This is a genomic window from Paraburkholderia rhynchosiae (genome assembly GCF_002879865.1).
Classification (GTDB): Bacteria; Pseudomonadota; Gammaproteobacteria; order Burkholderiales; family Burkholderiaceae; genus Paraburkholderia; species Paraburkholderia rhynchosiae.
Genome location: NZ_PNXY01000012.1, coordinates 115,343 through 172,008, shown reverse-complemented (window position 1 = coordinate 172,008; position 56,666 = coordinate 115,343). Strand labels below are relative to the sequence as shown.

Here is a 56,666-nt window from a genome sequence, read left to right as displayed (position 1 = left end):
CGTGCGGCGTCGTCGGCGTTATCGACGAACGGCACCAGGAAGTTGGAGAACCCGCTGTCCAGCAGCCGTTTGATGATCACGCTGTCGTTGGCCGGTGGGCGCACGACCGGCGCGCTGCGGCTGTCCTTGAGCGCCATCAGTTGCGGTATCAGCGTGAGGACGTCGTTGGGCGCGTGCTCGGCATCGAGCAGCATCCAGTCGAAGCCGATCACGCCGAGCAGTTCCGTGACGATCGGACTGGCGAGCGACGCCCAGCAGCCGATCAGGGTTTCGCCGCCGCGTACCGCGTGGCGGAAACTATTGGGTAAGGACGGGTAGGACTCAGAGGGCTGGCTGGGCGCGGCTGGCATGAACGTTTTCCTCGAACGGCAATGGATCGGGTAAGTTCCGACGACAGCTAAACCACATGTTATAGGTCGTCGTATGTCTTGTTCCAGATTAGCACCCGATCCGGCCGTTGTAACGGCCACGTAAACCCGAACTCTCGATTTCACGCGTGGGTCGCGGTTGCACGAGCACCTCTCTATGTTGTAGGATGACTTATATCTACGGCCTTTAATTCAAGGAAAGAAACATGTCGAGTTCCAGCCAGATCACCGGCGAAATGCTGATCGGCCGCAAGGCCGTGCGCGGCGCCGAGCAACCGCTACACGCGTTCAACCCCTCCACGGGTTCGGATATCGCCGAACCGGTCTTCGGCAGCGGCACGGCTCGTGACGTCGGCCTTGCGTGCGAACTGGCGCAGGAAGCGTTCGACCCGTACCGCCAGTTGCCGCTCGCCGTGCGCGCCGAATTCCTGGAGCGCATTGCCGACGGTATCACTGCTTTGGGCGACGCGCTGGTCGAACATGCGCAGCAGGAGTCCGGTTTGCCGAAGGCGCGCCTTGAAGGCGAGCGCGGTCGTACGACCGGCCAGCTCAAGCTGTTCGCGCAAGTCGTGCGCTCGGGCCAGTGGCTCGGCGCGACGCTCGATTCGCCGTTGCCGGATCGCAAGCCGCTGCCGCGTTCCGATCTGCGCATGCAAAAGATTCCGCTGGGCCCGGTTGCCGTGTTCGGCGCGAGCAATTTTCCGCTCGCATTCTCGGTCGCGGGCGGCGACACGGCTGCGGCGCTCGCGGCGGGTTGCCCGGTCGTGGTGAAGGCGCATCGCGCCCACCTCGGCACGTCGGAGATGGTGGGTCGCGTGATTCAGCGCGTCGCGCAGGAAATGGGCTTGCCGGAAGGCGTGTTCTCGCTGATCGTCGGCGCGGGCAATTCCGTCGGGGAAGCGCTCGTCGCGCATCCGGCGATCAAGGCAGTGGGCTTCACCGGTTCGCGCGCGGGCGGCTTGTCGCTGATGCGCGTCGCGGCGGCGCGCCCCGAGCCGATTCCCGTCTACGCGGAAATGAGCAGCATCAACCCGGTATTCCTTCTGTCGAACGCGCTCGCGCAGCGCACCGGGAGCATCGCACGTGGCTTCGTGGATTCGCTCGTGCTCGGCGCTGGCCAGTTCTGCACCAACCCCGGCCTTGCGATTGCCGTCGATAGCGATGCGCTGAAGCAATTCGTCGCTGTGGCATCCGAGGCGCTGGGCGGCAAGCCGGCGCAGACGATGCTCACATCGGGCATCCACTCGGCGTATCAGGAAGGCGAGGGCAAGCTGGCGGCGATCGCAGGCGTGGAGACAGTGGCGCGCGGCGTCGACGTAACGGGCCCGACCCAGGCGCGCGCGGCGTTGTTCGTCACTGACGCGCCGACGTTCCTCGCCACACCGGCGCTGGAAGACGAGGTGTTCGGACCGGCATCGACGATCGTGCGTTGCAAGGACGAACAGGAACTGCTGCAGGTGGCGGAGCACTTTGCCGGCCAGCTGACCGCGACTATCCAGATGGACAGCGCCGATTTGTCGGCCGCCCAAAAGCTCGTGCCGATTCTCGAACGCAAGGCCGGGCGGCTTCTGGTCAACGGTTTCCCGACCGGTGTCGAGGTATGTCACGCGATGGTTCACGGCGGCCCGTTCCCGGCTACCTCCGACAGCCGCGCGACCTCGGTGGGCTCGACCGCGATCGAGCGCTTTCTGCGTCCCGTCTGCTATCAGGACTTCCCGGCCGATCTGTTGCCGCAAGCGCTGGCCGACGGCAATCCGCTGGAATTGTGGCGTCGCCGCGATGGCGAGATCACGCGTAGCTAAGCGCGCTTGAAATGAAAAAATGGCCGGGGAGGTGAACTCCCCGGCCATTTTCTTTTTCACGTGCGTCGGAAAAAATCAGCTACTTGCTCCGCTTAATTATTCGTCTCAGCGGTTTCATTCGCGCGCCGTAAGCGTTCGCGGCTATTCGACAGATGCATGCGCATGGCCGCGCGCGCGCCTTCGGCGTCGTGCCGGCTGATCGCTTCGAGAATGCTTTCGTGTTCCAGGTTGACGAGCGACAGATACGCGTCCGGTTCCGCGCGCGCAATGCCGGCCGAGTCGAGCCGGTTACGCGGAATCAGCGCGCTGCCCATTTGCGTGAGGATGTCCACGAAATAGCGGTTGCCCGTGGCGCGCGCCACCGAGATATGGAACTGCAAGTCGGCGTCGACACTGTCGAGCCCGTTGTGACGGGTCGCTTCGATTGCATCGAGCGCGGTGCGCATGCGAGCGAGATCGTCGGACTTCGCACGCTGGGCGGCGAGACCCGCGCATTCCGTTTCGAGGCTGATGCGCAGTTCGAGAATCGACAACACGTCGCGCAGCGTGGTGGCCGGCACCATGTCGATGCCGAGTTTTTCGCGCTGCGGCTCGAGCACGAAGCTGCCGATGCCGTGGCGCGTCTCGATGACCTTGCCCGCCTGCAGGCGCGAAATGGCTTCGCGAATGACCGTGCGGCTCACGCTCAGCGTGACCATGAGTTGCGATTCGGTCGGCAGCTTGTCGCCGGGCTTCAGTGCGTTGGACGCGATCTGCTCGGTGACGTAGTTGACGACGAGCTCGGCAAGATTACGAGCGCGTCGTGGCGGTGCCGCGGATGCCAGTGGTGTAGCCATCGAAAACGCCCCTTGAATCAGATAGTTGCAGATACTTCCTGCGATCCATTATACCGTCGTCTGACGACTGATTATAGAAAGGCTCGGATCATTTTGAGCGCCGTGCCCGGGCACCGGGCTTGTGAGCCGGTGGGCCTCGGGCACGGCGGGAAGTAGGACCACGGCGCGGCGCTTAGCGCGGGCGCAGCTCCACGCGCTTGATGTCCTTCACGATCACGAGGTAGCTGAATACCGTGAGCAGCGCGTTCGCGCCGACGAACACCAGCGCGCCGTTGAACGAGCCGCTCCTGGCAACGAGGTAGCCGATCACGATCGGCGTGACGATGCCCGCCACGTTGCCGAACATATTGAAGATGCCGCCGGACAGGCCGAGCGCTTCCTTCGGCGACGTATCCGCGACTACCGCCCAGCCCAGCGCGCCGATGCCCTTGCCGAAGAATGCGAGCGACATCAGTGCGACGACGATCCAGTCCGTCGAAACGTAATTACAACCGATGATCGACACCGACAGCAGCATCCCGCCCACAATCGGCACCTTGCGCGCGACGGTCAGCGAATGGCCGCGCCGGATCAGCGAGTCCGACAGAATGCCGCCGAGCACGCCGCCCGAGAATCCGCAGATCGCGGGCAACGAGGCGACGAGTCCAGCTTGCAGAATCGTCATGCCGCGCGCCTGCACGAGGTAGATCGGGAACCACGTCAGGAAGAAGTACGTCAGCACGTTGATGCAGTACTGCGCCAGATAGACGCCCACCAGCATCCGGTTGCCGAGCAGTTGACGCACGAGGAACCAGCCGCCCGTTCTGGCGACGTCGTCGGGACGCGCTTTGTGGTGACCGTTCACCACGCCGCCGCCCTGTTCGATGTACTCGAGTTCGGAGGCCGACACGCCCGGATGGTCGGCCGGATTCTTCATCACCTTGAGCCAGGTGAGGGCGAGCAGCAGCCCGGCTGCGCCCATCACGACATAGACCATGTGCCAGCCGAACGCGTGCGTAAGCCACGCCATCAGCGGCGTGAACACAACCGCGGCGAAGTATTGCGCCGAGTTGAAAATTGCCGATGCGGTGCCGCGCTCCGTGGTCGGGAACCAGCTTGCTACAACTTTCGCGTTGGCCGGAAAGGCCGGCGATTCCGCCGCGCCCATCGCGAAACGCAGCACGAAGAGGCCAGTCACCGCGGCGGCCGCGCTGCCCAATAAGCCGATCGAGCTTTGCAGCAGCGTAAAGAGCGACCAGAAGAAAATGCTCGCGGCGTACACTCGCCGCGCGCCAAAGCGGTCGAGCAGCCAGCCGGCCGGCAACTGCGACAGCACGTAGGCCCAGCTGAACGCCGAAAAAATATAGCCCATCTTGATCGCGTCGAAGCCGAACTCGCCGCGCATTGCCGAGCCTGTGACCGACAGCGTCGCGCGGTCCGCGTAGTTGAACGTGGTGATCACAAAGATAAGTAGCAGGATCGCGTAGCGGACTTTGGTGCGCTTCGCGACGTTCGCGGAACTCGCCGTGCGGCTCATTTCCATGGTCATCTCCTGAATTTTTATACAAGGGAGCGGGGCTCCCGGCCTTTTGTGGCGTGGCGGCCTGGGCCGCATGTGCGAAAAACGCCCGGCGACGTGCCGTCCCCGGGCGCTACTCGCGCTGCCGTCTATGCGGCTCTCATTGACGCGGCCGGCGGGTCGTCAACGCGTCGGCCGCGAGCGCTGCATTACTGCGGGCCGAGCGTCCTGATCAGCGTGTCGAGGCTGGCCATTTCTTCTTCCGTCAGATCGGTCAGCGGCGCGCGAACCGGGCCGGCGCTGTGGCCGACGAGCTTCGCGCCCGCCTTGACGATGCTGACCGCGTAGCCCGCACGGCGATTGCGGATCGCCAGATACGGCAGGAAGAATTCGTCGATCAGCTTGCCGACGGTCGCGTGATCGTCTGCGGCGATGGCGCGGTAGAAGTCCATCGCGGTCTTCGGAATGAAGTTGAATACCGCCGACGAGTACACCGGCACGCCCAGCGCCTTGTAGGCCGCGGCGTAGACTTCCGCGGTCGGCAGGCCGCCGAGATACGAGAAGCGGTCACCGAGGCGGCGGCGGATCGTCACCATGTTTTCGATCTCGCCCACGCCGTCCTTGAAGCCGATCAGGTTCGGGCAGCGCTCGGCCAGCCCTTCGAGCATATCGGCGTTAAGCTTGGAATTCGCGCGGTTGTAGATGATCACGCCCATGTTCGGCACCGACTTGCAGACCTCTTCGGCGTGCGCGGCAATGCCTTCCTGGCAGGCTTCGGTCAGATAGTGCGGCATCAGCAGAATGCCGTTCGCGCCATGGCGCTCCGCTTCTTTCGCGTACGCGATCGCGACGCGCGTCGGGCCGCCTGCGCCGGCGAGAATCGGCACCTTGCCTTTGCACACCTCGGCCGCCGTGCGCACGACGTTCGAATAGTCGTTGTGTGTCAGCGAGAAAAATTCGCCCGTGCCGCCGGCGACGAACAGTGCCGACGCGCCGTACGGAGCGAGCCATTCGAGGCGCTCGGCATAGGTGTCGGCGCGAAAGTCGCCTTGTTCGTCGAAGTCGGTGACGGGGAAGGACAGGAGGCCTTCCGAAACGATCTGCTTGAGTTCCTGCGGTGTTGTCATGATGTGTGTATCCAGGCGTCGGTATTAGGGCGAATCCGTTAGATCTGTTAGATCGGATAGAAATGAAGATTTCTTATACGTCATCGTACAACAACAATTCGGCTAACTCAACGGTGTTTTCGCGGCATAATGCTGTCCATAGGGTAAATACGGAACGTCCCCATCAATGCACGTGTTGTAGGATGACGTATGAATAGCTGGCGCAGAAGGCATAAATCGCCATAAGGATCGATGCAATGGAACTTTCCCCGCTCTACATTCGCGTTCACCCCAATGACAATGTCGCGATCGTCGTCAACGACGGCGGCCTGGGTGAAGGCGCGGTTTTTCCCGACGGCCTCGTGCTGCGCGAGCGCGTGCCGCAAGGGCACAAGGTCGCGCTCACCGATCTGGCCGAGGGCGACGAGGTCATCCGCTATAACGTGGTGATCGGTTATGCGCTGAAGGCGCTGCCCAAGGGAAGCTGGATCAACGAACACGTGATCCGCATGCCGAGCCCGCCGGGGCTCGAGGATCTGCCGATCGCCACCATCAAGGCGCCCGAGATGCCGCCGCTCGAGGGCTACACGTTCGAGGGCTATCGCAACGCCGACGGTTCGGTGGGCTCGCGCAACATTCTCGCGATCACGACGACCGTGCAATGTGTGGCCGATGTGGTTGAACACGCAGTCACGCGCATCAAATCCGAGCTGTTGCCGAAGTACCCGAATGTCGATGACGTGGTGGGCCTCGGCCACACCTACGGCTGCGGCGTGGCGATCGACGCGCCCGACGCGATGGTGCCGATCCGCACCGTGCGCAACATCGCGCTCAATCCGAATTTCGGCGGCGAAGTCATGATGGTCAGCCTCGGTTGCGAGAAGCTGCAGCCCGAGCGTCTGATGCCGCCGGGCACGATTCCGATCACCGCGGCGGCGAATCCTTCGGAAATTGCGGATATTGGCGATCTTGGCGCTGACGAGAATGGCGACGTCGTCGTACTGCAGGACGAATCGCACGTCGGCTTCCAGTCGATGATCGAGTCGATCATGAGAACGGCCGAAGGTCATCTGAAGCGGCTGAACAATCGGCGTCGCGAGACGTGTCCCGCAGCCGACCTCGTGGTCGGCGTGCAATGCGGCGGCAGCGACGCGTTCTCTGGACTCACCGCGAATCCGGCCGTGGGTTTCGCGACCGACTTGCTGGTACGCGCGGGCGCCACGGTGATGTTCTCGGAAGTTACCGAAGTGCGCGACGGCGTCGATCAACTGACGGCGCGCGCGGCAAACGCAGATGTGGCGCAGGCGATCATCCGCGAGATGCAGTGGTACGACGATTATCTGAAGCGCGGCGGCGCTGACCGCAGCGCGAACACCACACCCGGCAACAAGAAGGGCGGCTTGTCGAATATCGTCGAAAAGGCGATGGGTTCGATCATCAAGTCGGGCAACTCGGCGATTTCCGGCGTGTTGTCGCCGGGTGAAAAGGTGTGCCAGAAAGGGCTGATCTACGCGGCGACGCCAGCGAGCGACTTTATCTGTGGCACGCTGCAGCTTGCCGCGGGTATCAATCTGCACGTCTTCACGACCGGCCGCGGCACGCCGTACAGTCTCGCGGAAGTGCCGGTCATCAAGGTCGCGACGCGCTCCGATCTCGCACGCCGCTGGCATGATCTGATGGACATCAACGCGGGCACCATTGCAACGGGCACGGCGACGATCGAAGAGGTGGGCTGGGAGTTGTTCCACTTCATGATCGACGTCGCGAGCGGGCGCAAGAAGACCTGTGCGGAGAAACTCAAGCTGCACAATGCGTTGGCGCTCTTCAATCCGGCGCCGGTGACCTGATTGTCTTTTCCTTTGACGAGCCGCGATTTTCGCGGCTCGTTTTGCTTGGCGGCTTCATTGCCTCATTGGCTTCATCCGCTTCATTGACAGTGGCTAATCAATAAACAGAAAGACATGACTGATTCGAATCCTGACCGCGCCGCTGCACGCAAACCCTTCCGACGCCTCCTGCTCACGGGAGCGGCGGGCAATCTCGGCACGCAGTTGCGCGGCGCGTTAGCGGCGTGGGCCGATGTCGTGCGCGTAACCGACATCGCGCCCCTCGGCGATGTGGCCGCACACGAAGAAGCGTCGATCGTGGATCTCGCGAACGAAGCTGCGGTCCATGCGCTGCTCGAAGACGTGGACGCCGTGATTCATCTCGGCGGCATCTCGGTCGAAGCGCCTTTCGAAGACCTGCTCGAAGCGAACATCCGCGGCTTGTACAACCTGTATTCAGCTGCGCAGAAACATGGCGTGAAGCGCATCGTGTATGCCAGTTCGAATCACGCGGTGGGCTTTCATCCGGTGACGGAAGTGGTCGATGTCGACGCGCCTTTGCGCCCCGACAGCTTGTACGGCGTGACGAAATGCTTCGGCGAATCGTTGTCGCGTTATTACTTCGACCGCTTCGGCCTGGAGACGGTGTGTCTAAGGATCGGCTCGTCGTTCGAGCAGCCGAAGAACCCGCGCATGCTTGTGACGTATCTCAGCTATCGCGACTTCATCGAACTGGTGCGCTGTTCGCTGTTCACCAATCGTGTCGGTCATGCGATCGTGTACGGCGTCTCGGATAACCGCACCAAATGGGTCGATAACACGAAGGCTGCGTTTCTCGGTTTTCGTCCGCAGGACAGCTCTGTCGAATTCGAGCATCTCTTTTCTGTTACGGCGCCAACCGCCGATCTCGACGATCCCACGCAGCGCTTTCAGGGCGGCGCGTTCGTGCTCGCCGGACCGATGGAGCCGAAGCGGTGAGCGCGGCGGGCAATCCGCGCGTCGAACGGGTCGAGGCGGCGGGGCAGGCGCCGGCTAGGGTCGGTGAAAGTCCGGTGTGGCGCGTTGCCGAGCAGGCGCTTTACTGGGTGGATATTCCGGCGCAAAAGATCGTGCGTTTGCGGCTCGATTCGGGCGAGCGCTCAGAATGGTTGTTGCCCGAGAAGGTTGCATGCATTGCGTTCGATCGTCGCGGCAGCGTGCTTGCCGGTTGCGAAACGGGCCTGTTTGCGGTTGCGCTGAACGAGGCTTCGGCTGATGCGGCAACGCAAGCCGTGCGCGGTAACGAACCTGTGAAAGTGACGGGGCGCAAGCTCGCCGCTCCTGTGTTCGCGTGCGCCGACATGCGTTTCAACGACGGCCGCTGCGACCGGCAAGGTCGTTTCTGGTCCGGCACGATGGTGCAGGACATGGCCGCGGCCAATCCGGCCGGCGCGCTGTATCGGTTCGATGCGCACGGCGTGTTGTCGGCGCCGGTTGTCGACGGACTGATCACGCAAAACGGCTTGGGCTGGTCGCCGGATGGCACGACGATGTACCTGTCCGACTCGCATCCGTCGCGCAGAAAGATATGGGCTTTCGACTACGACGTCGAAACCGGCGAGCCGCGCAACCGGCGCGTGTTCGCGGACCTGAACCACTATGTGGGCCGCCCCGACGGCGCTGCCGTTGATGCCGACGGCTGCTACTGGATCTGCGCGAACGATGCTGGTCAGCTGCTGCGCTTCACGCCGCACGGCAAGCTCGACCGGCAGATCGCTGTGCCCGCAACGAAGCCGGCCATGTGCGCGTTCGGCGGACGCAATCTGGATACGCTGTTTGTCACGTCGATTCGTCCCGCAGCCGGCGCGAGCGAGCATGACGGGCATGTTTTCGCGGTACATCCTGGCGCGAGCGGCTTGCCCGAGCCCGAATTCGCGGGCGAACTATAAGCGGTACATTCGGGCCGAGCAGGGGCCAGTGTCTTGTCACACTGGCGCCTTCATCGCTGGATGTCTCGCTACCATTCATCACTCGTCGTACAACAATGTGGCGTCGGCGCCACGGTTTGGGTGATTGGTTAACAGAAACGACATTTCTACATCGCCGGTTCACTACTTTGTGCTTGCACGCTGACTGCCCTGCCGCCGCGGCCCCGCACGCCTTTCGGGTCATCCCGCCGACCGTCTGTTTCCTCGGGTAAATACCGTCTGTACAACCCAAACTGCGTTTTATAGACTTCATATGTCGTCATACAACGTATAAGCGCAAACAGATTGCTTTCTGTTGTTTTCGAAATTGCCGCGCGATACGGGCGGCTTTCACGCACGACTATTCGCGCGAGACGCACGCCGACGTAGCAGAAGTAAAAGAAGTCGAGTTGTCTGGCAGGAGTGCTGTTCCTTGTGCTCGGGAGATTGCACGGGACAGCACGGTAAAGCGTTCGCAAGCAGGAGGAGACCGCGAGCGCAGCGCCGGGAGACGCAGTAAAACCATGTCGCATCCGCAATCGATCGTCCGCCAGCGGCCCTCCGCCAGCGGCCCTCCGCTATCGATTGGATGTCTATTTTTCCAGGAATGTCACGATGAACAAGAAATTTGCCTCTTCCCGTGTTTCATTGATCGTCGCCGCCTCGGTGCTGGCCTTCGGCGCGATGTCCGCGCAAGCGCGCGTGTTCCGCGTGTCGGACGTGCACGGCGACACGTATCCGACCAACATGGCTGTGAAGTACATGGGCGAGCAGCTCAACAAGGCAACCGGCGGCAAGGATTCGGTCAAGGTCTTCGGCAACAGCGCACTTGGTTCGGAGAACGATACGATCGATCAGGTGCGCATCGGCGCACTCGACATGGCGCGTGCCAACGGCGCGGCATTCAACGAAATCGTTCCCGAGTCGATGATTCCGTCGCTGCCGTTCCTGTTCCGCGACGTCGATCATTTCCGCAAGGTGATGTACGGCCCTGAAGGCCAGAAGATTCTCGACGCCTTCAAGGCGAAGGGCATGATCGCGCTGACGTTCTACGAGAGCGGCGCGCGTTCCATCTACACGAAGAAGCCGATCCGCACGCCGGCCGACATGAAGGGCCTCAAGGTGCGCGTGCAACCGTCGGATCTGATGGTCGACGAAATCAGGGCGATGGGCGGCACGCCGACGCCGATGCCGTTCGCCGAAGTCTATACGGGCCTCAAGACGGGCCTCGTTGACGCAGCGGAAAACAATCTGCCGTCGTACGAAGAAACCAAGCACTTCGAAGTCGCTCCGGTCTATTCGGAAACCCAGCATTCGATGACACCGGAAGTTCTCGTCTTCTCGAAGAAGATCTGGGACACGTTGTCGCCGCAGGAGCAGGACATCATCAAGAAGGCCGCGGCCGACTCCGTGCCTTACTACCAGAAGCTCTGGACCGCGCGCGAAAACGACGCGGGCAAGACGGTGACGAAGGGCGGGGCGCAGATCGTCGCATCGTCGCAGATCGATCGCGCGGCGTTCGTCAAGGTGATGCAGCCGGTTTGGGCGAAGTATGAGAAGACGCCGCAAATGAAGCAGCTCGTCGACGAGATCCAGGCAATCAAGTAAGACTCGCATAGCGCTTTGACAGCAGCGGGAAAGTTTGCAGGACCAACTGCGGGCTTTCCCGCTGCGAGCCGATTGCGTCACTGGTGACGGAAAATAGCATTACTAACTAGTAAAAGCAGTCCGTCGTAGGCAAGGATGGGGTCAATGAAATTCATGAAACGGCCAAACGATTTTCTCTTTCACGCGCTGGTGATCACCGCGTCGCTCAGTCTGGCAGTGCTGAGTCTGCTCGTGATTTACAGCGTCGTGATGCGCTACGTCTTTAACGACGCCCCCGATTTCGTCGAGCCGATCGCGCTGTTGCTGGTGATCGTGATCGCGATGTTCGGCGCCGCGCTCAAGGTTCGCGAAGGCGGCCATATCGGGCTCGATTCGCTCGTGAAGAACTTGCCGCCGAAAGGTCAGATCGTCGCGCATGCGTTCCAGCACATGTGCCTGATCGCGCTCGCCGTAGCGATTTTTTTCGGCTCGCTGCAAATGGCCGAGACCACCTTTCATGACCGGATTCCGATTCTCGGCTTGCCCGAAGCGCTGCGCTACGTGATCCCGGTCATTGCCAGCGTCTGCATCGCGCTGTTCTCATTCGAGAACCTGCTGGCGCTTTTCGCAAAGAAACACAACTAGAACAATCATGGAACTTGCCCTCCTCTCTATCAGTTTCCTCGTTTTTCTGGTGCTCGGCGTTCCTGTTTCGTTCGCGCTGGGGTTGTCGTGCGTGCTGACGTATCTGTATGAAGGGCTGCCCGCGGCCACCGCGATGCAGTCGATGGTCTCGGGGATGAACGCATTCTCGTTCCTCGCCGTGCCGTTCTTCATTTTCTCCGGCGAGTTGATGTTGCACGGCGGTATCGCCGATCGCATCCTGCGTTTCGCGCAGGCCACGGTCGGCCATTTCCGCGGTGGCCTCGGCATGGCCAACGTGGTGGCGTGCACGCTGTTCGGCGGCGTCTCGGGTTCGCCCACGGCCGACACGTCGGCAATGGGCGGCGTCGTCATTCCGTTGATGAAGCGCGAAGGCTACAGCGCGGCGTATGCGGTCAACGTCACGACGCATTCGTCGCTGGCGGGCGCGCTAATGCCGACGTCGACCAACATGATCATCTACGCGTTCGCGGCGCAGGGCATTACCGGCACGCTGAACGGACACCCGATGAGCGGCGTGTCGATCGGCGATCTGCTGTTCTCGGGTCTGTTGCCGGTGTTGTGGGTGATGGGCTTCGTGCTGATCGCCGCGTACTGGCAAGCGGTGCGCTACGGCTATCCGCGCCGTCCCGACGGTTCGACCGAATTGCAGCGTTTTCCTGGCTGGTTCGCGGTCGCGCGTACGTTCCTCGGCGCCGTGCCGGGCCTGATGGTCATCGCGATCATTCTGGTCTGCGTGGCGAAGGGTATTGCAACGGCGACGGAAGCCGCTGCTATTGCGGTGTTTTATTCGCTGGTGCTGACGGTCGTCGTGTATCGCACGATGACGCTGAAGAAGCTCTCGTTCGCACTCTCGAAAGCCGCAAAAACGACCGGCGTGGTGCTGCTGCTCATCGGCGTGTCGAACATGCTGCGCTTCCAGATGGCTTATCTGGAGATCCCCGACGCCATCGAGCACATGCTCGACGGCGCGACGAGCATCCCCTGGTTGATGCTGCTGTACATCAACGTGATCCAGATTTTCCTCGGGACGTTCGTCGACATGGCGGCACACATCCTGATCACCACGCCGTTGTTTTTGCCAATGGCGATGCATAGCGGCGTCGGCCCTGTGCAATTCGGCATCATGATTCTGCTGAACTGCGCGTTGGGCCTCGTGCATCCGCCGATCGGCTCAGTGCAATTCATCGGATGCGCGATTGGCAATGTGTCGATTGGGGAAACTACTAAGGTGGCGTGGCCGTATTACCTCGCTATCTTCAGCGCCATCAATATTGTGACTTACGTGCCAATGTTCTCCACGTGGTTGCCGAGCCTGATTAATGGGCATCCGGTCTTCTGACCTCAATCCCCACGATTCACCGGCGGCGCTGTTCACAAAACGCCGGTAGTCAAGAACAGTTTTTTAAGAGGAGCATAAATGAAAAAGGCACTAGCAACCTCAGCCCTGGGTCTGATCGCCCTTGGCGCGCACGCCCAGAGCAACGTCACGTTGTACGGTATCGTCGATACGGGCATCGGCTACCAAAGCAGCTCGGCCGCGCTCGGTTCGAACTCGGGCGGCCGCTCGGTCGTGAAGATGAACAATGGCATCTGGGCGGGCAGCCGCTTCGGCCTGAAGGGCGGTGAGGATCTTGGCGGCGGCACGAAGGCCATTTTCCAGTTGGAGCAGGGCTTCAACAGCGCGACCGGCGCGCAAGGCGTGAGCGGCCTCGCATTCAATCGCCAGGCATGGGTTGGTGTGACGAATTCCACATTCGGTACGTTGACGGCCGGCCGCCAGTACACGTCGTACTACACGCTGCTGTCGCCGTATAGCCCGACCACGTGGCTGACGGGCGCTTACGGCGCGCATCCGGGCGATATCGACTCGCTGGATACGCTGTATCGCGTGAACAACTCGCTGGTGTACACGTCGCCGAATATGCACGGCCTGACGGTAAGCGGTTCGTATGCGCTGGGCGGCGTGGCGGGCAGGCTCAATGCCGGCTCGACCTGGAGCGCGGCAGTGCAGTACCTGAACGGTCCGTTCGGTATCGCGGCAGGCTTCCAGCGCATCAATAACTCGACTTTGGGCGGCGGTGCCTGGGGCGCGGATTCGACCGCATCGAACAATGGCTCTGAGCCGGGCGTGTCGGGCATCAACAACGGTTATCGCACGGCGCAGGCTCAGCAGCGCGTTGCGGTCACCGGCGGCTATGCGTTCAGCTCGCAGTTGGACGTGTCGTTCTCGTACTCGAACGTGCAATACATCCCGGGCGTGGGTTCGGCGTTCCGTCATCAGGCGACGTTCAACACGGCTGGCGCCGTGCTGCACTTCAAGCCGATCAGCGCGCTGGATCTGGCTGCCGGCTATAGCTACACGCGTGCAACAGAGTCGAACGGCATCTCGAGCGCGGCTCGTTATCACCAGTTCAACCTCTCGCAGTACTACAGCCTCTCCAAGCGGACCGGTCTGTACGCGCTGGAAGCGTATCAGCGTGCGAGCGGCCAGACGATCGGCAACAACGGCATCAGCATCATCAATGCAACGGCCGATATCGGCGACGGTCAGAACAGCGCGCCGTCCTCGTCGCGTAGTCAGGTTGCTGCCGGCGTGGGCATCATCCACCGCTTCTGATTGGTCAGGGTTGGGGGCGGCGTGTTGTTATGCCGCCACAGCGACGCGTCTTAATCATGCGTCGCTGAGCATCAAAACGCTGCGCGCGCCATGCGCGCAGCGTGTTTCAATTCAGCTCTCGCCATCGGACCACAAGCGTCCGCCGGTCGCCCAGTTCTCGCGTTTCACGTCGGTGAGAATGATATCCACCGAATTCGGCTCCACGCCGAGCGACTCGCAAGTCGCCTTCGTGATCGCTTCGACAAACTCGCGTTTCTGTTCCAGCGAGCGGCCTTCAAACAGTTCGATACGAAACGTGGGCATGGTTTGGCTCCGTTGAGTATGTGATCGACGCGAATTTGCCGCGTCTTCAGGCGCGTGTAACCGGTTCCGGTATTTGGCTGCGGTATTCAGTTCAGTTGCGATAGCCCGCATCGAGCCGGTCGAGCTTGCGCTGCAACGCGGGCCATTCAAGCCCGCCCTCAATTGCGCCGCCGTCGTACAGTTGCTCTGCCGTGCGCGCGGCGACGGCGTCGTCGGGCACGACCAGTTGCGCACCGCAGGCTTGCGCCTGCAACTGGATCTCGCACGCCTTGAGCAACGTGGCCATCAGCACATACGCTTCGGCGACGGTGCGCCCGATCGTCAGCGTGCCGTGATTGCGCAGCAGTATGGCCGGTTTATCCGCTAAATGTTCGACAAGGCGTCGGCCTTCGGCTGGTGTAAACGCGAGACCTTCATAGTCGTGATATGCAAGCTGGCCGTAAAAGCGCAGCGCGTGTTGCGACACGGGCAACAAACCCGCCGGTTGCGCCGACACCGCCACGCCCGCCGTATTATGCAGATGCATCACGCAGAAAGCGTCGGCGCGCGCCGCATGCACGGCGGCGTGCAGGGCGAAGCCGGTCACGTTCACCGCATGTTCGCTCGCGCCGACAATATTGCCGTCGATGTCGATTTTCACCAGGTTCGACGCGCTTACTTCGTCGAACGCGAGGCCGAACGGATTGATCAGAAAATGGCCGGGTTCGCCAGGAACACTCGCCGAAATATGCGTGTAGATCAGATCGTCCCAGCCGTTGAGCGCGACGAGGCGATAGGCGGCGGCGAGGTCGACGCGGGTCTGCCGCTCGGCTTCGGATTGCGGCCCGCACTCCGCAATGCGGCCTGCGGGTGTATGGATAAACGACATGAGATGTCTCCTGATATTGCCTGATGGACGGCGGCCTCAGCACCTTATGCACGACGTGTCGGCTTGTCACGCAGCCAGTTTCGCATCACGCGCTGCCTGAGCCATTGCACGCTCCACGTGGCGACGACGAAGGGCGCGGTCATCGCCGGCAAGCCAACGCAAGCGGTCGCCGCTTGCAGTCCCGCCGACATCGCCACGCCGCCGAGCAGCCACGCGAGGCCGCAATCGGTCAGCGCGAGGGCAGTGAGCGCGCCGTTGAATCCTAGCAGGCCCGCGTCGAACGAGCTTGTCGTCGCGCCCAACAGCGCGTGCGCGCCGCTTGCGAGCGACGCGCCGATCAGCGCACGCAGCGCATGCCTTACGGACGCCGCGGCGATCCCGATCAGCACGAGCAGGCCGGCCAATGCGCTCGATGCAAAACCGGTTTGCGCGAGGCTGGCAAGCACCCCGGTGCTGAGTTCAATTGCGTCAAGTGGATGCGTTGCCTGCATCGTTGCCGGTCGAGCGACGCCTGCCGCCGTCGGCAGCCACAGCCACGTGACGATCAGACATGGACTCGAAAAATAGCCGAGCCCGCGCGAGCGCAGCCATCGCGACCACGGTCCGAGAAGCCACGACGTGCCTGTCGCGGCGAGAATCGCCACTGCGACCGCGGTCGCATTGTTGGCGATGAAATTGAACGCGGCGAGCGCGGCCAATGCGCCGTTGAAACCGTGCAGACCGGCGCGGATGTCATCGTCGCGATGACCGGCCAGCACCGCGCTCACGTTGGCCGCGACCGCGCCCATCAGCGCCGCGCACGCGAGGCGCGGGTCGCACAGAAGCCAGCCGGCGAGCAGGCATATGCCCGTGAATGCGTTCGCTTGCAGCACGATCTGGCCAATGCTGCGCAACAGCGTGCGCAAGGCGGCGGAGTGTGCTTCGGTCGCGGCGGCGTGCATGGCTTGAAAGTGATGAACATTCTGCGGTGTGCGTCCTGCAATGCAATCGCGCGCGGCGCGACGCATAAATGTGAACCGCGAGCATAGGGCAGCGGCACGTCTGCGAGCATGCCCGCGCGTTGATAGTCGCTATTTGCAACACCTGCGCGTGATGGCCGGCGTGTGACGCATCGGCGAACGCCAACCGTTCGCGCTACGATATGGACCACGGCGCGCGTGCTTGCTGCGCACTTCACGAGGAGACGGGCTGATGCGAGAACTACGTTGGGCATCGCAAGAGGGCGACGGTATCGAACATCTGGCGTTCGACGTACGCGGCGACGGTTTCGAAGTGGAAAGCACCGTGGTCGGACAGCGCTACGGCAAGGGCTACGGATTGCACTATAGAGTGCGCTGCGACGCGCAATGGCGCACACGGTATGCGTGGCTAAAGATCGTCGGCGGGGGAGAGCTGGAGTTGCATGGCGACGGCGACGGTCATTGGCGCGATGGTCACGGCCTCGTATTGAGCGCGATCGAAGGATGCATCGACATCGATATCGCCGCGACGCCGTTCACCAACACATTGCCGATTCGCCGGCTGCAACTCGCCGAGGGGCAGCGTCAGCCGATTTCGGTCGCGTACATTTCGACGCCGGACTTGCAGGTCACGCGCGTGGAGCAGGCGTATTCGTGTATCGAGTTGAACCGCGAGTACCGCTACGAAGGCATCTTCCGCAACTTCACGGCGAATATGAAGGTTGACGAAGACGGCCTCGTGATCGACTATCCGACGCTGTTTACTCGCCTCCCGCGCGAGCGTTGATTGAGCACGTGGCCGGCCCGGCCGGGCCCGCTCGATGCCGCGCGACAAAGCGCTCGATGTTGGCGGCGATCCATTCCGGCTCACGCAGCACGACCCAATGGCCCGCGTCGAGTTCGATGCGTTCATAGGGCCCGAGCCAGCCTTCCTGCCCGACCGATAACTCCGGTCCGACGTAACGGTCACGCAGCGGTACGATGAACTGCACGGGCGCATGCGCGTGGCGTGGGCGCGGGTGCAGCAGTTTGTCCAGGAAATTGGCGCGGTAAAGATTCAGACCGTTGATCGCGTTGCGCATCTGCGCGGGGTCGCGCGGCGCTTGCAGGTGTTCGGTCACGCGCAGCCACAGCGGCCACATGCGTGCGCCGCCCAGGCGCCACACGAGTTCCGGCAGCCACGGTAGATGAAAGAAGAAGATGTACCAGGACTTGAGCGTTTGACGAAAGCCGCTACGAAGCGATTGTTTCGAGATCCTATGTTTATCATCAGCACCATGTCTGTCGCGCAACCCGAACGACGCATGATCGAGGCACGGCCCGGAGATCGACGTGTACGACGTGATGCGGCCTTTGAATTGCGGATCGGTTACCGCTTCCCAGCCTTGAATCGAACCCCAGTCGTGGCCAACCAGGTGAAATGACTGTCGCCCGCACGTTGCATTGGCGACCGCCGCGAGGTCGGCGGCGAGTCGTTCCAGACGGTACCCGTTACGCGTTGCCGGGGCTTGCGAGGCACCCGCGCCGCGCACGTCGTAACTGATTACGCGGTGGCGCGCGTCGAGCTGCGCGCGCACCGGTTCCCACACTGCTGCGGAGTCTGGATAACCATGCACGAGCAGGATGGGCGGCGCGTCCTGCGGTCCGCTTACGTAGGCCGCGAGCCGCACATCGCCGGCATCGACCCATAGCGTGTCGCGTATCACGCAGCGGCCTGCATGCCGCTCCGCGCGGCTCTTCGCGCATTCGGCGTGTTGGCGTTCGAGGCGTCGACCGCGGCAACGAGGCCATCGATACGCGAAAGTTGCGCGCAATTGTCGTGATCCCACGGATGAAAACCTGGCCGGAAAAAGCTCAGCCATTCAGCTGCGATGCGTGGAAACACGCCATGGCGTGGGCCGTAAAGATACTTCACCACGCGCCACATGCCGCGCAGATGATCGCCGCGTTTGCGGTCCGCGATCAACAGACGCACATGAAAGTCGAACACGATCAGCCAGAACGTTAACGTGGTGGCAAGCATGACGCCCGTACGCAACAGATAACGCCCCAAGCCGGGCTTGAGCACTGTATTCCACACGTCGTAGGAAACGGACTTGTGCTCGGTCTCTTCGAGCGCGTGCCAGGTCCACATTTGCGCATAACCTTCGACGGACCCGTCGATGCGAGATCCGTCTTCGAGCAGTAGGCCAGCCAGCATCGCCGTGTAATGTTCGAGGCAAACCGTGACCGCAAGCTGATACGAATGCGGCAGCACTTTGCGGCCGAAGTTCAGGATCGCCCACAGCCGTTTGTCGAGCTTATGCGCGGGCAAGCCGGCTTGTTGCAGCAGATCGTTGTATTCCATGTGCTCACGCGTATGCATCGCTTCCTGGCCGATGAAGCCGAGCACCTGCTTTTTCAGCACTGGGTCGTCGATCTCGCCGCGATAATTGCGCACGCTGTCCATGAAAAAACGCTCGCCGGCCGGGAACAGCAGCGAAAGCGCGTTGAAGAAGTGTGTCACATGCGAGCCTTGCGCGTGCCAATCGCAGGCACGGTCCTGCGGAAGATTGAAGCGTAGGTCGCGGCGAACCGGCATCATGGCCTTTCTCCTTGTGAGCCTTGCAATGCTTGTATTGCTTTTGATCCTGCTGCGTCGTGCTGAAGAGGCTGTCGAGCGGTTTGCGTCACACACGCCTGCCACCCAATTGCGCCGTGCGCCGCGCGCGCTTCACGGCGATGCGTTTCATGCGCCGCGTTTGCAGCACGACGAGTACCTGATACGCGGCGGGCAGCGTGCGAGCGAGCCAGTCGGCCGCCCGCGCGTCGCGGCCGATCAACACGCGCCGTTTATTCTTGCGCACGCCATCGAGGATCACGCGCGCGGCTTCGTCGGCGGTGGTGATAAAGAATTTCTCGAAGTCGTCCTTGCCTTGCTGTTCGTTCTCGAGCATGAAGCCGACCATGTTCGGCGCAATGCGGCTCGATTGCGCGATGCTCGTGCGGATCCCGCCTGGATGGACGCACGTGGCCGAGACGCCGCATTTCATCAGGTCGAGTTCCTGGCGCAGTGCTTCTGTAAAGCCGCGCACGGCGAACTTCGTCGCGTTGTAGCCGCTCATGCCCGGCTGCGAGAACAGCCCGAATACGCTCGACGTATTGACGATATGGCCTTCGCCCGAAGCCTTCAGATGTGGCAGAAATGCCTTCGTGCCGTGCACGACGCCCCAGAAGTTGATACCGACGATCCACTCGAGATCCACGTAGTCCATGCCTTCGATGGTGCTCGACAGCGCGACGCCCGCGTTGTTGAACACGAGGTTGACGCGACGGTGCTGCGCCGCCGTTTCGGCGGCCCAGGCGAACATCGCGGCGCGGTCGGCAACATCGAGCACGGCTGTGGTGATGAGCAACGGCGCGCCAACGATATGCGGCGCGGCGGCCTGCGCAAGTCGCGCGGTTTCTTCGAGACTCGCGGCGTTGCGATCGGCCAGCGCGAGGTGACAGCCTTCGCGCGCGAGCCGGATCGCGAGCGAGCGGCCCATGCCGGAGCCCGCGCCGGTAATCGCGGCGACCTTATCGGTGAAATGCTTCATTGGCTTTATCTCCTGTCCTCTCTGAAGGTGCGCTGTCGTTATGTGTGTTTCAGATCGGTTCCGCGGATGCAGACGGCCCCGCATTACCATGCGCACGCGCAGACTGTTGCAAGGCGGCGTAAGTGCTCATGGTTTGCGGCGTGGGCGAATAAGCGAAGTAATCGTCGATGCTGAAGGTGCGGGTCGCCTGGCGGAACTTGTACGCGAATCCGGGCCACAGTGTGGTGTTCCTGCCGGTTTTCGGATCGAGATACCAGCTCTTGCAACCGCCCGTCGACCAGATCGCGCGGCCGAGCTTCTGCTGGATCTGCTCGTTGTATGCGCGCTCCACGTGAGGGCGAACTTCGATCGCTTCGGCCCGTTCGGCGCGCATTGCCTTCAGCGCGCGCAGAATGTATTCGACCTGCGACTCGATCATGAACACCATCGAATTGTGGCCTAGCCCGGTGTTGGGACCCACTATCATGAAAAAGTTCGGATAACCAGGTAACGTCGTACCGAGATACGCATGCGCGCCATCTCGCCATGTATCGACGATGTCGACGCCGCCGCGTCCGCGCACGACTCCCGGCGGAAACGGATCCGCGACCTGGAAACCGGTACCGAAGATCAGGCAATCGGCCGGGTGACGCACGCCGTCGCTGGTGATCACTGCGCCTTCGTCGATGCGCTCGATCGCGCTTGTCGTCAGCGAAACATTCTCACGCGAGAGAGCGGGGAAATAGTCGTTCGAAATCAGAATGCGTTTGCAACCCATCGTGTAGTTCGGCGTGAGCGTCGCGCGCAATTGCGGGTCATGCACCTGGCGGCGCAAATGCCGCTCCGCGACTTTCTGCGCAGTCTTCATCAGCGAGGGATGAATCGCGAAGCCGAGCGCGCGCGATTCGAGCATGCAGTACAACGCCGAGCGCATGATTTTCTGCGTGAACGGCACGTGTCTGAAGAGCCATTGTTCGAACGGCTTCACCGCTCGGTCGGCCTTCGGCATGATCCACGGCGGTGTGCGCTGGAACAGGTCGAGATGCGCGACACGCGGCGCAATCTGCGGCACGAACTGGATCGCGCTCGCGCCCGTGCCGATTACAGCGACACGTTTGCCTTCGAGCGGATACGTATGGTCCCAATGCTGCGAGTGAAACGTCTTGCCCTTGAATCTGTCGATGCCGGGAATGTCCGGCATGGCCGCGCGCGAGAGGCCGCCCATCGCCGAAATCAGCACGCGGGCCGACCATTGCTGTCCATTGGAAAAAGTCAGGTGCCACCGGTGGCGCGCCTCGTCGTAGACGGCGCTCGCGAGTTCGTGGCCAAAACGCAAATGGCGCTCGACGCGGAAGCGTTGCGTGCATTCCTCCAGGTAAGCGCGGATTTCCGGTTGACGCGCAAACATTCGGGTCCAGCGCGGATTCGGTGCAAACGAAAACGAATAGACGTGAGATTGCACGTCGCATGCGCAGCCCGGGTAGTGATTGTCGCGCCACGTGCCGCCCACCGAATCGGCTTTCTCGGCGACGACGAAATCGGTCATGCCGGCTTGCCGCAGACGAATCGCCATGCCGAGACCCGCAAAGCCGGTCCCGATAATAGCGATATCGGTTTCGAGGGGCGCGGACCGGTCGTGCGCCGCGGCGTCATCGGGCATGCGTGCGTTCATCCGGGCCGACTCCTTTTTACGCTCTTAACTGTTACATTGATTGATGTAACGATAGTGGCGGGAAACGGATGACGCAAGAGGCCGTTTAGACGCGAAACTCTAGGGTGCGGGCGGTACCTGGGCTGATGCGATCGTCAACGCTGCGCCGACAGGCGCGCAGGACATAGGGCTACTTCTTCGGCCGCTTGTTCTTGCCGGCGTCGCTTTGCGCCGCGTGGCCCAGCTTCTTTTCCATGATTGCCGCGACGCGGTCGCCGAGATAATCGCCGGATGCTTCTTCCAGCGCGCGGTTCATCTCGCTTTCCACGAGCACCATGGCCAGTGGCCGCACGCGCCAGATGGCGTCGACGAGAGCGGGCACGTCGGCGGGTGGCGGCAGCGCGTCCGGGTCGTAGCGATCCAGTTGATGGACCACGAGATCGACCAGAGCCTTGGCGACCGCGCTGAAATGCGGCCGCGCGATGCCGACGGCGTCGAGCAGATCGGCAAGCGGAATGCCCTCCTTCGCGAGCGTCGCGCCGGCGGCGAGAGCAGTGGGACTGCCCGACACAAACGACAGGCCGTCGCGTTCAAGCAGGCCGAGATCGACCGCTTTCGCGAGCGCGCCCGGCGAGGCTTTATCGCCGAACATCTGCAGCAGCTCGATCAGCGAGTACTTCTTTGGACGCTCTCGCGACCAGCGGCCGCCAATCGCGGTTTCGAGTCCGAGGATCGAGCGCAGATCGTGGCCTTCGTCGACGGCCATGATCAGATCCTGGATGTTGGCGAGCGTGTAGCCGCGCGAGAGCAGATGATTGATCAGCTTTAGACGCGACACGTGCGTGTCGTCGTACACGCCGACGCGGCCGCGCTTTTCAGGCGGCGCGAGAAGGCCGCGGTCCTGATACGCGCGCACGTTGCGCACGGTGGTGTCGCTCACGCGCGCCAGTTCGTCGACGGTGTATTCGTTGCGCGACGCGGCGCTTGCCGGCATATCGGAGTCAGCGGGCGAGGGCGGAGCGGAAGGCGGCATGTTGGGCATGCGCGGGATTTTAACGTGCTACCTTCGGGCGGACCAGCATGGCGCCTGCCGTGTGCTTTTAGGAGCCGAGATCCGGCGGCGTCGTATCGCCTACGCCCAAAGTCCGTTGCATCAACGTGGTGTCGAGCCATCGGCCGTGTTTGAAACCGACCGCCTTCAAGGTGCCGGTCAATTCGAAACCCAACTGCTTGTGCAGCGACAGTGATCCACCACTGCCACCGTCCGCGATGACCGCGATCATCTGGCGCCACGGCCCCGTTTCGCATCGTTCGATCAACGCCTGCAGCAATATGCGGCCGAGGCCCCGGCCGCGATAGGCGTCGTTCACATAGATCGAATCTTCGATGGTGTTGCGGTACGCGGCTCGCGGGCGGTACGGCGTCGCGTAGCAATAGCCCGCGATTTCGCCGTCGATCTCGGCGACCATGTAGGGCAGGCCATGACCGCGCACCGATGCGAGCCGCATGCGCAGATCGTCGACGGAAGGCGGGTCTTCTTCAAACGACGCGACGCCGGTCAGCACATGGTGCGCGTAGATGGCCTGGATGGCCGGCAGGTCTGCTTCGGTCGCGTCGCGAATCAGCGGGGCATTGCCGGGCGACGCGGCGGTTTCAGCGGTTGTGCCAGACGTGACGGATGCGGGGCGGGTTGTGCTCATACGTAGTCGTGGTGTGGACCGTGGTGGCCTACTGGTTCCTGGATACGTTTTACTATGCCCGCCGCGCGCGAGAATTTGAAGCCGGTCAAAAATCGTTGCGTGAAGTGGGCGGCGTTCAGGCCGCGCGCCGCACCGGCGTGTTTTTCGAAAAACGCCGCGCGCCCGCCACGCAGGCCACCACGGCGACCGTGACGGCGATCATTGAAGGCGGCACCTGTTCATGCAGCAGCCATCCGGCGAGCAGTAGTCCGAAAAACGGCTGTAGCAATTGCAGTTGCCCAACTCCCGCGATGCCTCCGAGCGCGAGGCCGCGATACCAGAACACAAAGCCGATCAGCATGCTGAACAGCGACACATAGGCGAGGCCCCACAGCGCCGCGGGGCTGATGCCTTCGAAAGACGCGGGCCGGGTCCACAGGGCGAGCGGAAGCATGACCGGCAGCGACAGCACCAGCGCCCACGAAATGACCTGCCAGCCGCCGAGGTGCCGCGAAAGCCGCGCGCCCTCCGCATAACCCAGCCCGCAAGCGACGATCGCGGCGAGCATCAGCGCGTCGCCCACCGGAGACGCGTCAAGGCCGTGGCGCATCGCAAACGCGACCACCGCGCCGCTGCCGAGCGCCGAGAAGAGCCAGAACGCCGGCTGCGGACGCTCGCCGCCGCGCAGTACGCCGAAAATCGCAGTGACAAGCGGCAGCAAACCGACGAACACGATCGCATGCGCCGAACTCACGTGGCGCAGCGCGAGCGCCGTCAATAGCGGAAAGCCGACCACCACGCCGAGCGCGACCACCACGAGGGGAACGAGATCGCGCCGCGCCGGACGTGCCTCGCGAAACACGAGCAATAGCAACAGACCCAGCGTGCCCGCGATGGTCGCGCGCGCGACCGTCAGGAACACGGGATCGAGCCCTTGCACGGCGATGCGGGTGGCGGGCAGCGAGCCGCTAAAAATCAACACGCCTATGAGTCCGCTTAACCAGCCGTTCGTTGTCTTGTCCATCGGAGGGGTCCATACGCATTGAAATGAAGCCTACAGCATCCGCTTCCGTCGTAGAAACGTTAAGCTACGGATCAGTACAATTCATGCAAACTGTACCGACGAAGGAGCAGTACAGATGGGCGAAAGTGAACCGAAGCAGGCGATTGAAAGGACGCAAGGCACGCGTGTCGGTACGGTCATGGGCAATCTGCGCGAGCGCATTGCCAGCCGCTCGCTGATGCCGGGCGCTCGCGTGCCGTCGATTCGCGTCATGACCGAAGCGCTCGGCGTCTCGAAGTCGACGGTGGTCGAGGCGTATGACCGGCTGGTTGCGCAAGGCGTGATCGTCGCGCGGCGCGGCTCGGGATTTTTCGTGTCGGGTCATGCGCCGCCGCTCGCGCTCGCCGACCTTGGGCCGCGTCTGGATCGGGAGGTGGATCCGCTATGGCTCACGCGCCAGTCGCTTCAGGCCGGCTCGAAAGTGCTGAAGCCGGGTTGCGGCTGGATGCCCGCGTCGTGGCTGCCCGAGGACGGCGTGCGCCGCGCGTTGCGGGCGGTTGCGCGCGATCCGCAGTCGTCGCTCGCCGAATACTCGAATCCGTACGGGCTGCCCGCGTTGCGTCAGCAACTCGCGTGGCGGCTCGCGCAGCATGGTGTTGAAGCGCCGCCGGAACAGATCGTCCTGACCGACGGCGGCACGCACGCGCTCGACCTCGTGTGCCGCTTTCTGCTCGAACCGGGCGATACCGTGCTGATCGACGACCCGTGCTATTTCAACTTTCAGGCGTTGCTGCGGGCCCACCGCGCGCGCATCGTCGGGGTGCCTTATACGCCGTCCGGTCCCGACCTGGTGGTCTTCGAACGGGCGCTGATCGAGCATCGTCCGCGGCTTTATGTGACCAATTCCGCGATTCATAACCCGACCGGCGCGACGCTCGCGCCCGCGGTCGCGCATCGGTTGCTGAAACTCGCGGGCGAACACGGTCTGATCGTCGTGGAAGACGATATCTTCGCCGACTTCGAAGATGAAGCCGCGCCGCGTCTTGCGGCGTTCGACGGGCTCTCGCGCGTGGTGTCCATCGGCAGTTTTTCGAAAACGCTCTCCGCGGCGGCGCGGTGCGGCTATATCGCCGCGCGCGCGGAATGGATCGAGCCGCTGATCGACCTGAAGCTCGCCACGTCGTTCGGCAACGGGCAACTCACGGCAAGCGTCGTGCATCGCCTGCTGGTGGACGGCACATACCGGCGTCATCTGGAATCAATGCGCGCGAAGCTCGCGGATGCGATGGGCGAGACCATGAGGCGCCTCGGCTATGCGGGCCTCGACGTGTGGACGCGGCCGCGTGCCGGCATGTTCGTGTGGGCGCGTCTGCCCGATTCGCTCGACGCTGCCGACATCGCGCGCCATGCGTTGGGCGCGAACGTCGTGTTCGCGCCAGGCAATGTGTTCAGCGTGTCGCAATCCGCGACGGGCTACTTACGGTTCAACGTGTCGCAATGCAACCGCCCGAAGGTCTACGAGGCCTTGCAGCGGGCGATGGAAAACGCGGCGGTCGTGAGCGAGCGCGCATGACGGTCGGCTTGTCCGCGAGCGTGGCGCCCGCGCGAACTCACTTGCAAAGCAGAAGCAGGCGTTCCTGTTCCGTGCAATTACTGCGTGGCTTCTGCACGGCCTGAGCCGCCGCCGCGTTGATGCCCGCGCTTCGGTTCGCGAGACAGGCACGCAAATGCTTCTCGACGGGAGGGTAATATTTCCAGCCGCGCACGAGGTTGGGTAACTCCAGTTTGACCTGCTTCCACTTGGGATGCCCATGTTCCTGCAGATTGTCGAAGTTGGCGCAGAGCGAGTCGGCAAAGTGATTCAGATTGCCGACGGTATCGCGTAGACCGTAGTCGTAGGTGACGAGGAAAGCCTTGACCGTCAATGTCGGGACATCTTCTTTCAGCCAGTTCGGATAGCTGGTTGCGCGGATCGTCGCCGGGAAATATGTCTGCTTCGCGCGCACCGTTTCAGGCGCGGCGGGATCGGCTTTCAGCAGGCGGATCTCTTGCAGCAACTCCGGATTCATGTCGTTGAAGAGTTTGGCCGGCTGGCCGACCACGATAATCGCGACGTCCACCTTCTTCACGATCAATGCGGCGAGCGCGTCCTCATTGCTGAGATGCTGCACGTTCTGTTCGGGAATCGCCTGACCGAACATCAGACGGTACAACGTTGTGGCCGATTGCGCGGTGCCGCTGCCCAGCAGACCGACGCTGATGGTCTTGTCCTTGATATCGCCCAGGGTTTTCAGCGGCGAATCCGCGCGCACAACGACGTTAATTTCTTCGTCGTAGAGCGGCATGATGAGGCGCAGCGGGCGGATCGCGGTGCCCGCGTCAGGATTGCCCGAGTTAGCCATATCGATGTACGCCTGGTATACGTCGGACTGCACCAGCGCGAGCTTCACGCCCGGCTCGAAGCGCATACGCTGTACGTTCTCGGCGGAGCCTTTGGACGCCACCACGGCGAGATCGATGCCCGCCGGCTGTGCGACCCATTTCGACAGGTCCTGGCCGATCTGGATGTACGTGCCCCGTTCCGGGCCGGTGACGATCTTGTAGTGCGCCGGTTCCGCACTGGCCAGCGAAGACATGACCGTCAGCGCCAGTCCCAGCCATCCCGTCATAAGTTGCTTTAGCATGGTCTTCACCTATCGATCAGGTTGGTGCAGCTCTGTCCATTCGATTCGGTATCCAGGCTATTGATTGGCGACCTGTCGATGGGCCTGAGCGCCGGTCACGGGCGGTGAAGTGAGCGGCGCCCAGCCGGTTTCGCGAATCACACGTTCCAGAATGGTCTTCGCGGCGTCGTTACCGGTGTCGATCGCGAGGGCCTCGTTCGCATGCTCACGCGCGCAAGGCCATGACTGCTGCCCCGCACACATTTGCGCCGCGAGCAACGCGGCATCGCGGCGCGCGGTCAACGGCTTCAATTCGGAGGCGAGGCTCTGCGCATCGCTGCTATCCGGTTGCAGCGACAGCGCTGCGCCGAGGGCGGCTTGCGCCGCGCTGAGATCGTTGGCGTTGAATGCGACACGCGCCGACTGCAACGCTTGCGCTGCGCTACGGAATTGCGGTGCCGCAGGTTTAGCCGAAGCCGCGGCGATCGGCGGCGCTGTCGACGTCATCTGGATGACGTTCGGTGCATTGGCTGCCATAACGGCTTTGCCCGGCGTGGCGATGGCGCGCGAGTCAGTCGCCGGGTCCGGCGTGTATCGCGCGATGGTGCCGGTTGTCGTTCTCGCGTCGTGAGTCGTTTCCGCGGCTTGCTCGCTGCTGCCGTAACGCGATTCGCGACTGTCGCTAAATAGTGCATAGCCGACATAGGCCAGCCCGGTGGCGACAACGGCCGCGATCGTGAGGAGCGCGTTGCGTATGCGCAGTCTGCTGCGATATGCGAACTCGACGGGCTCGGGGAGCGGGACCATCGGCGTATCGTGCGAGAGCAACGACGACGACGCATGAAGCGCGGTGGCGGGAGCGAGATTTACACCGGCATGCAGTGCGCCGCCGGGGAAGTCGGGCTCATTGATCGCTGGCGGCCCGAAGCTGTCGTGCAGCGTCGACATGTTCATCGGGCTCACCCGGGTAGCGTGCAACGTGCTATGGACAGGCGGGTCCGTGTCGAGCGGATGAACCGCGCCGCAATACGGGCAACAATCGACTTGCCGGTACAGGGCACCGCCACATCGTTTGCAGGGCGTCGGAAAATGATGGCCGGCTAAAGTCTGAGTGGACATGCTATGGCTCCACCTGTGGAAAACAATGCCGTAAGGCATGCTCCCGATCGCGTTTGAGGCGGTGTGGGGGGCCGCGGAAACCACGATCTACATGCGCCAGAGAGTCCGGACACGCAAGTCAAGCTTGCCGTGCCGCGGGTTTCAATATGTGGCGTTTCGGCGTGCGCGTCAATGGACGATCGACCCTATGTTGTGTGCGCTACCGCACATTACCAGGTAGGACGAATGATCGCGCATGTCAGGAAGACGAACGGGCGTCGTATTTTTTATGTTATGGCGCGCCGCTGAAGGCGGAACTTCAGGCGCGTGCAATCAGTGTTTTCACACGTGCCCAAATAGGTGCAACAGCGTCAGTGTTGACGCAACGGATGGTCTTTGAGCAGCCAGGCCAATGCGAACGCGGCGAGCACCACGCAAGCCGCCGACAGATATACCGTGTGCAACGCACCCGCGAATGCCTGCAAATAATCGGCGCGCAATGCGCCGGGCAACTGATGAATCGCCGTGGGCCCGAGCGCATGCGGCAATTGGGTGTCCGGGGGCATCAGGTTTTCGAGGCGCGCGGCGAGGCCGTTCGAGAACACCGCGCCGAACGCGGCCACGCCGATCGAACCGCCAATCGACCGGAACAGCGTGGCGCCCGACGTCGCTACGCCCATGTGCTTGAATTCAACAGTGTTCTGTACGGCGAGGATCAGCACTTGCATCACCATGCCGAGACCGCAGCCCAGAATGCCCATGTCGAGATACATCACATGAATCGGCGTGCTGATCTGCAAACGTGCAAGCAGAAGCATCGCGATGGCCACGAGCAACGTGCCCGCAATCGGGAACATGCGATAACGGCCAATCTTGCTGATTACGCGGCCCGTCACCATCGACATGGTGAAGAGGCCGCCCATCATGGGCAGCATCTGCATGCCGGCTTGCGTCGGCGTCGAACCTTTGACCACCTGCAGATAGAGCGGCAGAAACGTAACAGAGCCGAACATGGAGACGCCGACGATGAAGCCGATCAGACTGCTCAGCAAAAATGTTCGCTGCCTGAAAAGTTCGAGCGGCATGATCGGCTCGGCGGCGCTGCGTTCTTCGTGGATGAAACCCCAGAGCGAGACGAGGCCCATACCGAGCGTGAACCACAATTGCGGCGACGACCAGGGCAGGATCGTGCCGCCCTGGCTCGTGAACAGGATGATGCAGGTGAGCGCGCCGGCAAGAAACGCAGCGCCCATGTAGTCGATGGTGTGCTTCACGTGGCGTACGTGCGGCTTGAAAACCGCGCCGATCACGAGGAGCGAGATGATGCCGAGCGGCAGGTTGATATAGAAAATCCAGCGCCACGTGAGATGTTCGACGAGAAAGCCGCCGAGCAGCGGACCGATCACGGTCGCGAGACCGAACACGCCGCCGAACACGCCTTGATACCGGCCCCGCTCGGCGGGCGGGATTACATCGGCGATGGCGGCCATCGTCACTACAAGCAGGCCGCCGCCGCCGAGTCCCTGCAAGGCGCGCAGCACGATCAACTGTGTCATGTCCTGCGCGATGCCGCACAGCGCGGAGCCCACGAGGAACAGACCGATCGCCGTTTGCAGCACGATCTTGCGGCCGAACAGGTCGCCGAGCTTGCCGTAGAGCGGCACGACGATGGTCGAGCTGAGCAGGTAAGCGGTCACGACCCACGACAGATCGTTGAGTCCGCCCAGTTCGCCGACGATGGTCGGCAACGCGGTCGACACGATGGTCTGATCGAGCGCTGCGAGCAGCATGACGAGCAGCAGCGCGGGGAACAGTAGGCGAATCGGCGGATGATCGGCAACTTGAGTGCTTGACGCCTCGTTTGGCGGTGCAACGGCCTGCGAGTGGCCGTTCATTAGGTGGTCGGGCTGCGTGATGGTCGAGTGTTGCATGGCATGCGCGTCTTGAAATTAATTAATTCAGAGATTAATATATGCGACATTCTGTCGTCCGTCAAACGAGTGCAATGGCAACGATTCCGTCGGTTGGTAAAAAGATGCGCAGCGCGAAGAGTGAGTCACGCGGCGCGGTCGCGGTGAAGGCGCGCAAGACGGCGGACCCTACGGCGAGTGTTGCGACGCACGCTGCGGCAGACGTCGCAACCGACATTGCGGAAAAAGCTTCGGCGAAACCCGCGTCACAAGCTGCGCCCCGGAGGCGCCCGGGCAGACCGTCAGGCGCGGCGCGCGGTCCGGAGCAGCGCAATCGTCTGCTGGACGCGGCGCTTGCGCTGTTCGCCCGGCAGGGCATCGTCGACACGACGCTCGGCGAGATTGCGCGTGAAGCCGGCTTCACGCCGGCCATGATGCATTACTACTTCAAGACGCGCGATCAACTGCTAGATGTGCTGATCGACGAGCGTTTCGGCCCGTTACGCGCGAGCCTTGGCGTGCCGTTCCAGGAGCATGCCGACGATCCCGTGGCGGCCATTTCGCAGCTTGCGCGGCGGATGGTACAAGCCGCGGTGGACTGTCCCTGGTTTGCGTCGCTATGGGTGCGCGAAGTCATGAGCGACAGCGGCCTGCTGCGTCAGCGCATGCAGGAGCGCTTCGGCGACGGGCATCAGAAGGCGTCGCTGGCGTCCATCGAGCGATGGCAGAAAGAAGGGCGTTTAAATCCGGCGCTCGAGCCGTCGCTCGTCCTGGTCACGCTGCTCGGGCTGACGGTCTTGCCGCTGGCCACATCCAGGCTATGGCGCAACGATCCGCAACGCCGCCAGATCGGCGGCGAAGAGATAGCCCGTCACGCCGTCGCGTTGCTGGTGCAGGGAATAGGTCCGAGGAAAGCGGACTGACTCAGGCAACTTCATGCCTTGTTTTGCGCCCGGATCCGCGGCACATAACGTGCTACCGATGGGATGAATGCGAGCGTCGCGCAAACGGGGGCTGCAGGCGTCGCAGAAGAAATCAATGCAGGAAACACGCAAAGATGCCGTGGCGGCAAGCCTCGTGCGATGGACCGCACGCGCCGCCTGGCGAAGTTGGGTGCCGGCCTCGGTTGCCGCGGAGCAAGGCGCCGGGAGCCGTTTTTTCATCGACGTGCAATTTTGGCGCGTTACCGTGCGCGCGTTGCCTACGGCCAGGTTTACAATCGTGCGCCTTCTGCAACTCGGCACATGAATTCGAGTTCGAACCATGAACAGCAACACCGCGGCCGCGCAAATCGGCGGCAAGCAGCACGAACAGCAGGGCGATACGTTGGCCATGTCTGACGGCCTAACCGGACTTTTAGAGCAACAACAGAAAATGAACGGAGCATTGAGACTCGATCAGGCCACGATCGTGCTCGTAGAAGACGACCCGGACAGCCGCGAATCGCTGACCTTGTTACTGGAAGCGGAAGGTGCAAACGTCGTCGCGGTGGCGGATGCGGAAGAGGGTGTCGAAGCGGCCGTTCGGCTGCTGCCGGATGCGGTGGTATGCGACCTCGAACTGCCCGCCATGGACGGCTTTTATCTGATCCAGCGACTGCGCGACCACGAAATTCGCGGCGATCACGCGCCTTCCGTGGCGGTGGCCCTGACGGGCCATACAGACGACGCTTACCGCCTGCGAAGCATCGGCGAAGGCTTCCAGCATTTCATGACCAAGCCGGCTCGCCCGGAAGATCTGGTGACGTTGCTGCACGACGCCATTGGTGCACGTGCGGCGCGTTGAAGGGTCACGCGAAACCGGGGCCAAGCGAAGCGCAACGCGACCGGGGCGCAAAGGCAGAGAGCGTTTGCGCCGCGCTTATCACAAGAATCGCCGTTATTTTGCGGCGACGGGCACCGTCGATCCCGCCTGTGAAGCTGTTCCGGCCGCTGCGGCCGCTTCCACCGCCTGACACGCGGAACACAATCCCTTCAGTTCGATTTCATCGCTCGCGATGCGGTAGCCCGCATCTTCAATTTGCGCGACGAGCGCCTGGCGCAGCTTCGGCTGATGCAGTTCGGTGACGCTGCCGCATTGCTGGCACACCACCAGAATCCCGTGCTGGCATTGCGTCAGGTCGTGGCAGACCGTGAACGCGTTAATCGATTCGATCCGATGCACGAGTCCCGCCGAGAGCAGGAAGTCCAGCGCCCGATAAACCGTGGGCGGCGCCGATCCGGGATGAATCTGGCGCATTTCGTCGAGCAGCGAATAGGCTTTCGTGGCGCGCCCCGAATTCAGCAGTAATTCGAGCACTTTGCGGCGGATCGGGGTGAGCTTCTCGCCGCGTTCGCGGCAATATTCTTCCGCGAGGGCGAGCGCGGCTTCTTGTGAGTCGTCATGCATATGCCCCGGCTCGTGAGCATGTGCGTGAGCGGAAGCGGCGGAGGCAGCTTTCTCCGTTTTCCCCGGACTGGCTGTGGTCGCGGTATTGGCGGCGTTCGCGGCGGACTTGGCGTTCTTCATGCGTCGATTATAAAGGTCAACGCCTTCTGCTGCGGCGGCTTGCGTCGCAGCGGCCGCGCACTGCGGTCGTGCCCGGCAGCGGAGCCCGACGCTTCAGCGCGAAAGCCGCACGGCCTGGTCGACTCACGTCAACGGAAAGTCGACGTATTTCTTGAACCCCGGACGCGTTGCAATGCGCGAATACCAGCGCTCCACATTGGGCAGCGGAGGACGCTCGACGCCGGGAAGGCCGAACCAGCGTTTCGCGTAGGCGCCGATCACGATATCGGCCAGCGTGAACTTGTCGCTCTCCACAAAGAAGCGCCCTTGCAGATGAGTGTCCAGCAGGTGCCACAGCACAGTGACGTCGCGGATGTGTTCTGCGAGTCTCGCCGCGTCGCGCTGTTCGGGCGGCGTGCGCACCAGCGTCCAGAACACCGGGCGCTCCGTGGGTTGCAGCGTGGACAGCGACCAGTCCAGCCAACGGTCGATGCTCGCGCGCAGTCTCGGTTCGGCCGGATAGAGCGGACTGGATGCGCCGTATTGCAGCGCCAGATAGCGCAGGATCGAGTTCGATTCCCACAGCACGAAGTCGTCGTCGACCAGCGTGGGAATTTTGCCGGTCGGGTTCATCGAAAGGTAGGCGGGTTCGTCGTTGCGGCCGAACTGCATGCCGGCGTCGATGCGCTCATACGGCAGCACCAGTTCATCGCAGCACCACAACACTTTTTGCACGTTGACTGAGTTCGTTCGTCCCCAGATCGTAATCATCCGGTTAATCCTTTTGTCGGCAGTTGGCAAGCCGCACCTCGCGCGCGGCGTTCAGCCAGTAACGATACACGATGCGCATGGGTTTGGATGCATGGGCACCGGCGCGGGCACCGGCGTGGGCACCGGCGCGGGCACCGGCGCCCGCACCGGCGTGAACCAGGTCGGGCACCCTCCTACGTTGCGTACAATGAGCGCACCGAAATACGACGAGGCACCGCATGGCCCGCATTGTCCCCGACGACTGGAAGAGCCTCGCCGCTACCGGCGCGGCGGCGCGCGAGCGCGAAACGCTTGCGCTACTGGAACAGGCGCTTCCCGATAACTACACCGTCTATCACGGCGTGCACTGGACGCGGCTCAACCAGAACTTCTCGGTGTTCGGCGAGGCCGACTTCGTGATCGTCAGTCCGGCGGGGCGCGTGATGATCGTCGAACAGAAAACCGGCTTTCTGCGCGAAACGCCGAAGGGGCTCGTCAAGGTTTATCTGCAGACCGAGCGCAATGTGGCGATCGCGCTTGCGCACACCATCGAAAGTCTGCATCGGCGTTTTACTGCCGCGTTCGGCGCCGGCACGTATTTTATCGAGGAACTGCTGTACTGCCCGGACCATATCGTGAAGGACGCCGCGATTGCCGGCGTAAATCCCGCGCGAATCGTCGATGCGACCCGCCGTGACCGGCTGGCCGCGGTAATTCGCGAAGCGTTGCCGGCCGACGAGCCGCGTCTCGCTTGCGCGCCGAAAATCCATCACTTTCTCGCCGATGAACTCGCGCTCACGCCCGACGCGAGCGCGCTCGTCGGCCAGGCGGGCACGCTCGTCACGCGGCTCTCGGGCGGTCTTGCCACGTGGGCGCGGCGGCTCGACTTCTCGCCGTTTCGCTTGCGCGTGATCGGCACGGCCGGCTCCGGCAAGACGCAACTCGCGGTGCAGGTGATGAAAGACGCCGTGGCGCGCGGCCAGCGTCCTTTGTATGTGTGCTTCAACCGGCCGTTGGCGGATCACATCGCGCGCGTCGCGCCGCCTGAGGCGAAGGTGGCGAACTATCACCAACTGTGCGACTGGATTGCACGCGATGCGGGCCGCAAGCCCGATTTCCAGTCGGGCGAAGTGTTCGATCAGCTCGAAGCGATGTTCGCCGGAACGACGATCGAAGCGCGCTGGCAATTCGATGTGCTGATCGTCGACGAAGGCCAGGATTTCCAGCAGCCGTGGGTCGCCGCGCTCGAACGCCTGTTGCGTCCCGGCGGCGCGTGGTGGTGGCTCGAAGATCCGCTGCAGAATCTCTATATGCGGGAACCGGTAGCACTGCCCGGCTGGACCACGTTGAAGGAAACCACCAACTATCGCAGCCCGCGCGACATTCTCGATTATGTGCGCGAGGTGGTCGGCGCGTCGGTGCCTGTCGCGGCGGCGCTGGCGTCGGGCAGTCCGTTCGACGGCTCTGACATTGCCCTGTCTGTCTATGACGAAGCGAACGCCGTCGAAGGCAGCATCGACGCGACCAAACGCGCCATCACGCAGGCACTGTCGCTCGGCTTTCGCAAACAGGACATCGCGGTGCTGTCGTTTCGCGGACGCGAAGGTTCCGCGATGACCGCGCACGATCATCTCGGCCCGCACCGGCTGCGCAGCTTCACCGGCAAGTACGATCTGTTTGGCAATCCAGAGTATCGCGACGGCGACGTTCTATTCGAGTCGATCTACCGCTTCAAGGGCCAGGCCGCGCCGTGCGTGATTCTGACCGAAGTCGATTTCGATGCATTCGACGAGCGCATCGCGCGCAAGCTGTTCGTCGGGGCGACGCGTGCGACGATGAAACTGATCATCGTCGCCTCGCAGCGCGCCGCGCGGCATCTGCATCTGCGCGACGGCAAGGAGAACAAGGACAGCAAAGACAACAAAGAGGTGCGCGAAGCCTGAAGTGCCTTGGATGCATGCGCGAACGTCCGTGTTCAGGTCCACGCACGCGCGCCCACCAGCATGCCGGTGCGTGTATGCGCATCCCACCAGATCACGCGCAAGAGCGGCGCTTGCTGCGCGATCAGCAAGGCCTGCACCGGATCGCTTTCGACGAAATGCGTGACGCCGCCCGCGAGTGCCGCGGCCGCCTTGTGAGCGGCGGCGCCGGCTGGGCTTTCGTCGTGCGTGCCGGGTGTGCGCATCACCAGTTGCATATGGCCGAAGCCGTGCCGCTCGAGCCACGCCAGCGTGCGTGCGCGGTCCGTTTCCGGCCGGCCGGTGATGATCGTGCGAACGCGTTGCAGGTCGATGCCCGGCAGCACGTCGAACGGCAGCAGCGCGTCGCGTTCGAGCAATGCTGCCGCGAGATCTTCGTCGTAGCGTGTCAGCGGCACGTCGGGAAGCAGGATCCCGTCCAGGTCGATCGCGTAGGTCGCATATTCGTGATCGTCCGCCATCGCGGGCGCGTCGCCGGCTTCGACCCGCGCCCAGTCGTCGCGATAACGCTGCGTGTAGGCCTGGCGCTCCCATGGAAACAGCGCGAAGTAGCCGCGCGCATCGATCGCATAATCGGGCTGCGTGCGGCTCAGGTCGTCGACCGCGCCGGTCAGCGTCTTTACGTCGAGGCGTTGTTGCTGAAGGAACGCGATGCAATCGGCAAGCGTAAAGCCGCGGCCCGCAATGTCCTCGCATAGCAGGACCTTCGAGCCGGCAGGCGGAATCGGCAGCGTCGAGTCCCACGCGACCTTGCGCGACGCGCGGTCGTAGCGCAGAAATGCGACCGGCGTGCCGGCCGAGTGCGAAACCATCAGCGCGAGCGGCGCGCCGCCGCGCAGAATGCCGATCGCCATCGCAAAATCTTCCGCAAGCAACGTGGGTTGCAGCGATTCAATCCAGTGATCGAGCTGCTCGTACGTGAGGGGCAAAACCGGCTTGTTCATGACGCTCGTCGGGTCGCGTAAGGCGGGTGAGAAGACTGCCTCCGAATGCGCCACGCGCCTGTGCGGCGAGCGCGGCGGCGGGTCTTCGTTTTTTGAGACAACGAATTTTGACGATATTATGCATGCCGTTCGACGATCGCGCGTCGGGGTGACGCGCGTATAGCCAGTCCGACCCAGTCCGAGCCAATCGGAGCCAATCGGAGCCAACGTGAGGCAAGGTGTTCCGCGAGGGCGGCGTCGTCGCAAGAAAAATAGACCACGGATAAAAAAGCAAATGACCAAGGTGACCGCAACAATGCAAGGCAGGTTCAGCGCGTATGCCAGCGCGCGCCGGGCAATGGGGTTGATGTTCGCGCTGGCCGCGTGGAGCGTGCAGGCGCAGACGGACCCGGCGGCGTTGTCGCTCGAGGTCACAGGCAAAATTGGCAAGAGCACTGACGCGGCCCACCGTTCCTATCGCTTCGACGAGGCGCAACTGCTCGCGCTGCCGGCCCATTCCATCACGACAGCGACCACCTGGACGCCGCGCTCCACCTTCACAGGACCGCTGCTCGCGGATATTCTGAAGACGGTCGGCGCGCAGGGCACGCAGGTTGAAATCCATACGCTCGACGACTACACCTACACGGTTCCGGTATCGGACTGCGACCGCTATGGCGTGGTGGTGGCGTACAGCATGAACGGCCGGCGTCTGAAGATCAGCGACTTCGGGCCTCTGTTTCTCATCTATCCGCGCGACGCGTTCCCGGAACTCGCGGGCGCTTCGGGCGATTCGAAATTCGTATGGCAGATCAAGGCACTCATCATCAAATAAAGCGCCGTCCGTGGCGCCGTATTCTTTATGTGCTGATCTGGCTGACCGCGCTTGCGGCGCCCGCCGGCGCAATCGGCTATCTGCTCTACGCGAACCTGCTCAATCCGCGCACGACCGAGCCGCTGACCGGCTCGTACGACGGCTTCTACTGGGACGCGGCGCAACTGCAAATCGCCTACGCGCGCTTCGAAACTCAACTGCTGCTGTATCAGGCGGGTGTCGACGACGATTTTCAGCGGCTCACATTGCGTTACCAGTTGCTCCAATCGAAACTGCACGTGACGGAAGGCTCGACGCGCCGGCTCACCACGCAGGTCGCATTGCTGCAACGGCAACTGGATGAAATCCACGCGCTCGATCGTATGCTGACCGGTCTTGCGCCCGAGGTTGCGGCGTTGCCGACAGACCGCCGCCGTGTCAACGGGATCGTCGCGCTATTGCGCCAGCACTGGAACGAAGTCAACGATCTCGCGCTGAGCCGCCGTTTCGCCGATGTCGCGGACCGCGAGGCGATGAACCGCGATTTCATCGACAAGCGCCGGCTGCTGTTTGCCGGCGGCCTGCTTCTGCTTTTGCTGTCCGCGGCGGCCACGCTCCTGCTCGTACTCAACGGCCGGCGCCGTACGCGTCTCATGCATCAGCAGCATGCGGCGCTCGAAGCCGAGCACCAGGCGAGCCGCGCGGCGCGCGAGGCGAGTCTCGCGAAAGACGCGTTTCTCGGCATGATCAGTCATGAGCTGCGCACGCCCTTGCATGCGATCGTGTCGTCGATCGAATTGCTCGGCTTCAACTATCACTCGGAAGCCGATCGCAAGGTGATCCACCGGCTCGAAACCGCGGCGCGGCATCTTGAAGCGCAGATGAAGGACCTGACCGACTACGCGCGTCTCGGCGCCGGCAAGCTCGAACTGCGTCACGAGCATTTCGAGCCGCGCGAACTGCTGGCGTCGATCGTCGACGAACATGCGATGTCCGCCGCCGCGCGCGGCCTGAAGCTCGAGAGCGAGGCGAGCGGCGTGAGCGGCGTTGTCGATTCGGACCCGCACCGCATTCGCCAGATCGTCAATAACCTCGTCACCAACGCGATCCGTTATACAGAAACCGGCACCGTGCGCGTGAAGTTGATGCAACGGCCGGCGCTGCTGAGCTTTGTCGTCAGCGACACGGGGCCGGGTGTGCCGCAGGCGCAGATCCCGCTCATCTTCGAGGAGTTCACGCAGCTGGACAGCTCGCGCACGCGCCGCTTCGAAGGCGCGGGCATGGGGTTGACAATCGTGCAGGGACTCGTGCGGCTGTTCGGCGGCACCGTCGAAGTGGCGAGCACGTTGGGCGAGGGCACGACCTTCACGGTGACGATTCCGGTTACGCCGGTCGCGCTTGCGCATGCGCCGGGCGTGACCACGCGTGCGGGGGCGGACGGCGCGCGGCCGAGCGTGCTGATCGTCGACGATAACCGGCTGATTCGCGAGTCGCTCAGCGAAATGGTCGCGCATATGGAGTTCGACGCCCACGCGGTCGCCAACGCCGACGACGCGCTCGCCTGGCTCGACGCGCGCCGCTGCGACGTCGTGTTGCTGGATCTGCATATGCCGGAGCGCGACGGCTACGCATTTCTCGCGGATCTCGCCGCGCGCGGCGGGCCGTCGTCGGGCGTGCCGGTGATCGTGGTCAGCGCTTATGCGCCCGAGGCCGGCGTGGGGCAAGCGGATCAGGGAGAGGGCGGCACGCCGCCGTTTTTCGAAGCGTTGTTAAAGCCGGTACATTACGAAGATCTACGCAACGCGTTGCAGCGTGCGCTGGCTTCACGGAATACCGTCTGAGACGGCGCGGGCCAGCAACGCCGCTTGAGCAGCGGTTCAGGCGCGCTTCAGGGCCGGTTCAGCCGCTTCGACAGATCGGCCACCAGAATCGCCATGCGCGCCGGCTTTTCATAGCAGGCAACGTCGTAATTGCGGATCACCTGGCTGATCTCGGATTCGCTCGCTTTGCCCGTCAGCAATTCGCCCGTCAGCACGAAGATCGGCGCATCGGGATTTTCCGACGCGCGCACCGCGCGAATCGCGGCCGCCGAGGTTTGCGAGCCGAACAGCCAGTCGATCACGATGCCGTCGAATACCTGCGTTTGCAGTTGCTCGGCGAAAGCGGCGAGTCCGTAGATTGCCACCGCCGTGAAACCGCTGCGCTCCAGGTAGTCGCGCAGATTGTCGGCGCTGGCCTGATCGTCGTCGACCACGGCGATGGTCGGCTTGTCCGTTTCCGCGCGGCGCGGGTAGATCTCGATCTTGTGGACCTCGTAGGCGCTTTGATACAGCGCGCCGTCATGACGCGCCACGCGCCACTGGCCGAGCTTCGAGTAAGCGACGAATTCCGGCCGGCTGCCCGGCTCAAGCGCCGCGCCGACCCAGGCGGTGCAAGGCAGCTCGATAGCGCCGATGCAGAACACCGCCTCTTGCGCGATGGCGCCGACCATGCCGGGATCGAGCGATTGCGCGCCGAATAGCTGCGCGGCGGGCTCGCCGTACACTTCTGCGACCTTCTTGATTTGCGACAGGGTCCACGGGCTATTGCCGCGCAGCTTACGGTGCCCTTGCGAAAAGCTCAGATCGAGGATGCGGCAAAGTTCTGTGGTCTGCTGTCGCTTGCCGATTCCGTGCCGGCTCATCAACTCGCGCACGCGCTCGGCGACTGCGATGGAGTCTGGTGAGTGTGTTTCGTTGGTCATACTGCGTGAGGATCCGCCGTCTTAAAGGGCTGTGGGGGCGATACGGCAGGCGTAACTCGGCCATGCATCAGACGCACAGTGACGCAGGGTACGCGGGGGACAGCAAATGTACCGTAAAACCATCGCGGTCAGGGTTTTTGTATTGGCGCTATTGCGTCTGTCAGAGCAAGCCGAAAATCCGACAGCTGCGGCGGTCGTATCGCTGCGCTTCTTATGCATTTCACATCAAATGCATTTTACCGATGAAACCGGGCCACATCCACCGAAGGACTTCAAGCCTGCCTGGCACGCGGGCATCTTCGCCGGTTTTGCGGCCGAGCTGTCGAGGCCCTTGAAGATCCACTCGGCGACTCCGGCCGGGAACCGTTCGGGCAATTCCGCGCCGGGACCGCTCGATCACCTCGGGGCTCTGCTCGATCAGCCGCTGGATCAGCGGTTCGGCGCTGGCGCCATACGAGCATTTGAGCGCCATGGTGTTGAAGTGGCGCAGCAAGCACGTCGGGAAAAGCGTCGTGCTTGCTGCGCGACCACATGCCCATCGCTAGACGCGCCTTGAACCAGGACCACTGGTTCGGACCATTGCCGTCGACCGGCCAGATCGACATGACGTCGTAAAGCGGTGTCAGCCGGTAGTGGCCTCCGCCAGCGGGCGAATGAAGTTGTCTGTCTGGCGAATATTCGCCAAATATTCGTCCGGCAGATAATTGGCAAGGTGACCTCATCCGTCGCGAAAGCCTGCTGCGACGGGGCTCGGGACAGAATTTTTGAGCAACCGGCATTGCGGTCAATGGGTTCGCCTGCGAAGATCAGGCTCACGCTTAAAACCCTTCGCCCGATGACGACGACCTATCCGCTGCATGCCGGCTTCACTGCCGGCGATCAACCGTTTCCGAAACATGCCGATGTGGTGATTGCCGGCGCGGGCATCATCGGCTGCGCCGCCGCTTACTATCTTGCGCGGCGCGGGCTGTCGGTCGTCGTGCTCGACAAATCGCGTATCGCGGGGCAGCAGTCGTCGCGAGCGTGGGGTTTCGTGCGCCAGCAGGGCCGCGAATCCGCCGAAGTGCCGCTGATGATGGCAAGCATCCCGCTCTGGAAAACGCTCGAGCGCGAGTTGAATTTCGATCTCGAATGGCGTCAGGGCGGTTGCCTTTACGTCGCTACCGGCGAAGCGGACTGGACCTCGTTCCAGCAATGGATGGACGTCGCGCGTCAGCACGGGCTCGATACGCGCACGCTCGACCGCAAGCAGCTCGACACGGTGGTGGCCGGCATGCAAGGTCCGGCGCTCGGCGGCCTCTACACCCCGAGTGACGGTCAGGCCGAACCGCGACGCGCCGCTGCTGCTTTCGCGGCGCGGGCGGCCGAAGCCGGCGCGCTGTTTTTCGAAGGCTGCGGCGTACTCGGCGTGGAACGCGCGGGCGGCGCGATTGCCGGCGTGGTGACGGAGCGCGGCACGGTCCGTACGTCGCGCTTCATCTGCGCGGCGGGTGCCAGTAGCTGGCGCCTGCTCAAAACGCTGGGTCTCGAGTTGCCGCAGCAGGCGGTGCGCGGCACCTGCATGCGCACGAATCCGTTGCCGCGCGTCACGGCGTCCACGTTCTGGGGCCACGGGCTCGGCGTGCGGCAGCGCGCGAACGGCGCAATCAATCTCGCCGACGACATGCAGGTCGACGTCGACATGACGCTCGGGCATTTTCGCGCGCTGAAATGGTTTCTGCCTGAACTGTGGAGTCAGCGCGAAAAGTTCAGCTTCCATCTGAACGGCGCCTGCCTGCGCGACTTGCGCGACCGTCTGCCGGGTCTCGTGCCGCAGAGCGAGCGCGTGCTGCATCCGCGCGATCCGCATCCGCAGCCCAACGTGAGCCATGCGCCGCGCGCGCTGAGGAAACTGCGCGCGCTGTTTCCCGCGTTGAAGGACGCACAGGTGGTCGAATCGTGGGCGGGTCTGATCGACGTGCTGCCCGACGGTATTCCAGTGATCGATGCGCCGCCGCAAGTCAGCGGCCTCACGATTGCGACGGGCTTCTGCGGCCATGGTTTCGCGATGGGCCCGATCGTCGGCAAACTGCTGGCGGAAATAACCGACGGCGCACACGCTTCGCTGGATCTGTCGGCGTTCCGTTTGCAGCGGTTTGTCGACGGCACCATGCAGCGGCCTCGCAGCATGCTGTGAAGGCGCCTCACTGTTTTCATCCCTCGTACTTCGCACACATCGCGCACGCATGAAAGAACTCACTTTGCGCCACGCCGGCGTGCCGTACCACACGCAATGGGGCAGTCCCGAATGGGTTCGTCATATCGTCGAGAAGCAGGGCGATCCTTGCGACGATCCCGGCTGGCGAAAGAGCGGCTTCCCGGACCCGCAACGGTATCGCTTCTGGGCGAAACGCCTCTGCGGCCTGACATGCCTCGAATCCGCTCTCGATTACTGGCGTATCGAACACCCGCCGCGCGCCGCGCTGCTCGACGAAGCGTTGCGGCATGGCGTGTATCGCATGAGGGACGACGGCGGCGTCGACGGTTTGATCTATCGCCCGTTTGCGACGTGGGTGAGCGAGGCATTCGGTGTGCACGTCGACGTGCTGCCGCAAGCGCCGCTCGAAGAGATTGCCGCGCGCCTGGATCGGCAGACGCTTGCCATCGCATCCGTGAGCCCCGAGATCCGTTACCCCGAGCGGCCGAATCAGCGGCAGGGCGGGCATCTGATTCTGCTGCATGGACGCGATTCGGTCGGCGTATGGTTTCACAACCCTTCGGGCATCGCGCCGCAACAGGCCGACGTCTACCTGCCGTTCGCCACGATGGCGCGCTTCTACGCCGGCCGCGGCATGACGCTCAGCCGGACCGGAGCGCTTGGCACGTAGCGCGGGCGGCCAGGAGTGCGATTGATCAGGTCCGTTTTCTGCTGAAACGTCGTATCGACATTTGCGATACAGGATCCGGCATGAATCGAACCAGCGCCTGGCTTGCTGCGGGTTTTTTCGCACTCAGCGCCGTCACCGCGGCCCATGCTGCCACCCACGACGAGCAGGCCAAGGCCTGCCGCCGCGACGCAATGCATTTCTGTTCGGCCTACATCCCGAACAAAGCGAAGATCACGGCCTGCATGACGCAGCACATCGACGAACTCAGTCCGCCCTGCCGCGCAATGTTCAAGGACGGCAAGAAGTCAGGCGACAAGAGCGGCGATCCAGGCGGGGCGCAGTGAGTTCACTTTGACTGGAGCGTCACCGCAGCCGTTTGTATCGCGCGTCTCGGATGCGACCCGGCGGCGCGGTGGGCGTCGTAGAATCGCTTCTTCCCGACTGCGAATAAAACATCCGCTCATGACCCGCCCGACTACGCAGATCTTCGACGCCGCCGCGACCGCGCGGCTCATACCCTATGCCGCACTCGTCGACGCGTTGAAGCGCGCGACCATCGACTATGCGCAGCAATGCATTGCGAGTCCCGAGCGGCTCGTCGTGCCGCTCAACGAGGGCGGCATTTTGCTGTCAATGCCCGCTACGGCGCCCGATCTGGCAATCCACAAGCTGGTCAACGTCTGCCCGGGCAACGGCGCGCGCGGCCTGCCGACCATCCACGGCCAGGTAATGGCGTTTGACGCCGACACGGGGGAGACACTATTCATTCTCGACGGGCCGACCGTGACGGGACGCCGCACCGCGGCCATGTCCATGCTGGGCGTGAAGACGTTTGCCGCGGTCACACCGCGGGAATTCCTGCTGATCGGCACCGGCACGCAGGCGCTCAATCATCTCGAGGCGATTGGCGAGCTTTTTCCCGACGCGCGCGTGTGGGTGAAGGGCAGCGCGCCGGCGCGCGCCGAAGCGTTTTGCGCCGCGCATGGCGGCAAGGCATTCGAGGTCCGGCCGCTTGCCGAGCCTGATGCTGCGCTTCCCGATTCGGTCGATACGGTGATTGCGCTGACCACGAGCCGGCAACCGGTCTACGACGAAGCGCCGCGCGCCGGTCGGCTCGTGATCGGCGTCGGCGCGTTCACGCCTGAAATGGTCGAGATCGGCGCGCGAACGATTGCGGGCAGCGCGCTTTTCGTCGACGACCAGGCCGGCGCGAAACACGAGGCCGGCGATTTCATCCAGGCGGGCGTGGATTGGGCAGGCGTGCAGGGCATCGCCGCAATCCTCAGCAACGAGGCACCCGTGCCGGCGCAAACACCCGTTGTGTTCAAAAGCGTCGGCTGTGCGGCGTGGGATCTGGCGGCATGCCGCGTTGCGCGCGAGGCGTTGTCGAGCGTGTGACCCCGTTCGAGCGAAGCGGCGGCGCGCGAGCCCGCCGATAGTCGCCGATAGTCGCCGATAGAGTAAAACGGCTTGAAAACAGGCCTTTGCCGAAGCGGTTTGGCAAATTGCGCCAACCTGCGGCACATGTTGCCGTGCAAACAATCGGAAAACGTTGCACCATAGGCGTTTGCCAGAAAATCTTCCGACGTGCGTCTCCTCAGACCGTGCATCAGTTTTTCTGTCTTTGCCTGACCTTTAGCCTTATCGACGCCTTCCTTCCCACGACGCTGCGACCGCGCTATGACGACCCAACACGCTTCACCCATTCCCGACCTTCCGCTCGACATGATCATTTTCGGCGGCACCGGCGACCTGTCGTTTCGCAAGCTGCTGCCCGCGCTCTACATGGCGCATCTGCACTGCAATCTGCCGCCGGAGACGCGCATTGTCACGATCGGACGCAAGCCCTGGTCGCGCGAGGAGTACATCAACGAGTTCATGGAGCAGAAGGCCAAGCCCTTCATCGAGAAGAAAGCGTTCGATGCCGCCGCGTGGGACAAATTTCTCGCGCTGTTCGAATACGTGCGCATGGACGTCGACTCGGCCGAAGACTATCAGCGGCTGAAGGAAGCGTCGCGTGACGGCGTGCGCCGCGTGTTCTATCTGGCGACGTCGCCGGATCTGTTCATGAACATTTGCGAGAACCTGTCGTCGGCGGGGCTGGTGGACGAGAAATCGCGCGTCGTGCTCGAGAAGCCGCTGGGTCACGATCTCGCGTCCGCGCAAGAGATCAACACGGCGGTCGGCAAGCATTTCAGCGAAGCGCAGATCTACCGGATCGACCACTATCTCGGCAAGGAAACCGTGCAGAACCTGATGGTGCTGCGCTTCGGCAATCCGATTTTCGGCCCGCTGTGGCAGGCGCCGTATATCAAGCGTGTGCAGATCACGGTCGCGGAAACCGTTGGCGTGGGCAGTCGTGCCGGCTTCTACGACAAAACCGGCGCGTTGCGCGACATGGTGCAGAACCACCTGCTGCAATTGCTGTGCATCGTCGCGATGGAGCCGCCGGTCTCGCTCGATCCCGACGCGGTCCGCGACGAAAAGCTCAAGGTGCTGCGCTCGCTGCGGCCCATGACGCCCGAGGACATTGCTCGCGATACCGTACGCGGCCAGTACACGGCGGGCGCAGTGGACGGCGAGGCGGTGAAGGGTTATCTCCAGGAAGAAAACGTGCCGGCCGGAAGTCGCGCAGAGACGTTCGTCGCGTTGCGCGCGCATATCAATAACTGGCGCTGGGCCAACGTGCCGTTTTTCCTGCGCACGGGCAAACGTATGCAGAAGAAGGTCTCGGAGATCGTCATCGAATTCTCCGAACTGCCGTTCTCAATCATTCCGAGCGGCGGGCGCAATTACGGCAACCGTCTCGTGATCCAGTTGCAGCCGGAGGAGTCGATCCAGTTGCAGATGCTCGCGAAAGAGCCGGGCAGCGGCATGCACATGTTGCCGGTGAATCTGAACCTCGATTTGCAGCAGGCCTTCACCGAGCGCCGCGCGGAAGCGTATGAGCGTCTGCTGATCGACGTGATTCGCGGGCGTCTGACGCACTTCATGCGCCGCGACGAACTGGAAGCCGCCTGGGCGTGGGCCGAGCCGATTCTGGACGGCTGGGCGAAGTCAGGCGAGCGGCCGCGCAACTACACCGCGGGAACGTTCGGGCCAGCTGCGTCGACGGCGTTGATGGCGCGCGAAAATGCCGTCTGGGCGGAAGAGTCGCAGTAAGCGGTTCTTTCTGTCGCGCAATGCAAAACGGCCCACTGAATAATGCGGGCCGTTTTCGTTATCGGACTGACGTCAGGGCAGCGAAATGGTCAGCGTGGCCGACTGCGGCCCGAGCTTGACCACCTGTGAATACGGCGCCAACGTGCGCAAAGTCTGATCGCGCAAATACGTGTTCAGGCCAAGATAGGCCAGCAGTCCAACCAGCGCGAATACCGCGCCGATCGACCACAACGGCACTTCGCGCTTCAGACGGTGCGCGACCTGATCCGGCAGCGGCCAATGCGGCGCGAACGGCGCACGCTTGCCCTTCATATGCGCGATTTCGTCGCCGATGCGCGCGGTCAGATACGCGAGCTTCTCCGGTCCTTCCAGCAAATATTTGCCTTGAAAGCCGAGCAGCAGGCACATGTGGAACACTTCCAGCGATTGCAGACGCGCGGCGCCTTGCGCACGGCATTCCTCGAGGTACTGAAAGAACTTTTCTCCCGCGAGTTGTTCGCCGAACAGCACCAGTTGTAGCGGCCGCCGCTCCCATTCCGTGCGGATCTTGAACGTGGACGACAACACCGACTCATCTATCGCCGCGCAGAACGCAAACTTGGACGCGTAGACATCGTCCGCGGAGGCATTGAGCTTTTTCGCGCCGCGCTCGAAGTCGCCGAGAAACTGCTGGATGCGCTGACTGAATTCGTGCGCGTCGCCAGGTTCGCGGCCGTTTTTCAGCAGGAACAGCATGAAGAAGCCGTCGTACAGCAGGTCGAGCAGCGAGCGGACCTGATAGCTCGGCTCGGTCGCCGGGGCGGGCGTCGCGGCAGGCGTGCTGCCGCCGAAGAGGGAAGGCGCGTAGCTCATGATGTGACGGCGATCAGTTCAAGTTGAAGATCGTTGATGCCCGAAGGCGCATAGATCATTGCGGATTGCGCTTGCAGCATGCGGTCATACAATGCGCCGCGCGATTCGAACGAGAAGTAGCACGCGCCCGGCCTTACCGGAATGGCGGGCGGCACTTGCGGCGTGTAGACGAGCCGCACGCCCGGCATGGCCGACAGCACGAGCTTGTCGACGTCGTCCGGCGCGCCGACCTTGAAGCGCGCCGGCACCGCTTCGACGAGTTCCGCGGTGGGCATGTCGGCGGATACGGCAATGTAGAACAGCGTTTTGTCGTCGATCTTGCCGGAATCGAGTCGGCCCGCATGGAACGACGGGCGCACTTCTTCGAGCGCGATCGCGAAGTAGCGCGCGGAGATCACCGTTTCGAGCAGATCGCGCAGGATCGTATCGAGCCGCGCGAAACCGGGACCCGGATCGTCGTGACGATAAGCCGGCAGGTCGGACAGCGCATAGCCTTTCGAAAATGTCATCAACTGGCCGGCGAGGCGCAGTAATTCCTGAAACAACCGCTCGGGATGCAGCGCCGAATGCTGATACAGATGCGCGAGCGATGCGAACGCCGCACTCGCGGTGTGCAACAGCCAGAACGACGCAATGTCGCCCGAACGGAACTCGATGATGTTCTTGGTCGGCTCCCGATGGAAACCGTACAACGCATTAACCTTGGCCTGCAACGCGTCGATCAGCTGGCGCAACCGCTGATGCAGGACCGGCGAGGCGTCGATTGCAAGACACGGTGGCACGAAGCTGTCGTCGATTTCAAATCCCGACGTGGCGGTGCGGCGCACGCGCACAAGCGGCACGGACAGCAGTTGGTCGCGCGGCTCGCTGTGCGCGATCAGTTTGACGCTGGTTTTCAGGAACGTGATGTCGGCTTCCGCGGCATCGGTGAAATGATCGGCAACCGGCGTCTGCTCGCTCACGTAACGCGACACGAAGCCCGCGTTGCTGTCCTGCGAATAGTTGGCGCCCGTCTCGCGCAACGGATGCAGCGCAAGATAAAACGTGAATTCGTTGATGCCGTCCGGCAACGTGTCCAGGGCGATGGGCGGCGGCAGCTCGTCCGCTTGCGGCGCCGAATACAGCGCGCCGTCGGGAAACACCAGCGACAGTTCGCTCATGCGCAGCACGTTGCTGCCGAGCGCGTCGCGGTCGAAGCGCGCCGAGCGCACACCCCAGTTGTACGGCTGAATGGCCTGAATCGACTCGAACAGGCGCGCCTCGTGATAGGCGTCCTGACGCTGAAAATGCTGCGGCCGCAGAAACAGGCCTTCCCCCCAGAGCACTTTTGCGGAATAACTCATCTCAAACCTGTTATATGGGTTCAGCGTGCAGCGCGCCCGGAATAACCGCATTCGAGCGTCGCATTGTTAATTCTCTAGAAAATGTTAAATCGCATTCTCCTGGCATCTTTCCCGGCATCTTCTAACCGCAGCTAACCGAAGAAAGCATATTTAGCGGCTGCGCGGGCAATCCCTGTTCTGGCGGGATCACCGTGCCGTTGGTCACCGTCATTGCGCAGTTATGCAGGCCGATCATTATGCCGGATTTCTCCGACTTCGCCGGGTCGAAGGCGAATTTCCAACGCTGCATGGCCGGGTCGCGGAATAGAGCGACGATGCCGAATGCCTGCGCTTCACGCGATACCTTTTCGGTAACAACGTAACGTTGGCCCGGGATCAGCGTCACTTCACGCACGCCCAGCAGATCGCCGCCGAGTATGGTCTTTTCCTTCGCCGGATCGGTAAATGCATCGAATGGCGCCTGCTGGAATGAAGTGGGATCTTTCAATGTGTAAAGCCGCACCACTAGTGCGAATGGCCGTTTGTCATTTGCCGCGTTCAGATTGGGCGCCGCATATAACGTGAGACCGACATTGCGCGGTGGCTTCTGCGCGTCCGGCAATTCCGGCTTGCCGAGGCCGCTCGCCTGCAAAGCCGCGTTGGCAGCGGCTCCGAGCACGGTCACGCCGGCGGCGCAACCGCCCAGCAGCGCGCAAAAGGAGGCATTTGCAATCAATAACGATGCGTGGCGAACAAGACGCGAATTCATATACTCCGACCGGCTGGCCGCCGTCCCCCGTCTAAACATCAATAACCAAATGATTTCGGCAAAATTTCAGCAACTAATGCCGCTTTATGCCGTTTACTGCCGCGCCATGCAGCACGCATGTAATTCCTGGCGCACACCGGGTTCGCCGTCTGTCAGTGGCAATTTTTTCCGGAGACCAGATTCCACTATTGCGCCAGGAAACAATTTCTGCATGCTTCGTTTTAAAGATCCACGCGGATTTTTTTCGTGCAATGCTTCTTCACATGAAAGTTGAATTATCGAAAATTGGCCTGTACTATACCCGCGCACTTGAAGCAAAGCAAAACTCCGGTTTCTCCTTGAATTAAAAAATTCGCACGTCGGTGATAAACGATGAATGACCGTCTGTTAGTAAAACTATCTGGGGTTGTGTTGGCATGCGGCGTGATGGCCGGTTGCGCGACACAGGGCAACAACGCGGCGACCACACCGGAGGCTTTTAATAAGCAACTCGCGGATGCCGATACCGTCGCGAAAGGCGGCGATCAGGATCGCGCTATCGCGCTTTATCAGCAGCTTTCCAAATCAGATCCGACACGCGAGGAACCGTGGTCGCGCATTGCGCAGATCCAGTTCACGCAAGGTCATTACGGTCAGGCTATCGTCGCCGCGCAAGAAGCGCTGCAGCGCGATCAGAGCGACCGTCAGGCAAAGAGCGTTCTCGCCGTGGCCGGTCTGCGCGTCGCCACCCAATCGCTCGGCGAATTGCGTCAGGACGCGTCGCTCGCGGGCGACGCGAAGTCGGACGCGCAGGCGCTTGCCAGGCAGTTGCGCGACACGCTCGGCGAGGCCACGCTGTTCCCGCCCGACCCGAACGACAAGACGGCTGTGAAGAAAAAGCGTGTGATTCGCCGCGTCGCAAAAAGCAAGGCTGCCGAAGCGCCGGAAGCGAGCCCCAGCGCCGCGGCTCCGGCCGCCGCGGCGGTTCCTGCCCCGGCGGCGCCCACAGCGCCCGCCAAAGCCGCGCAAAGCGGCGGCGCGTCCGATCCGTTCAGCGCGCTGCGCTGATTCACATGCCTCACCATCAGCATTCGGGAGCCGACGATGGCGAAGAAAGAAAGCATACAAAAACGCTTGCAAAAAGTGCGGCCGCCCCGCGTGCAGCTCACCTATGAGGTGGAGCGCGGCGATGCGATCGAGGTGAAGGAGCTGCCGTTCGTCGTCGGCGTGGTGGCCGATCTGGCGGGGCAGTCCGAAGTCGAGCAGCCGAAGCTGCGCGATCGCAAGTTCGTCAGCATCGACCGCGATAATTTCGACGACGTGATGAAGGCGATCGAGCCGCGCGCGGCGTTTCAGGTCGAGAACCGGCTGAGCGAAGCCGGTGGCAAATTCGCTGTGGATCTGCGTTTCAAGTCGGTGGCCGATTTCAATCCGGACGAAGTGGTCGCGCAAATCGAACCGCTGCGGCGTCTGCTCGACGCACGTTCGAAGCTTGCCGACCTGCGCAACAAACTCGCCGGCAATGACAAGCTCGAAGATCTGCTCTCCGAAGTGCTCAACAACACGCAGCAGTTGCAAACGTTGGCGAAAGACCAGGGCAACGCGGCGGACCAGAACGGCAGCGCGCCGGATCACGACAAGCAAGGCGAATAAGTACGGGGTGTGAGATGAACCAGCAAACGGCAGCAGCCCAACTCGCCACCGCGCAAAGCGGTGCGGAAACCACGCTGCTCGACCAGATCGTCGAGAAAAGCCGCGTGGCGAAGTCCGAATCCGAACATGCGCGCGCGAAGGACTTGATCGGCGAACTCGTGCACCAGGTACTCGACGGCACGGTGGTGGTGTCCGACAACCTGTCGGCCACAATCGACGCACGCGTCGCCGAGCTCGACCGCCTGATTTCCGCGCAATTGAGCGCGGTAATGCACGCGCCAGAATTCCAGCGCGTGGAAAGCACGTGGCGCGGTCTGGACTATCTGTGCAAGGAGAGCAACACCGGCGCAACGGTTAAGATCAAGGCGTTGCACGCGTCCAAGCGCGATCTCGTGCGCGACTTCAAGACCGCGATCGAATTCGACCAGAGCGCGCTCTTCAAGAAGATCTACGAAGAAGAATTCGGCACGTTCGGCGGCTCGCCGTTCGGCACGATCATTGGCGACTTCGAGGTAACACGTCAGCCGGAAGACGTGTATTTCATCGAGCAGATGTCGCATGTCGCGGCGGCCGCGCATGCGCCGTTTATCGCGTCGGCCTCGCCTGAGTTGCTGGGCCTTGAAACGTTTGCCGATCTTGGCAAGCCGCGCGATCTCGGCAAGGTGTTCGATACCGTCGAATACGCGAAGTGGAAGTCGTTCCGCGACTCGGAAGATTCGCGCTATGTCGGCCTCACGTTGCCGCGTTTTCTCGGCCGTTTGCCGTTCAATCCGAAAGACGGCGCCACGGCGGAAGGCTTCAATTTCGTCGAAGACGTGGACGGCACGGATCACAGCAAGTACCTGTGGTGTAACGCGGCGTGGGCATTCGCTGCGCGCCTCACAGCCGCATTCGACGACTTCGGCTGGTGCGCCGCGATTCGCGGCGTGGAAGGCGGCGGCTTGGTCGAAGACCTGCCGACTCACACGTTCAAGACCGACGACGGCGAAGTCGCGCTGAAATGTCCGACCGAAATCGCCATTACGGATCGCCGCGAAAAAGAACTGAGCGACCTCGGTTTCATTCCGCTCGTGCATTGCAAAAACTCGGACTACGCCGCGTTCTTCGCCGCGCAATCGGTGCAGAAGCCCAAGAAATACAGTACCGACAGCGCGAACGCGAATGCTGTACTGTCCGCGCAATTGCAGTACATCTTTTCGGTATCGCGCGTCGCGCATTACCTGAAGGCGATGATGCGCGACAAGATCGGCAGCTTTGCATCGGCACAGAACGTGGAGGTCTTCCTGAATCGTTGGATCTCGCAGTACGTGCTGCTGGATGACAACGCAACTCAGGAGCAGAAAGCGCAGTTCCCGCTGCGTGAGGCATCCATCCAGGTCTCGGAGATTCCGGGCAAACCCGGCGCTTACCGTTCGGTCGCGTTCCTGCGTCCGCACTTCCAGCTCGACGAACTGTCGATCTCCTTGCGGCTCGTCGCCGACCTGCCGAAACCGGCCAATTCATAAACGAAGTCAGAAAGCCCGGGCTGGCCGTCCGGGTTAGCTGTTAAAACCACCTCTTTGGGGAGTCGATGAGTTATGAAGGACATCTATTTAAAATTCGGCAATCCGGCGATCAAAGGCGAGTCCGCCGATAAAGATCACGCTGGCTGGATCGAAATCGATTCGTGGAGCCACTCGATTACGCAACCGCGCTCGGCTACGGCTTCGACCGCGGGCGGCCACACGTCCGAGCGTTGCGAGCACGCCGACATGCAGTTCACGAAAGACATCGACGTGGTTAGCCCGCTGATCTATCAGCACGCGTCGGGCGGTACCACGTTCGACGAAGTCACGATCGACTTCATGCGTTCGGACGGCGAAGGCAATCGCATCAAGTACCTCGAAGTGAAGCTGAAGTACGTGATCATTTCGAGCGTGACACCGAGCGTTATTGGCGAAGGTCTGCCGAGCGAACAGTTCTCGCTGAAGTATGCTGCCGTGCAGTGGAAGTACACACAGCAGAAGATTGGCGGCAACCAGGGCGGCAACGCGCAAGGCGCGTGGAGCCTGACGAAGAACGACAAGACGTACGCGGTCTGATGCACGGGCGCACGCGGCGCGCGCGGTCCGAAAGGGCTGCCGCGCACGGCGTGCACGGTGCAGCTAACCGCTTCTTCGGACGCCGATGAAACGATTCGAACCCAGCTTTCTCGACAAGCTGTTCGACGACGAACCGCATCTGCCGGCTTCACCGGCGATGCGGCAATTGTCGTTGGAGGAATTGAAGGGCACCGTCGCGCGCGACGTCGAGGCGATTCTGAACACGCGTATCGCGCTAACCGAGCATGAACTGGCGGCGTTGCCCGAATGTCAGCGCTCGGTGCTGACGTACGGTCTGAACGATTTCGCCGGCTTGAGTCTTGCGAGTCATTATGACCGCACGTTCATCTGCAAATCGATTCAACAGGCCATTGCACGGCATGAGCCGCGCCTACAGCAAGTGTCGGTCACGCTCGAACTGAACGAACAATCGACTAATGCGCTGAACTTTGCAATTCAGGCGCTGCTGGTCGTTCATCCGGCGGAAGAACCGGTGAGTTTTGATGCAATGTTACAGCCGTCCACATTGCAATACTCGGTCACGCGCGCACGCGCGAAACTGTAGAAGTTGTTTTAATACCGCTTGGCTTCAGTACCGCTTTAGCGCCGCCGCGACGCGCAACGGTGATGACAGTTCAAGCGGAGAGGGTTCGGGTCCGGGGATAGATCGATGGAAGAATTGCTGCCGTATTACGAGCGCGAATTATCATTTTTGCGGCGCTATTCGCGCGATTTCGCGGAGCGCTACCCGAAGATCGCGGCGCGTCTCGCCATGTCAGGTGAGCACTGCGAGGACCCGCACGTCGAGCGGATGATCGAATCCTTCGCGCTACTCGGTGCGCGCATCAACAAGAAGCTCGACGACGATTACCCCGAATTCACCGAAGCGCTGCTGGAAGTACTGTACCCGCATTATCTGCGGCCATTTCCATCGTGCTCCATCGCGCAGTTAGGAAGCTCGGCCGCGCTGAGTCATCTGACCGAGCCGGTCACGATCGAACGCGGCACTGAACTCAAGTCGCGGCCCATTCGCGGTGTGCAATGCCGTTTCCGTACCGCGTACGACGTGACGCTTGCGCCGGTCCGGATCTCCGAGGCGAAGTACACGTCCGTTGCCATGGCCCCGAGCGCGACGGTATTGCCGGGCAATGCCACGGCTATTGTGTCGATCACTTTCGAATCCACCGCCACGCAACTCGATCTGTCCGCACTGAAAGTTGGCACATTGCGCACGCATTTGCATGGCGAACAGTCGTTCATTGCGGCGCTGGCGGATTGCCTGTTCGTCAATGCAATGGCCACGTATGTCGAAGCCGACAGGCGCGGCGTATGGAAGCAATTGCGTACGACGCCGCTCGCACAGGCGGGCTTCGACGAAAACGACGCGCTGATCGACTATCCGGCCAAATCACATCCGGCTTACCGGCTGTTGACCGAGTACTTTGCATTCCCTGAGAAATTCAATTTCGCCGACTTCGATCTGGCGGCAATGACACATGCGACAGGCCGCTGTCAGCGCCTGACACTGCATGTCGTGCTAAAAGAAGTGCGCAGCGATTCGCATGTCGCACGTTTGCTCGATGCGTTGTCCGCGCATCATTTCCGCCTGTTCTGCACGCCGGTGGTCAATCTGTTCGAACAGCACGGCGAGCCGATTCGTGTGAGCCATCAGGCGATCTCGTATCCGGTCGTTGCTGAGGTACGCCGCGCATTTGCATACGAAGTGTATTCAATCGATTCGGTGAAGCTCGTCAGGCAGCAGGCGCATCAGGAATCGGTCATCGAATTCCGGCCGTTCTACTCGCTGCATCACGGCGAAGCGGCGCGCGCCGGACACTACTGGTTCGCGCGGCGCGACGATTGGGTCGCGCAAAAGAGCCCCGGCTATGAGACTGAAATTTCGATTGTCGATATCGACTTCGAACCGGCCGCGCCGCAAACCGATACGCTGAGTCTCGACCTCACGTGTACCAATCGCGACTTGCCCGCCGGCCTCGCCGTGGGTCTCGAAGGCGGCGATCTGTTTCTCGAAGGCGGTTCGCTGACCGGCAGCATTACGATGTTGCGCCGGCCTACGCCGAGCGTTCGTTTCGAGCGCGGGCGCGCCGCGCATTGGAGGCTGATTTCGCATCTCGCGCTGAACCATGTGTCGCTGGCGAATAGCGGTCTGTCCGCGTTGAAAGAAATGCTCGTGCTTTACGATTTGCGGCGCACGGCCGTGTCGGCGCGGCATATCGACGGGCTCGTGGGCATCGAGCAGCGCGCGGCCGTGCAATGGCTGCCGGGCAAACCGTTCGCCACATTCGTACGCGGCATCGAGATTCGCCTGACCATCGACGAAGAGCATTTTGTCGGTACGAGTCTCGCCTCGTTCGTGCGAGTGATCGACACATTCTTTGGGCTGTACGTGCATCTGAACAGCTTTGTGCAACTGGTCGTCGTGTCGAAGCGCACCGGCGAGGAGATCTTGCGATGCAAACCGCGCAGCGGCGAATCGATCCTGGCGTAGTCGAGCAGCTTCTCGACGAGCCGCATCGCTTTGAATTTTTTCAGGCGGTGCGGCTGCTCGAGAACTGGTTCGCGCAGCAATCGCCGGCACCTGTCGGGCGTTCGGGCGAGGTCGTCGCGCAGCGCATCGCCTTTCGCAATTCGCTGTCGATGTCGTTTCCGCCGAGCGAAATTCACAGCGCGCAATCTTACGACGACGAAGGCGCCGCGCTAAAGGAGAAAGCGCAACGCACGGCGGCGCTCGCAGACGGCTCGCTTGAGAAAGTGGACATCACGCCGGCGTTTTTCGGTTTGCTGGGCGGGCAGGGCGCGTTGCCGCTGCATTACACCGAGCAGATCATCGCGCGTGAGCAGATCAAGCGTGACCGTGCAGCGCGGGAATTCTTCGATGTCTTTTCGAATCGCGCCACCGCACTTTTTTACGCGGCGTGGAAGAAGTACCGCTTGCCGTTTCATTATGAACTGGATCGCGATGAACGCTATTTGCCGTTACTGCTCGCGCTTGCCGGCGTTGCCGACAATGACACGCGCAACAGTCTGCAAAGCGGCGAGGGCGCGCTATTCGATGAGGCGATAGCCGGCTATGCGCTGCCTGCGCGGCACAGGCCAGTGTCGGCGGCTTATTTGCAACGCACGCTGTCGGACTACTTCAAGGTGCCGGTGCGCGTCGAGCAGTTCGTCGGCAAATGGTACGACGTGCCGCGCGATCAATTGACCATGCTCGGTAGCGTCAATGCGACGCTCGGCGCAACAGCGCTGGCGGGCGAGCGCGTCTGGCAGCGCGACATGCGAGCGCGGCTCGTAATCGGTCCGCTCGACAAGGCCGACTACGAGGCCTTTCTACCCGGCGCCGACCGCGCCGTCGCGCTTGAGCGCATGCGCACGCTGCTTGCGGGTATCACGCTCGAATACGAAGTCTTGCTGGTGCTGCGCCGCGAAGCCGTCGGTCCGGCGCTCCTCAGCAAAGGCGCGCGTCTCGGCTGGGACGCGTTTCTCTGCACGCGAGATGCGGACCGCGATCGCGCGGACGCATGCTACGAATTGCACGTGATTCACTGACCATTACGATAGAACCGACCGGATCGCACGACATGAGCACGTCCCTCAATACCTTGATCGCCAAATTGAATTCGACCTGCCGGCAGGCGGCGTTGCTCGCGGCGAACAACTGTCTCGCGCGTGGTCATTACGAGGTCGACCTCGAGCATCTTCTGCTCGCGCTGCTCGATGAACCCGCAAGCGACGTTGCACTGGTGCTGCGTGCAAGCAGAATCGATCCGCATGCGTTGCACGCGGACATCGAGCGCGAATTGCAGCGCCTGAAAACCGGCAATACGCGCACGCCGGTGTTCTCGAAACATCTGATCGATCTGCTCGAACAGGCCTGGCTGATTGCATCGCTCGATTCGCAGACTGGGCGCATTCGGTCGGGACATTTGCTGCTCGCGTTGGTGAGCGCGCCCGATCTCGCGCAGTTTGCCGAGCGCATGTCGCCATTGCTGCGCGATGTGCGCGTGACGGATTTGAAGCACAAGTTCGACGAGCTGACCGCGGGCTCGCGCGAAGTCGAGCGCAGCAATGCGGCGCAGGGCGAAGAGAACACGAGCCATGCAGCGCCTTCCGATGCTACGTCCGGCGTGCCATCGAAAACCCCCGCGCTCGATACCTACACCAGCAACCTCACGCAGCGCGCGCGTGAAGGCCAGATCGATCCGGTGATCGGCCGCGAAGCCGAGATTCGCCAGACCATCGACATTCTGATGCGACGCCGGCAGAACAATCCGATCATGACCGGCGAGGCGGGCGTCGGCAAGACAGCGGTGGTCGAAGGTCT

The 56,666-nt window shown here is 62.4% G+C and carries 53 protein-coding genes (2 of these 53 running past the window's edge); 29 read left to right on the top strand and 24 right to left on the bottom strand.

The window, feature by feature from the left end; translation table 11 throughout:
- Positions 1-350 carry the 5' end (the start) of a 2-dehydro-3-deoxyglucarate aldolase gene (gene garL, locus C0Z16_RS18525; protein WP_102633561.1) on the bottom strand. It extends 466 nt beyond the left edge of the window, so only the first 350 of its 816 coding nucleotides appear in the window; the start codon lies at positions 348-350; its stop codon lies beyond the left edge, outside the window.
- 224 nt (positions 351-574) lie between these two features.
- Here garL and C0Z16_RS18520 point away from each other — a divergent pair, with 224 nt between their 5' ends.
- Positions 575-2,170, top strand: a complete 1,596-nt coding sequence (locus C0Z16_RS18520) for an aldehyde dehydrogenase (NADP(+)) (protein WP_102633560.1) — start codon at positions 575-577, stop codon at positions 2,168-2,170.
- Positions 2,171-2,262: 92 nt separating this feature from the next.
- Here the strand turns inward: C0Z16_RS18520 and C0Z16_RS18515 are convergent, their stop codons facing one another.
- The 3 genes from C0Z16_RS18515 to kdgD form a co-directional block, all read right to left on the bottom strand.
- Complete coding sequence (locus tag C0Z16_RS18515; RefSeq protein ID WP_102633559.1) at positions 2,263-3,006, bottom strand: FadR/GntR family transcriptional regulator; 744 nt, start codon at positions 3,004-3,006, stop codon at positions 2,263-2,265.
- A gap of 172 nt (positions 3,007-3,178) precedes the next feature.
- Positions 3,179-4,528, bottom strand: coding sequence for an MFS transporter (locus C0Z16_RS18510; RefSeq protein ID WP_102633558.1), 1,350 nt, complete (start codon positions 4,526-4,528; stop codon positions 3,179-3,181).
- Between the two features lie 185 nt (positions 4,529-4,713).
- On the bottom strand, positions 4,714-5,631 hold the full coding sequence (kdgD, locus tag C0Z16_RS18505; protein WP_102633557.1) for a 5-dehydro-4-deoxyglucarate dehydratase: 918 nt from the start codon (positions 5,629-5,631) through the stop codon (positions 4,714-4,716).
- A gap of 236 nt (positions 5,632-5,867) precedes the next feature.
- On the opposite strand from kdgD, the gene garD reads away from it, so the two are divergent.
- The 7 genes from garD (at position 5,868) to C0Z16_RS18470 (ending at position 14,252) form a co-directional block, all read left to right on the top strand.
- Positions 5,868-7,457, top strand: a complete 1,590-nt coding sequence (garD, locus tag C0Z16_RS18500; RefSeq protein ID WP_102633556.1) for a galactarate dehydratase — start codon at positions 5,868-5,870, stop codon at positions 7,455-7,457.
- A 114-nt stretch (positions 7,458-7,571) separates the two neighbouring features.
- Positions 7,572-8,414: an NAD-dependent epimerase/dehydratase family protein gene (locus C0Z16_RS18495; protein ID WP_102633555.1), complete on the top strand. Its 843-nt coding sequence runs from the start codon at positions 7,572-7,574 to the stop codon at positions 8,412-8,414.
- Positions 8,411-9,364, top strand: a complete 954-nt coding sequence (locus tag C0Z16_RS18490; protein WP_102633554.1) for an SMP-30/gluconolactonase/LRE family protein — start codon at positions 8,411-8,413, stop codon at positions 9,362-9,364. Before C0Z16_RS18495 ends, C0Z16_RS18490 begins: the two co-directional genes overlap by 4 nt.
- A gap of 633 nt (positions 9,365-9,997) precedes the next feature.
- Positions 9,998-10,990: a TRAP transporter substrate-binding protein gene (locus C0Z16_RS18485; protein WP_102633553.1), complete on the top strand. Its 993-nt coding sequence runs from the start codon at positions 9,998-10,000 to the stop codon at positions 10,988-10,990.
- Positions 10,991-11,134: 144 nt separating this feature from the next.
- Positions 11,135-11,614 (top strand): TRAP transporter small permease, encoded by a 480-nt coding sequence (locus tag C0Z16_RS18480; RefSeq protein ID WP_167403543.1) that lies wholly within the window; start codon positions 11,135-11,137, stop codon positions 11,612-11,614.
- Positions 11,615-11,621: 7 nt separating this feature from the next.
- Positions 11,622-12,974, top strand: a complete 1,353-nt coding sequence (locus C0Z16_RS18475; protein WP_102633552.1) for a TRAP transporter large permease — start codon at positions 11,622-11,624, stop codon at positions 12,972-12,974.
- Positions 12,975-13,052: 78 nt separating this feature from the next.
- A complete protein-coding gene (locus C0Z16_RS18470) occupies positions 13,053-14,252 on the top strand; it encodes a porin (protein WP_102633551.1) in 1,200 nt (399 codons plus the stop codon).
- A 111-nt stretch (positions 14,253-14,363) separates the two neighbouring features.
- On the opposite strand, the gene C0Z16_RS39350 is transcribed toward C0Z16_RS18470, so the two are convergent.
- From C0Z16_RS39350 to C0Z16_RS18455, 3 genes are read right to left on the bottom strand one after another with little or no spacing between them, the layout of a single operon-like run.
- Positions 14,364-14,666 (bottom strand): 4-oxalocrotonate tautomerase, encoded by a 303-nt coding sequence (locus C0Z16_RS39350; protein WP_279635070.1) that lies wholly within the window; start codon positions 14,664-14,666, stop codon positions 14,364-14,366.
- Complete coding sequence (locus C0Z16_RS38780) at positions 14,647-15,423, bottom strand: class II aldolase/adducin family protein (protein ID WP_102633550.1); 777 nt, start codon at positions 15,421-15,423, stop codon at positions 14,647-14,649. The genes C0Z16_RS39350 and C0Z16_RS38780 overlap by 20 nt, the downstream gene beginning before the upstream one ends.
- Before the next feature lie 44 nt (positions 15,424-15,467).
- Complete coding sequence (locus C0Z16_RS18455; protein WP_102633627.1) at positions 15,468-16,364, bottom strand: urea transporter; 897 nt, start codon at positions 16,362-16,364, stop codon at positions 15,468-15,470.
- Between the two features lie 250 nt (positions 16,365-16,614).
- Here C0Z16_RS18455 and C0Z16_RS18450 point away from each other — a divergent pair, with 250 nt between their 5' ends.
- Positions 16,615-17,169: a putative glycolipid-binding domain-containing protein gene (locus tag C0Z16_RS18450; RefSeq protein WP_102633549.1), complete on the top strand. Its 555-nt coding sequence runs from the start codon at positions 16,615-16,617 to the stop codon at positions 17,167-17,169.
- Here the strand turns inward: C0Z16_RS18450 and C0Z16_RS18445 are convergent.
- From C0Z16_RS18445 to C0Z16_RS18415, 7 genes are all read right to left on the bottom strand, one after another.
- Positions 17,144-18,088, bottom strand: a complete 945-nt coding sequence (locus C0Z16_RS18445; protein WP_102633548.1) for an alpha/beta fold hydrolase — start codon at positions 18,086-18,088, stop codon at positions 17,144-17,146. The genes C0Z16_RS18450 and C0Z16_RS18445 overlap by 26 nt on opposite strands.
- Positions 18,085-18,966 carry a metal-dependent hydrolase gene (locus C0Z16_RS18440; protein ID WP_102633547.1) on the bottom strand — a complete coding sequence of 294 codons (882 nt, stop codon included), beginning with the start codon at positions 18,964-18,966 and terminating at the stop codon, positions 18,085-18,087. Before C0Z16_RS18440 ends, C0Z16_RS18445 begins: the two co-directional genes overlap by 4 nt.
- A gap of 85 nt (positions 18,967-19,051) precedes the next feature.
- Entirely contained in the window at positions 19,052-19,960 is a 909-nt protein-coding gene (locus C0Z16_RS18435) for an SDR family NAD(P)-dependent oxidoreductase (protein ID WP_102633546.1), read from the bottom strand.
- Between the two features lie 49 nt (positions 19,961-20,009).
- Positions 20,010-21,611: a flavin-containing monooxygenase gene (locus tag C0Z16_RS18430; protein ID WP_102633545.1), complete on the bottom strand. Its 1,602-nt coding sequence runs from the start codon at positions 21,609-21,611 to the stop codon at positions 20,010-20,012.
- 169 nt (positions 21,612-21,780) lie between these two features.
- Positions 21,781-22,632 (bottom strand): MerR family transcriptional regulator, encoded by an 852-nt coding sequence (locus C0Z16_RS18425; protein ID WP_102633544.1) that lies wholly within the window; start codon positions 22,630-22,632, stop codon positions 21,781-21,783.
- Positions 22,633-22,690: 58 nt separating this feature from the next.
- Positions 22,691-23,290 carry a GNAT family N-acetyltransferase gene (locus C0Z16_RS18420; RefSeq protein ID WP_102633543.1) on the bottom strand — a complete coding sequence of 200 codons (600 nt, stop codon included), beginning with the start codon at positions 23,288-23,290 and terminating at the stop codon, positions 22,691-22,693.
- Between the two features lie 115 nt (positions 23,291-23,405).
- Positions 23,406-24,293, bottom strand: coding sequence for a DMT family transporter (locus tag C0Z16_RS18415; RefSeq protein WP_102633542.1), 888 nt, complete (start codon positions 24,291-24,293; stop codon positions 23,406-23,408).
- A 115-nt stretch (positions 24,294-24,408) separates the two neighbouring features.
- On the opposite strand from C0Z16_RS18415, the gene C0Z16_RS18410 reads away from it, so the two are divergent.
- Positions 24,409-25,845 (top strand): aminotransferase-like domain-containing protein, encoded by a 1,437-nt coding sequence (locus C0Z16_RS18410; protein WP_102633541.1) that lies wholly within the window; start codon positions 24,409-24,411, stop codon positions 25,843-25,845.
- Between the two features lie 37 nt (positions 25,846-25,882).
- On the opposite strand, the gene C0Z16_RS18405 is transcribed toward C0Z16_RS18410, so the two are convergent.
- From C0Z16_RS18405 to C0Z16_RS18395, 3 genes are all read right to left on the bottom strand, one after another.
- A complete protein-coding gene (locus C0Z16_RS18405; protein WP_102633626.1) occupies positions 25,883-26,956 on the bottom strand; it encodes a TAXI family TRAP transporter solute-binding subunit in 1,074 nt (357 codons plus the stop codon).
- Between the two features lie 57 nt (positions 26,957-27,013).
- Positions 27,014-28,054 (bottom strand): hypothetical protein, encoded by a 1,041-nt coding sequence (locus C0Z16_RS18400; protein WP_102633540.1) that lies wholly within the window; start codon positions 28,052-28,054, stop codon positions 27,014-27,016.
- Between the two features lie 350 nt (positions 28,055-28,404).
- Positions 28,405-29,928, bottom strand: a complete 1,524-nt coding sequence (locus tag C0Z16_RS18395; protein WP_244201275.1) for an MDR family MFS transporter — start codon at positions 29,926-29,928, stop codon at positions 28,405-28,407.
- Between the two features lie 110 nt (positions 29,929-30,038).
- On the opposite strand from C0Z16_RS18395, the gene C0Z16_RS18390 reads away from it, so the two are divergent.
- Both C0Z16_RS18390 and C0Z16_RS18380 read left to right on the top strand, forming a co-directional pair.
- On the top strand, positions 30,039-30,866 hold the full coding sequence (locus tag C0Z16_RS18390; protein ID WP_102633539.1) for a TetR/AcrR family transcriptional regulator: 828 nt from the start codon (positions 30,039-30,041) through the stop codon (positions 30,864-30,866).
- A 340-nt stretch (positions 30,867-31,206) separates the two neighbouring features.
- Positions 31,207-31,728, top strand: a complete 522-nt coding sequence (locus C0Z16_RS18380; protein WP_102633537.1) for a response regulator — start codon at positions 31,207-31,209, stop codon at positions 31,726-31,728.
- Positions 31,729-31,821: 93 nt separating this feature from the next.
- On the opposite strand, the gene C0Z16_RS18375 is transcribed toward C0Z16_RS18380, so the two are convergent.
- Positions 31,822-32,451, bottom strand: a complete 630-nt coding sequence (locus C0Z16_RS18375) for a Fur family transcriptional regulator (RefSeq protein WP_102633536.1) — start codon at positions 32,449-32,451, stop codon at positions 31,822-31,824.
- A 123-nt stretch (positions 32,452-32,574) separates the two neighbouring features.
- Positions 32,575-33,201 (bottom strand): glutathione S-transferase family protein, encoded by a 627-nt coding sequence (locus C0Z16_RS18370; RefSeq protein WP_102633535.1) that lies wholly within the window; start codon positions 33,199-33,201, stop codon positions 32,575-32,577.
- Between the two features lie 218 nt (positions 33,202-33,419).
- On the opposite strand from C0Z16_RS18370, the gene C0Z16_RS18365 reads away from it, so the two are divergent.
- Positions 33,420-35,123: an ATP-binding domain-containing protein gene (locus tag C0Z16_RS18365; RefSeq protein WP_102633534.1), complete on the top strand. Its 1,704-nt coding sequence runs from the start codon at positions 33,420-33,422 to the stop codon at positions 35,121-35,123.
- Positions 35,124-35,155: 32 nt separating this feature from the next.
- Here the strand turns inward: C0Z16_RS18365 and C0Z16_RS18360 are convergent, their stop codons facing one another.
- Positions 35,156-36,103, bottom strand: coding sequence for a phosphoribosyltransferase (locus C0Z16_RS18360; RefSeq protein ID WP_102633533.1), 948 nt, complete (start codon positions 36,101-36,103; stop codon positions 35,156-35,158).
- 274 nt (positions 36,104-36,377) lie between these two features.
- Between C0Z16_RS18360 and C0Z16_RS18355 the strand changes: the two genes are divergently transcribed.
- Together C0Z16_RS18355 and C0Z16_RS18350 are read left to right on the top strand one after the other, a co-directional pair.
- Positions 36,378-36,917 carry a molybdopterin-dependent oxidoreductase gene (locus C0Z16_RS18355; RefSeq protein WP_102633532.1) on the top strand — a complete coding sequence of 180 codons (540 nt, stop codon included), beginning with the start codon at positions 36,378-36,380 and terminating at the stop codon, positions 36,915-36,917.
- The gene (locus C0Z16_RS18350) at positions 36,887-38,737 is read left to right on the top strand and encodes an ATP-binding response regulator (protein ID WP_102633531.1); all 1,851 of its coding nucleotides are present in this window, start codon (positions 36,887-36,889) and stop codon (positions 38,735-38,737) included. The genes C0Z16_RS18355 and C0Z16_RS18350 overlap by 31 nt, the downstream gene beginning before the upstream one ends.
- A 47-nt stretch (positions 38,738-38,784) precedes the next feature.
- Here the strand turns inward: C0Z16_RS18350 and C0Z16_RS18345 are convergent, their stop codons facing one another.
- Entirely contained in the window at positions 38,785-39,639 is an 855-nt protein-coding gene (locus C0Z16_RS18345; RefSeq protein WP_102633530.1) for a helix-turn-helix domain-containing protein, read from the bottom strand.
- Positions 39,640-39,745: 106 nt separating this feature from the next.
- On the opposite strand from C0Z16_RS18345, the gene C0Z16_RS38390 reads away from it, so the two are divergent.
- The 6 genes from C0Z16_RS38390 to zwf all read left to right on the top strand — a co-directional run bounded on the left by C0Z16_RS38390 (position 39,746) and on the right by zwf (position 45,668).
- Positions 39,746-40,195: a hypothetical protein gene (locus C0Z16_RS38390; RefSeq protein WP_175130690.1), complete on the top strand. Its 450-nt coding sequence runs from the start codon at positions 39,746-39,748 to the stop codon at positions 40,193-40,195.
- Positions 40,196-40,474: 279 nt separating this feature from the next.
- The gene (locus C0Z16_RS18335) at positions 40,475-41,815 is read left to right on the top strand and encodes an NAD(P)/FAD-dependent oxidoreductase (protein WP_102633624.1); all 1,341 of its coding nucleotides are present in this window, start codon (positions 40,475-40,477) and stop codon (positions 41,813-41,815) included.
- A gap of 49 nt (positions 41,816-41,864) precedes the next feature.
- A complete protein-coding gene (locus C0Z16_RS18330; protein ID WP_102633529.1) occupies positions 41,865-42,506 on the top strand; it encodes a C39 family peptidase in 642 nt (213 codons plus the stop codon).
- A gap of 80 nt (positions 42,507-42,586) precedes the next feature.
- Positions 42,587-42,850 (top strand): hypothetical protein, encoded by a 264-nt coding sequence (locus C0Z16_RS18325; protein WP_102633528.1) that lies wholly within the window; start codon positions 42,587-42,589, stop codon positions 42,848-42,850.
- Positions 42,851-42,968: 118 nt separating this feature from the next.
- The gene (lhpI, locus tag C0Z16_RS18320) at positions 42,969-43,904 is read left to right on the top strand and encodes a bifunctional Delta(1)-pyrroline-2-carboxylate/Delta(1)-piperideine-2-carboxylate reductase (protein WP_102633527.1); all 936 of its coding nucleotides are present in this window, start codon (positions 42,969-42,971) and stop codon (positions 43,902-43,904) included.
- A gap of 282 nt (positions 43,905-44,186) precedes the next feature.
- Positions 44,187-45,668: a glucose-6-phosphate dehydrogenase gene (zwf, locus tag C0Z16_RS18315; protein WP_102633526.1), complete on the top strand. Its 1,482-nt coding sequence runs from the start codon at positions 44,187-44,189 to the stop codon at positions 45,666-45,668.
- Between the two features lie 72 nt (positions 45,669-45,740).
- On the opposite strand, the gene icmH is transcribed toward zwf, so the two are convergent.
- The 3 genes from icmH to tssJ all read right to left on the bottom strand — a co-directional run bounded on the left by icmH (position 45,741) and on the right by tssJ (position 48,611).
- Entirely contained in the window at positions 45,741-46,520 is a 780-nt protein-coding gene (gene icmH, locus C0Z16_RS18310; RefSeq protein WP_102633525.1) for a type IVB secretion system protein IcmH/DotU, read from the bottom strand.
- Positions 46,517-47,863, bottom strand: coding sequence for a type VI secretion system baseplate subunit TssK (tssK, locus tag C0Z16_RS18305; RefSeq protein WP_102633524.1), 1,347 nt, complete (start codon positions 47,861-47,863; stop codon positions 46,517-46,519). The genes icmH and tssK overlap by 4 nt, the downstream gene beginning before the upstream one ends.
- Before the next feature lie 121 nt (positions 47,864-47,984).
- Positions 47,985-48,611, bottom strand: coding sequence for a type VI secretion system lipoprotein TssJ (gene tssJ / locus C0Z16_RS18300; protein WP_102633523.1), 627 nt, complete (start codon positions 48,609-48,611; stop codon positions 47,985-47,987).
- A gap of 372 nt (positions 48,612-48,983) precedes the next feature.
- On the opposite strand from tssJ, the gene C0Z16_RS18295 reads away from it, so the two are divergent.
- The 8 genes from C0Z16_RS18295 to tssH all read left to right on the top strand — a co-directional run.
- Positions 48,984-49,658, top strand: a complete 675-nt coding sequence (locus C0Z16_RS18295; protein ID WP_167403541.1) for a tetratricopeptide repeat protein — start codon at positions 48,984-48,986, stop codon at positions 49,656-49,658.
- Between the two features lie 36 nt (positions 49,659-49,694).
- Positions 49,695-50,243 (top strand): type VI secretion system contractile sheath small subunit, encoded by a 549-nt coding sequence (tssB, locus tag C0Z16_RS18290; RefSeq protein WP_102633521.1) that lies wholly within the window; start codon positions 49,695-49,697, stop codon positions 50,241-50,243.
- 14 nt (positions 50,244-50,257) lie between these two features.
- Positions 50,258-51,748 carry a type VI secretion system contractile sheath large subunit gene (tssC, locus tag C0Z16_RS18285; RefSeq protein ID WP_102633520.1) on the top strand — a complete coding sequence of 497 codons (1,491 nt, stop codon included), beginning with the start codon at positions 50,258-50,260 and terminating at the stop codon, positions 51,746-51,748.
- 72 nt (positions 51,749-51,820) lie between these two features.
- Positions 51,821-52,324 (top strand): Hcp family type VI secretion system effector, encoded by a 504-nt coding sequence (locus tag C0Z16_RS18280; protein ID WP_102633519.1) that lies wholly within the window; start codon positions 51,821-51,823, stop codon positions 52,322-52,324.
- 85 nt (positions 52,325-52,409) lie between these two features.
- Positions 52,410-52,889, top strand: coding sequence for a type VI secretion system baseplate subunit TssE (tssE, locus tag C0Z16_RS18275; RefSeq protein ID WP_020070382.1), 480 nt, complete (start codon positions 52,410-52,412; stop codon positions 52,887-52,889).
- A gap of 105 nt (positions 52,890-52,994) precedes the next feature.
- Positions 52,995-54,833, top strand: coding sequence for a type VI secretion system baseplate subunit TssF (gene tssF / locus C0Z16_RS18270; protein WP_102633518.1), 1,839 nt, complete (start codon positions 52,995-52,997; stop codon positions 54,831-54,833).
- Positions 54,797-55,891: a type VI secretion system baseplate subunit TssG gene (gene tssG / locus C0Z16_RS18265; RefSeq protein ID WP_102633517.1), complete on the top strand. Its 1,095-nt coding sequence runs from the start codon at positions 54,797-54,799 to the stop codon at positions 55,889-55,891. The genes tssF and tssG overlap by 37 nt, the downstream gene beginning before the upstream one ends.
- Before the next feature lie 32 nt (positions 55,892-55,923).
- Positions 55,924-56,666, top strand: the beginning of a protein-coding gene (tssH, locus tag C0Z16_RS18260; protein WP_102633516.1) for a type VI secretion system ATPase TssH. The gene runs 1,930 nt beyond the window's last position; only the first 743 of its 2,673 coding nucleotides appear in the window; its start codon is at positions 55,924-55,926; its stop codon lies beyond the right edge, outside the window.

Bases quoted from the DNA above. Each gene is read 5' to 3' on its own strand.
- C0Z16_RS18520 (WP_102633560.1), top strand. From the start codon at position 575: ATGTCGAGTTCCAGCCAGATCACCGGCGAAATGCTGATCGGCCGCAAG.
- C0Z16_RS18515 (WP_102633559.1), bottom strand. From the start codon at position 3,006: ATGGCTACACCACTGGCATCCGCGGCACCGCCACGACGCGCTCGTAAT.
- C0Z16_RS18510 (WP_102633558.1), bottom strand. From the start codon at position 4,528: ATGGAAATGAGCCGCACGGCGAGTTCCGCGAACGTCGCGAAGCGCACC.
- kdgD (WP_102633557.1), bottom strand. From the start codon at position 5,631: ATGACAACACCGCAGGAACTCAAGCAGATCGTTTCGGAAGGCCTCCTG.
- garD (WP_102633556.1), top strand. From the start codon at position 5,868: ATGGAACTTTCCCCGCTCTACATTCGCGTTCACCCCAATGACAATGTC.
- C0Z16_RS18495 (WP_102633555.1), top strand. From the start codon at position 7,572: ATGACTGATTCGAATCCTGACCGCGCCGCTGCACGCAAACCCTTCCGA.
- C0Z16_RS18485 (WP_102633553.1), top strand. From the start codon at position 9,998: ATGAACAAGAAATTTGCCTCTTCCCGTGTTTCATTGATCGTCGCCGCC.
- C0Z16_RS18480 (WP_167403543.1), top strand. From the start codon at position 11,135: ATGAAATTCATGAAACGGCCAAACGATTTTCTCTTTCACGCGCTGGTG.
- C0Z16_RS18475 (WP_102633552.1), top strand. From the start codon at position 11,622: ATGGAACTTGCCCTCCTCTCTATCAGTTTCCTCGTTTTTCTGGTGCTC.
- C0Z16_RS18470 (WP_102633551.1), top strand. From the start codon at position 13,053: ATGAAAAAGGCACTAGCAACCTCAGCCCTGGGTCTGATCGCCCTTGGC.
- C0Z16_RS39350 (WP_279635070.1), bottom strand. From the start codon at position 14,666: ATGCGGGCTATCGCAACTGAACTGAATACCGCAGCCAAATACCGGAAC.
- C0Z16_RS38780 (WP_102633550.1), bottom strand. From the start codon at position 15,423: ATGTCGTTTATCCATACACCCGCAGGCCGCATTGCGGAGTGCGGGCCG.
- C0Z16_RS18455 (WP_102633627.1), bottom strand. From the start codon at position 16,364: ATGCACGCCGCCGCGACCGAAGCACACTCCGCCGCCTTGCGCACGCTG.
- C0Z16_RS18450 (WP_102633549.1), top strand. From the start codon at position 16,615: ATGCGAGAACTACGTTGGGCATCGCAAGAGGGCGACGGTATCGAACAT.
- C0Z16_RS18440 (WP_102633547.1), bottom strand. From the start codon at position 18,966: ATGATGCCGGTTCGCCGCGACCTACGCTTCAATCTTCCGCAGGACCGT.
- C0Z16_RS18435 (WP_102633546.1), bottom strand. From the start codon at position 19,960: ATGAAGCATTTCACCGATAAGGTCGCCGCGATTACCGGCGCGGGCTCC.
- C0Z16_RS18430 (WP_102633545.1), bottom strand. From the start codon at position 21,611: ATGAACGCACGCATGCCCGATGACGCCGCGGCGCACGACCGGTCCGCG.
- C0Z16_RS18425 (WP_102633544.1), bottom strand. From the start codon at position 22,632: ATGCCCAACATGCCGCCTTCCGCTCCGCCCTCGCCCGCTGACTCCGAT.
- C0Z16_RS18420 (WP_102633543.1), bottom strand. From the start codon at position 23,290: ATGAGCACAACCCGCCCCGCATCCGTCACGTCTGGCACAACCGCTGAA.
- C0Z16_RS18415 (WP_102633542.1), bottom strand. From the start codon at position 24,293: ATGGACAAGACAACGAACGGCTGGTTAAGCGGACTCATAGGCGTGTTG.
- C0Z16_RS18410 (WP_102633541.1), top strand. From the start codon at position 24,409: ATGGGCGAAAGTGAACCGAAGCAGGCGATTGAAAGGACGCAAGGCACG.
- C0Z16_RS18405 (WP_102633626.1), bottom strand. From the start codon at position 26,956: ATGCTAAAGCAACTTATGACGGGATGGCTGGGACTGGCGCTGACGGTC.
- C0Z16_RS18400 (WP_102633540.1), bottom strand. From the start codon at position 28,054: ATGTCCACTCAGACTTTAGCCGGCCATCATTTTCCGACGCCCTGCAAA.
- C0Z16_RS18395 (WP_244201275.1), bottom strand. From the start codon at position 29,928: ATGAACGGCCACTCGCAGGCCGTTGCACCGCCAAACGAGGCGTCAAGC.
- C0Z16_RS18390 (WP_102633539.1), top strand. From the start codon at position 30,039: ATGGCAACGATTCCGTCGGTTGGTAAAAAGATGCGCAGCGCGAAGAGT.
- C0Z16_RS18380 (WP_102633537.1), top strand. From the start codon at position 31,207: ATGAACAGCAACACCGCGGCCGCGCAAATCGGCGGCAAGCAGCACGAA.
- C0Z16_RS18375 (WP_102633536.1), bottom strand. From the start codon at position 32,451: ATGAAGAACGCCAAGTCCGCCGCGAACGCCGCCAATACCGCGACCACA.
- C0Z16_RS18370 (WP_102633535.1), bottom strand. From the start codon at position 33,201: ATGATTACGATCTGGGGACGAACGAACTCAGTCAACGTGCAAAAAGTG.
- C0Z16_RS18365 (WP_102633534.1), top strand. From the start codon at position 33,420: ATGGCCCGCATTGTCCCCGACGACTGGAAGAGCCTCGCCGCTACCGGC.
- C0Z16_RS18360 (WP_102633533.1), bottom strand. From the start codon at position 36,103: ATGAACAAGCCGGTTTTGCCCCTCACGTACGAGCAGCTCGATCACTGG.
- C0Z16_RS18355 (WP_102633532.1), top strand. From the start codon at position 36,378: ATGACCAAGGTGACCGCAACAATGCAAGGCAGGTTCAGCGCGTATGCC.
- C0Z16_RS18350 (WP_102633531.1), top strand. From the start codon at position 36,887: ATGGCAGATCAAGGCACTCATCATCAAATAAAGCGCCGTCCGTGGCGC.
- C0Z16_RS18345 (WP_102633530.1), bottom strand. From the start codon at position 39,639: ATGACCAACGAAACACACTCACCAGACTCCATCGCAGTCGCCGAGCGC.
- C0Z16_RS38390 (WP_175130690.1), top strand. From the start codon at position 39,746: ATGTACCGTAAAACCATCGCGGTCAGGGTTTTTGTATTGGCGCTATTG.
- C0Z16_RS18335 (WP_102633624.1), top strand. From the start codon at position 40,475: ATGACGACGACCTATCCGCTGCATGCCGGCTTCACTGCCGGCGATCAA.
- C0Z16_RS18330 (WP_102633529.1), top strand. From the start codon at position 41,865: ATGAAAGAACTCACTTTGCGCCACGCCGGCGTGCCGTACCACACGCAA.
- C0Z16_RS18325 (WP_102633528.1), top strand. From the start codon at position 42,587: ATGAATCGAACCAGCGCCTGGCTTGCTGCGGGTTTTTTCGCACTCAGC.
- lhpI (WP_102633527.1), top strand. From the start codon at position 42,969: ATGACCCGCCCGACTACGCAGATCTTCGACGCCGCCGCGACCGCGCGG.
- zwf (WP_102633526.1), top strand. From the start codon at position 44,187: ATGACGACCCAACACGCTTCACCCATTCCCGACCTTCCGCTCGACATG.
- icmH (WP_102633525.1), bottom strand. From the start codon at position 46,520: ATGAGCTACGCGCCTTCCCTCTTCGGCGGCAGCACGCCTGCCGCGACG.
- tssK (WP_102633524.1), bottom strand. From the start codon at position 47,863: ATGAGTTATTCCGCAAAAGTGCTCTGGGGGGAAGGCCTGTTTCTGCGG.
- tssJ (WP_102633523.1), bottom strand. From the start codon at position 48,611: ATGAATTCGCGTCTTGTTCGCCACGCATCGTTATTGATTGCAAATGCC.
- C0Z16_RS18295 (WP_167403541.1), top strand. From the start codon at position 48,984: ATGAATGACCGTCTGTTAGTAAAACTATCTGGGGTTGTGTTGGCATGC.
- tssB (WP_102633521.1), top strand. From the start codon at position 49,695: ATGGCGAAGAAAGAAAGCATACAAAAACGCTTGCAAAAAGTGCGGCCG.
- tssC (WP_102633520.1), top strand. From the start codon at position 50,258: ATGAACCAGCAAACGGCAGCAGCCCAACTCGCCACCGCGCAAAGCGGT.
- C0Z16_RS18280 (WP_102633519.1), top strand. From the start codon at position 51,821: ATGAAGGACATCTATTTAAAATTCGGCAATCCGGCGATCAAAGGCGAG.
- tssE (WP_020070382.1), top strand. From the start codon at position 52,410: ATGAAACGATTCGAACCCAGCTTTCTCGACAAGCTGTTCGACGACGAA.
- tssF (WP_102633518.1), top strand. From the start codon at position 52,995: ATGGAAGAATTGCTGCCGTATTACGAGCGCGAATTATCATTTTTGCGG.
- tssG (WP_102633517.1), top strand. From the start codon at position 54,797: ATGCAAACCGCGCAGCGGCGAATCGATCCTGGCGTAGTCGAGCAGCTT.